This window comes from Pseudomonas sp. NPDC089752, from assembly GCF_044748725.1.
In the GTDB taxonomy this organism is placed as follows: Bacteria; Pseudomonadota; Gammaproteobacteria; order Pseudomonadales; family Pseudomonadaceae; genus Aquipseudomonas.
Window position 1 is genome coordinate 285,953 of record NZ_JBIVGP010000006.1, and the last position, 55,722, is coordinate 341,674.

Annotated in this window: 50 protein-coding genes, 4 tRNA genes and 1 pseudogene (2 of these 55 only partly in view); 33 read left to right on the plus strand and 22 right to left on the minus strand. The window is 62.6% G+C overall.

From position 1 onward, the window contains the following. The 3 genes from fdhF to ACIPZF_RS12625 all read left to right on the plus strand — a co-directional run. Positions 1-1,013, plus strand: partial view of a formate dehydrogenase subunit alpha gene (gene fdhF / locus ACIPZF_RS12615; RefSeq protein WP_400799476.1) — the final stretch only. 1,858 nt of this gene lie to the left of the window's left edge; the window shows 1,013 of its 2,871 coding nt (coding positions 1,859-2,871); the start codon falls outside the window, past its left edge; its stop codon occupies positions 1,011-1,013. After that, positions 1,010-1,213 (plus strand): formate dehydrogenase subunit delta, encoded by a 204-nt coding sequence (locus ACIPZF_RS12620; RefSeq protein WP_400799479.1) that lies wholly within the window; start codon positions 1,010-1,012, stop codon positions 1,211-1,213. The genes fdhF and ACIPZF_RS12620 overlap by 4 nt, the downstream gene beginning before the upstream one ends. A gap of 215 nt (positions 1,214-1,428) precedes the next feature. Next, the gene (locus ACIPZF_RS12625) at positions 1,429-3,246 is read left to right on the plus strand and encodes an ABC transporter ATP-binding protein/permease (protein WP_400799481.1); all 1,818 of its coding nucleotides are present in this window, start codon (positions 1,429-1,431) and stop codon (positions 3,244-3,246) included. Positions 3,247-3,364: 118 nt separating this feature from the next. On the opposite strand, the gene ACIPZF_RS12630 is transcribed toward ACIPZF_RS12625, so the two are convergent. After that, positions 3,365-4,048, minus strand: coding sequence for an SOS response-associated peptidase family protein (locus ACIPZF_RS12630; protein ID WP_400799483.1), 684 nt, complete (start codon positions 4,046-4,048; stop codon positions 3,365-3,367). Between the two features lie 102 nt (positions 4,049-4,150). Here ACIPZF_RS12630 and ACIPZF_RS12635 point away from each other — a divergent pair, with 102 nt between their 5' ends. Continuing rightward, positions 4,151-4,582 carry a LexA family protein gene (locus tag ACIPZF_RS12635; protein WP_400799486.1) on the plus strand — a complete coding sequence of 144 codons (432 nt, stop codon included), beginning with the start codon at positions 4,151-4,153 and terminating at the stop codon, positions 4,580-4,582. A 168-nt stretch (positions 4,583-4,750) separates the two neighbouring features. On the opposite strand, the gene ACIPZF_RS12640 is transcribed toward ACIPZF_RS12635, so the two are convergent. From ACIPZF_RS12640 to ACIPZF_RS12650, 3 genes are all read right to left on the minus strand, one after another. Continuing rightward, positions 4,751-5,065 (minus strand): helix-turn-helix domain-containing protein, encoded by a 315-nt coding sequence (locus ACIPZF_RS12640; protein ID WP_400799488.1) that lies wholly within the window; start codon positions 5,063-5,065, stop codon positions 4,751-4,753. After that, positions 5,052-5,174: a hypothetical protein gene (locus ACIPZF_RS12645; protein WP_400799491.1), complete on the minus strand. Its 123-nt coding sequence runs from the start codon at positions 5,172-5,174 to the stop codon at positions 5,052-5,054. The genes ACIPZF_RS12640 and ACIPZF_RS12645 overlap by 14 nt, the downstream gene beginning before the upstream one ends. Positions 5,175-5,402: 228 nt before the next feature. Beyond that, the gene (locus ACIPZF_RS12650; protein WP_400799493.1) at positions 5,403-6,686 is read right to left on the minus strand and encodes an arsenic transporter; all 1,284 of its coding nucleotides are present in this window, start codon (positions 6,684-6,686) and stop codon (positions 5,403-5,405) included. 241 nt (positions 6,687-6,927) lie between these two features. On the opposite strand from ACIPZF_RS12650, the gene ACIPZF_RS12655 reads away from it, so the two are divergent. From ACIPZF_RS12655 to ACIPZF_RS12670, 4 genes are all read left to right on the plus strand, one after another. Continuing rightward, entirely contained in the window at positions 6,928-9,168 is a 2,241-nt protein-coding gene (locus ACIPZF_RS12655) for a TonB-dependent siderophore receptor (protein ID WP_400799496.1), read from the plus strand. Positions 9,169-9,284: 116 nt separating this feature from the next. After that, positions 9,285-9,572 carry an iron transporter gene (locus ACIPZF_RS12660; protein ID WP_400799499.1) on the plus strand — a complete coding sequence of 96 codons (288 nt, stop codon included), beginning with the start codon at positions 9,285-9,287 and terminating at the stop codon, positions 9,570-9,572. Further along, on the plus strand, positions 9,569-11,089 hold the full coding sequence (locus ACIPZF_RS12665; RefSeq protein ID WP_400799502.1) for a PepSY-associated TM helix domain-containing protein: 1,521 nt from the start codon (positions 9,569-9,571) through the stop codon (positions 11,087-11,089). Before ACIPZF_RS12660 ends, ACIPZF_RS12665 begins: the two co-directional genes overlap by 4 nt. Further along, a complete protein-coding gene (locus tag ACIPZF_RS12670; RefSeq protein ID WP_400799504.1) occupies positions 11,086-11,418 on the plus strand; it encodes a DUF3325 domain-containing protein in 333 nt (110 codons plus the stop codon). The genes ACIPZF_RS12665 and ACIPZF_RS12670 overlap by 4 nt, the downstream gene beginning before the upstream one ends. A 21-nt stretch (positions 11,419-11,439) precedes the next feature. On the opposite strand, the gene ACIPZF_RS12675 is transcribed toward ACIPZF_RS12670, so the two are convergent. Beyond that, positions 11,440-12,027 carry a biliverdin-producing heme oxygenase gene (locus tag ACIPZF_RS12675; protein ID WP_400799507.1) on the minus strand — a complete coding sequence of 196 codons (588 nt, stop codon included), beginning with the start codon at positions 12,025-12,027 and terminating at the stop codon, positions 11,440-11,442. A 139-nt stretch (positions 12,028-12,166) separates the two neighbouring features. On the opposite strand from ACIPZF_RS12675, the gene ACIPZF_RS12680 reads away from it, so the two are divergent. Beyond that, positions 12,167-12,706 (plus strand): histidine phosphatase family protein, encoded by a 540-nt coding sequence (locus tag ACIPZF_RS12680; RefSeq protein WP_400799510.1) that lies wholly within the window; start codon positions 12,167-12,169, stop codon positions 12,704-12,706. A 130-nt stretch (positions 12,707-12,836) separates the two neighbouring features. Here the strand turns inward: ACIPZF_RS12680 and ACIPZF_RS12685 are convergent, their stop codons facing one another. From ACIPZF_RS12685 to ACIPZF_RS12700, 4 genes and pseudogenes are all read right to left on the minus strand, one after another. Continuing rightward, on the minus strand, positions 12,837-13,622 hold the full coding sequence (locus ACIPZF_RS12685) for a sulfite exporter TauE/SafE family protein (RefSeq protein WP_400799513.1): 786 nt from the start codon (positions 13,620-13,622) through the stop codon (positions 12,837-12,839). A 135-nt stretch (positions 13,623-13,757) separates the two neighbouring features. Beyond that, positions 13,758-14,498 (minus strand): methyl-accepting chemotaxis protein, encoded by a 741-nt coding sequence (locus ACIPZF_RS12690; RefSeq protein ID WP_400799720.1) that lies wholly within the window; start codon positions 14,496-14,498, stop codon positions 13,758-13,760. Positions 14,499-14,615: 117 nt separating this feature from the next. Continuing rightward, positions 14,616-15,644 (minus strand): annotated as a pseudogene (gene mcpA, locus ACIPZF_RS12695) (methyl-accepting chemotaxis protein McpA); the annotation flags it as partial. Positions 15,645-15,788: 144 nt separating this feature from the next. Then, complete coding sequence (locus ACIPZF_RS12700; protein WP_400799515.1) at positions 15,789-16,667, minus strand: LysR family transcriptional regulator; 879 nt, start codon at positions 16,665-16,667, stop codon at positions 15,789-15,791. A 101-nt stretch (positions 16,668-16,768) separates the two neighbouring features. Here ACIPZF_RS12700 and ACIPZF_RS12705 point away from each other — a divergent pair, with 101 nt between their 5' ends. Further along, positions 16,769-17,197, plus strand: coding sequence for a PACE efflux transporter (locus tag ACIPZF_RS12705; RefSeq protein WP_400799518.1), 429 nt, complete (start codon positions 16,769-16,771; stop codon positions 17,195-17,197). 113 nt (positions 17,198-17,310) lie between these two features. Here the strand turns inward: ACIPZF_RS12705 and ACIPZF_RS12710 are convergent, their stop codons facing one another. The 7 genes from ACIPZF_RS12710 to ACIPZF_RS12740 all read right to left on the minus strand — a co-directional run bounded on the left by ACIPZF_RS12710 (position 17,311) and on the right by ACIPZF_RS12740 (position 25,089). Beyond that, positions 17,311-18,372, minus strand: coding sequence for a hypothetical protein (locus ACIPZF_RS12710; protein WP_400799521.1), 1,062 nt, complete (start codon positions 18,370-18,372; stop codon positions 17,311-17,313). 77 nt (positions 18,373-18,449) lie between these two features. Next, positions 18,450-19,124 (minus strand): GntR family transcriptional regulator, encoded by a 675-nt coding sequence (locus tag ACIPZF_RS12715; protein ID WP_400799524.1) that lies wholly within the window; start codon positions 19,122-19,124, stop codon positions 18,450-18,452. A gap of 16 nt (positions 19,125-19,140) precedes the next feature. Then, positions 19,141-19,845 (minus strand): FadR/GntR family transcriptional regulator, encoded by a 705-nt coding sequence (locus ACIPZF_RS12720; protein ID WP_400799527.1) that lies wholly within the window; start codon positions 19,843-19,845, stop codon positions 19,141-19,143. Positions 19,846-19,889: 44 nt separating this feature from the next. Next, positions 19,890-21,200 carry a C4-dicarboxylate transporter DctA gene (locus tag ACIPZF_RS12725; protein WP_400799530.1) on the minus strand — a complete coding sequence of 437 codons (1,311 nt, stop codon included), beginning with the start codon at positions 21,198-21,200 and terminating at the stop codon, positions 19,890-19,892. Between the two features lie 286 nt (positions 21,201-21,486). Continuing rightward, a complete protein-coding gene (locus tag ACIPZF_RS12730; RefSeq protein WP_400799533.1) occupies positions 21,487-21,960 on the minus strand; it encodes an Lrp/AsnC family transcriptional regulator in 474 nt (157 codons plus the stop codon). Positions 21,961-22,129: 169 nt separating this feature from the next. Then, the gene (locus ACIPZF_RS12735) at positions 22,130-23,182 is read right to left on the minus strand and encodes an ornithine cyclodeaminase (protein WP_400799536.1); all 1,053 of its coding nucleotides are present in this window, start codon (positions 23,180-23,182) and stop codon (positions 22,130-22,132) included. A 149-nt stretch (positions 23,183-23,331) separates the two neighbouring features. After that, positions 23,332-25,089 (minus strand): sigma-54-dependent Fis family transcriptional regulator, encoded by a 1,758-nt coding sequence (locus ACIPZF_RS12740; RefSeq protein ID WP_400799539.1) that lies wholly within the window; start codon positions 25,087-25,089, stop codon positions 23,332-23,334. A 223-nt stretch (positions 25,090-25,312) separates the two neighbouring features. On the opposite strand from ACIPZF_RS12740, the gene ACIPZF_RS12745 reads away from it, so the two are divergent. Genes ACIPZF_RS12745 through ACIPZF_RS12770 form a run of 6 tightly spaced genes read left to right on the plus strand, consistent with a single transcriptional unit; the run spans position 25,313 to position 31,231 of the window. Continuing rightward, a complete protein-coding gene (locus ACIPZF_RS12745) occupies positions 25,313-26,407 on the plus strand; it encodes an ABC transporter ATP-binding protein (protein ID WP_400799542.1) in 1,095 nt (364 codons plus the stop codon). Then, positions 26,407-27,504, plus strand: a complete 1,098-nt coding sequence (locus ACIPZF_RS12750; RefSeq protein WP_400799545.1) for an ABC transporter ATP-binding protein — start codon at positions 26,407-26,409, stop codon at positions 27,502-27,504. The genes ACIPZF_RS12745 and ACIPZF_RS12750 overlap by 1 nt, the downstream gene beginning before the upstream one ends. Then, positions 27,501-28,364, plus strand: coding sequence for a carbohydrate ABC transporter permease (locus ACIPZF_RS12755; RefSeq protein WP_400799547.1), 864 nt, complete (start codon positions 27,501-27,503; stop codon positions 28,362-28,364). The genes ACIPZF_RS12750 and ACIPZF_RS12755 overlap by 4 nt, the downstream gene beginning before the upstream one ends. Before the next feature lie 3 nt (positions 28,365-28,367). Then, positions 28,368-29,168 (plus strand): carbohydrate ABC transporter permease, encoded by an 801-nt coding sequence (locus tag ACIPZF_RS12760; protein ID WP_400799550.1) that lies wholly within the window; start codon positions 28,368-28,370, stop codon positions 29,166-29,168. Positions 29,169-29,180: 12 nt separating this feature from the next. Continuing rightward, positions 29,181-29,453: a DUF2160 domain-containing protein gene (locus tag ACIPZF_RS12765; protein ID WP_125923206.1), complete on the plus strand. Its 273-nt coding sequence runs from the start codon at positions 29,181-29,183 to the stop codon at positions 29,451-29,453. Between the two features lie 38 nt (positions 29,454-29,491). After that, positions 29,492-31,231, plus strand: a complete 1,740-nt coding sequence (locus tag ACIPZF_RS12770) for a carbohydrate ABC transporter substrate-binding protein (protein WP_400799555.1) — start codon at positions 29,492-29,494, stop codon at positions 31,229-31,231. Between the two features lie 63 nt (positions 31,232-31,294). On the opposite strand, the gene ACIPZF_RS12775 is transcribed toward ACIPZF_RS12770, so the two are convergent. Continuing rightward, complete coding sequence (locus tag ACIPZF_RS12775) at positions 31,295-36,106, minus strand: dermonecrotic toxin domain-containing protein (RefSeq protein WP_400799558.1); 4,812 nt, start codon at positions 36,104-36,106, stop codon at positions 31,295-31,297. A gap of 134 nt (positions 36,107-36,240) precedes the next feature. Beyond that, positions 36,241-37,095 carry a bifunctional methylenetetrahydrofolate dehydrogenase/methenyltetrahydrofolate cyclohydrolase FolD gene (gene folD, locus ACIPZF_RS12780; protein ID WP_400799561.1) on the minus strand — a complete coding sequence of 285 codons (855 nt, stop codon included), beginning with the start codon at positions 37,093-37,095 and terminating at the stop codon, positions 36,241-36,243. Positions 37,096-37,354: 259 nt separating this feature from the next. Here folD and ACIPZF_RS12785 point away from each other — a divergent pair. The 11 genes from ACIPZF_RS12785 to ACIPZF_RS12835 all read left to right on the plus strand — a co-directional run bounded on the left by ACIPZF_RS12785 (position 37,355) and on the right by ACIPZF_RS12835 (position 47,054). After that, positions 37,355-37,431, plus strand: a tRNA-Arg gene (locus tag ACIPZF_RS12785). Between the two features lie 42 nt (positions 37,432-37,473). Beyond that, a tRNA-His gene (locus ACIPZF_RS12790) sits at positions 37,474-37,549 on the plus strand. A gap of 53 nt (positions 37,550-37,602) precedes the next feature. Continuing rightward, positions 37,603-37,687: transfer RNA gene (locus ACIPZF_RS12795), tRNA-Leu, on the plus strand. 35 nt (positions 37,688-37,722) lie between these two features. Then, a tRNA-His gene (locus ACIPZF_RS12800) sits at positions 37,723-37,798 on the plus strand. Between the two features lie 240 nt (positions 37,799-38,038). After that, positions 38,039-38,338, plus strand: coding sequence for a DUF6388 family protein (locus ACIPZF_RS12805; protein ID WP_079227205.1), 300 nt, complete (start codon positions 38,039-38,041; stop codon positions 38,336-38,338). 246 nt (positions 38,339-38,584) lie between these two features. Beyond that, positions 38,585-39,898 (plus strand): trigger factor, encoded by a 1,314-nt coding sequence (gene tig, locus ACIPZF_RS12810; RefSeq protein ID WP_400799564.1) that lies wholly within the window; start codon positions 38,585-38,587, stop codon positions 39,896-39,898. Between the two features lie 91 nt (positions 39,899-39,989). Further along, entirely contained in the window at positions 39,990-40,631 is a 642-nt protein-coding gene (gene clpP, locus ACIPZF_RS12815) for an ATP-dependent Clp endopeptidase proteolytic subunit ClpP (protein WP_400799566.1), read from the plus strand. A 108-nt stretch (positions 40,632-40,739) separates the two neighbouring features. Further along, positions 40,740-42,023, plus strand: coding sequence for an ATP-dependent Clp protease ATP-binding subunit ClpX (clpX, locus tag ACIPZF_RS12820; protein WP_110744985.1), 1,284 nt, complete (start codon positions 40,740-40,742; stop codon positions 42,021-42,023). 153 nt (positions 42,024-42,176) lie between these two features. Continuing rightward, the gene (gene lon / locus ACIPZF_RS12825) at positions 42,177-44,573 is read left to right on the plus strand and encodes an endopeptidase La (protein ID WP_400799569.1); all 2,397 of its coding nucleotides are present in this window, start codon (positions 42,177-42,179) and stop codon (positions 44,571-44,573) included. 153 nt (positions 44,574-44,726) lie between these two features. After that, positions 44,727-44,999, plus strand: coding sequence for a nucleoid-associated protein HU-beta (gene hupB / locus ACIPZF_RS12830; protein ID WP_054883552.1), 273 nt, complete (start codon positions 44,727-44,729; stop codon positions 44,997-44,999). Between the two features lie 183 nt (positions 45,000-45,182). After that, positions 45,183-47,054: a SurA N-terminal domain-containing protein gene (locus ACIPZF_RS12835; RefSeq protein WP_400799572.1), complete on the plus strand. Its 1,872-nt coding sequence runs from the start codon at positions 45,183-45,185 to the stop codon at positions 47,052-47,054. Positions 47,055-47,212: 158 nt separating this feature from the next. On the opposite strand, the gene ACIPZF_RS12840 is transcribed toward ACIPZF_RS12835, so the two are convergent. Further along, positions 47,213-48,253: a patatin-like phospholipase family protein gene (locus ACIPZF_RS12840; protein WP_400799575.1), complete on the minus strand. Its 1,041-nt coding sequence runs from the start codon at positions 48,251-48,253 to the stop codon at positions 47,213-47,215. A gap of 153 nt (positions 48,254-48,406) precedes the next feature. Here ACIPZF_RS12840 and ACIPZF_RS12845 point away from each other — a divergent pair, with 153 nt between their 5' ends. The 3 genes from ACIPZF_RS12845 to ACIPZF_RS12855 all read left to right on the plus strand — a co-directional run bounded on the left by ACIPZF_RS12845 (position 48,407) and on the right by ACIPZF_RS12855 (position 50,353). Continuing rightward, a complete protein-coding gene (locus tag ACIPZF_RS12845) occupies positions 48,407-48,685 on the plus strand; it encodes a hypothetical protein (RefSeq protein ID WP_346615432.1) in 279 nt (92 codons plus the stop codon). A gap of 14 nt (positions 48,686-48,699) precedes the next feature. Beyond that, on the plus strand, positions 48,700-49,479 hold the full coding sequence (locus tag ACIPZF_RS12850; protein WP_400799578.1) for a CHAD domain-containing protein: 780 nt from the start codon (positions 48,700-48,702) through the stop codon (positions 49,477-49,479). Positions 49,480-49,555: 76 nt separating this feature from the next. Continuing rightward, positions 49,556-50,353: an acyl-CoA thioesterase gene (locus tag ACIPZF_RS12855; RefSeq protein WP_400799581.1), complete on the plus strand. Its 798-nt coding sequence runs from the start codon at positions 49,556-49,558 to the stop codon at positions 50,351-50,353. A 3-nt stretch (positions 50,354-50,356) separates the two neighbouring features. On the opposite strand, the gene ACIPZF_RS12860 is transcribed toward ACIPZF_RS12855, so the two are convergent. From ACIPZF_RS12860 to ACIPZF_RS12870, 3 genes are all read right to left on the minus strand, one after another. Further along, positions 50,357-50,725, minus strand: a complete 369-nt coding sequence (locus tag ACIPZF_RS12860; protein ID WP_400799584.1) for an Mpo1-like protein — start codon at positions 50,723-50,725, stop codon at positions 50,357-50,359. 75 nt (positions 50,726-50,800) lie between these two features. Beyond that, positions 50,801-52,279, minus strand: coding sequence for a methyl-accepting chemotaxis protein (locus ACIPZF_RS12865; RefSeq protein ID WP_400799587.1), 1,479 nt, complete (start codon positions 52,277-52,279; stop codon positions 50,801-50,803). A gap of 115 nt (positions 52,280-52,394) precedes the next feature. Then, positions 52,395-53,192 (minus strand): TatD family hydrolase, encoded by a 798-nt coding sequence (locus ACIPZF_RS12870; protein ID WP_400799590.1) that lies wholly within the window; start codon positions 53,190-53,192, stop codon positions 52,395-52,397. 129 nt (positions 53,193-53,321) lie between these two features. Here ACIPZF_RS12870 and ACIPZF_RS12875 point away from each other — a divergent pair, with 129 nt between their 5' ends. The 3 genes from ACIPZF_RS12875 to ACIPZF_RS12885 all read left to right on the plus strand — a co-directional run. Then, positions 53,322-54,725 (plus strand): transglycosylase SLT domain-containing protein, encoded by a 1,404-nt coding sequence (locus ACIPZF_RS12875; RefSeq protein WP_400799592.1) that lies wholly within the window; start codon positions 53,322-53,324, stop codon positions 54,723-54,725. 113 nt (positions 54,726-54,838) lie between these two features. After that, positions 54,839-55,273, plus strand: coding sequence for a DoxX family protein (locus tag ACIPZF_RS12880; RefSeq protein ID WP_400799594.1), 435 nt, complete (start codon positions 54,839-54,841; stop codon positions 55,271-55,273). Positions 55,274-55,489: 216 nt separating this feature from the next. Beyond that, positions 55,490-55,722, plus strand: the 5' portion of a protein-coding gene (locus ACIPZF_RS12885) for a hypothetical protein (protein WP_400799597.1). The gene runs 76 nt beyond the window's last position; 233 of the gene's 309 nt are visible here — the first part of the coding sequence; the start codon lies at positions 55,490-55,492; its stop codon lies off the right edge, out of view.

Sequence of the window (55,722 nt, forward strand, 5' to 3'; positions counted from 1 at the left end):
CGGGCCTGCGCATCCCCAACATGTTCGAAGCCGCGCTGGATGGCAGCTTCAAGGCGCTGTACTGCCAGGGCGAGGACATCGCCCAGAGCGACCCCAACACCCAGCACGTCACCGCCGCGTTGCGTGCGATGGAGTGCGTGGTGGTGCAGGACATCTTCCTCAACGAAACGGCCAAGTTCGCCCACGTGTTCTTGCCAGGCAGCTCGTTCCTGGAGAAAGACGGCACCTTCACCAACGCCGAGCGCCGCATTTCGCGGGTGCGCAAGGTCATGGAACCGCTGGCCGGCAAAGCCGACTGGGAGGCCACCGTGGCCCTGGCCAACGCCCTGGGCTACCCGATGAGCTATCGACACCCGTCCGAGATCATGGATGAGATCGCCCGCCTGACGCCGAGTTTCCATCGCGTCAGCTACGCCGAGATCGATCGCCACGGCAGCCTGCAGTGGCCGTGCAACGACGCCGCGCCCGATGGCACGCCGACCATGCACATCGACCAGTTCGTGCGCGGCAAGGGGCGCTTCATGCTCACCGGCTACGTGCCCACCGACGAAAAGGTCAACAGCCGCTACCCGCTGCTGCTGACCACCGGGCGTATCCTCAGCCAATACAACGTCGGCGCCCAGACCCGTCGCACCCGCAACACCGCCTGGCATGATGCCGACCGCCTGGAGCTGCACCCGACCGACGCCGAAAGCCGTGGCATCCGCGATGGCGATTGGGTTGGCATCGGCAGCCGCGCCGGCCAGACCGTGCTGCGTGCCAAGGTCAGCGAGCGGGTGGCGCCGGGGGTGGTGTACACCACCTTCCACTTCCCCGAATCCGGCGCCAACGTGATCACCACCGACAACTCCGACTGGGCCACCAACTGCCCTGAGTACAAGGTCACGGCGGTGGAGGTGGTGAAGGTGTTCCAGCCGTCGCAATGGCAGAAGCGCTACCAGGACTTCAGTGATGAACAGCGGCGTCTGCTCAAGGAACGCCGCACAGCGGAGAAAGCCGAGGTGCGCCGATGAGTAGCGACAACCTGGTCAAGATGGCCAACCAGATTGCCCATTATTTCGATAGCGAGCCGGATCATGAGCTGGCGGTGAAGGGGGTTCGGCAGCATTTGCAGAGTTTTTGGACACCGGCGATGCGCAGGCAGCTCGCGGAATGGATTGAGGCCAACACGGGTGAGGGTTTGGACCCCAAGGTAGTGGAGGCCCTGGTTTAACTGCCCCCTCACTGGCCTCTTCGCGGGCGGTCCGACGTCTCGGCAAGCCCGCTCCCACAGATATCCCACTGGATTTGAAGTTAGCGGGGTATCTGTGGGAGCGGGCTTGCCCCGCGAAAAGGCCGGGACTGACAACATGAAATGTCCGTCATGTTTGCCAGCCGAATCCCCGCGCAATGCTACGCTCGCGGAAACACTCGTCACGGACATCCACCATGGACATGAACTGGCACCAGGCCCTGCAAGAGAGCCTGAGCTGGCTTGCAATCGCCTCGTTCATCACGCTGATCGGCTTCACCGCCGCCGCCGCCTTGGCCGTGCGCTACACGCGCTGGGGCAGCCAGTTCTGGCAGCTCGCTGGGCCTTACTTCACCTTCCGGCGCAGCTGGCGGCCACTACTGGTGTTCGCCGTGCTGCTGGTGCTGACGCTGTTCTCGGTGCGCATGAACGTGCTGTTCTCGTTCTGGTACAACGGCTTTTACAGCGCCCTGCAAGCTCTTGACCAAACCGCGTTCTGGTACCTGCTCGGGGTGTTCGCGGTGCTGGCAACCATCCACGTGCTGCGCGCGCTGCTCACGTTCTACGTGACCCAGGCCTTCAGCATTCAGTGGCGGGTGTGGCTGACCGAGCGCCTGACTAGCGACTGGATGCACGGTGATGCCTACTACCGAGGGCAGTTCCTCGCCGAGCCGGTGGACAACCCTGACCAACGTATCGAACTGGACGTCAACGCCTACGTCACCAACTCGGTGTCGCTGGCCCTCGGCGCAGTCAGCGCGCTGGTGTCGCTGGTGGCGTTCACCGGCATCCTCTGGGGGCTGTCGGCGCCGCTTACGGTGGCAGGCGTGGAGATCCCACGGGCGATGGTATTCGCGGTGTATGTGTATGTGCTGATCGCCACCTGGATCGCCTTCCGCCTCGGGCGGCCGTTGATTCGCCTGAACTTCCTCAACGAAAAACTCACCGCCAACTTCCGTTACGCTTTGATGCGCCTGCGCGAGAATGCCGAGAACATCGCCTTTTACCAGGGCGCGCAGGTAGAGCGCGGCACCTTGCTCGGCCGTTTCGGCGCGCTGATCGTCAACGTCTGGGCCCTGGTGTTCCGGAACCTGAAGTTCAGCGGCTTCAACCTGGGCGTCAGCCAGGTCGCCGTGGTGTTCCCGTTCATCCTCCAGGCGCCTCGATTTTTCAGCGGTGCGATCAAGCTTGGCGATGTCATGCAGACTTCCCAGGCCTTCGGCCAGGTGCAGGATGCGCTGTCGTTCTTCCGTGAGTCCTACGACACCTTCGCCCAGTACCGCGCCACCCTCGACCGTCTGACCGGCTTTCTCGATGCCAATCAGCAGGCCAGCGCGTTGCCGCGGGTCAATACTCATGCCCAGTCGCAGGCCTTGGATATCGCTGGCCTGCAGGTGCTGCGACCCGACGGGCACACGCTGATCGCCGACCTCGACCTGCGCCTGCACGCTGGCCAGGCACTGTTGATCAAGGGGCCTTCGGGCAGTGGCAAGACCACCTTGCTGCGTTCCCTTGCGGGCTTGTGGCCCTACGCGGAAGGCGAAGTCAGACGGCCCACGGGCACCCAGGCGTTGTTCCTCTCACAGCGCCCGTACTTGCCGTTGGGCGACTTGCGTACCGCCATTGCCTACCCGGCCGACAGCACATCCGAGGACGAGCCGCGCATGCAGCAGGCGCTGCGTCAGGTCAATCTGGCGCACCTGGCCGAGCGGCTGGCGGTCAGTTGCGACTGGTCGCATATCCTGTCGATCGGCGAGCAGCAGCGGCTGGCCTTTGCCCGGGTGCTGTTCAACCGGCCGCAGGTAGTGTTTCTCGACGAGTCCACTTCGGCGATGGATGAGGGGCTGGAGCATGCGCTGTATTCGCTGTTGCGCAATGAAATGCCGCAGACCTTGCTGGTGAGTGTCGGGCACCGCAGCACGTTGGCCGGGTTCCATACCCATCGGCTGGAAGTGGACGGGCAGGGGGGTTGGTCGCTGCTGGAGCAACGGCCGGAGGTCGAGCTGCAGGTTTAGGTTGCTTGCCCCGGCCTCTTCGCGGGGCAAGCCCGCTCCCACAGGTACCTCATTGTTCTTGAGATCAGTGGGGTACCTGTGGGAGCGGGTTTGCCCCGCGAAAGGCCCGGCACAGCCATTACAATTTCAGGGCTGTATCACGAAATGAAGGGGCAGAGCTGACCGCTGTATCCACCGCAAACCATTCGAACGCCTCCACCGGCAAGCACCGCTCACGCGCCAGCCGTTCGGCCGCTGCGGCAGGCACATCGGGGTCGATCCACTGCCGCGCATCCGCCGCCCCCAGCACCAGCGGCCGACGGTCATGGATATCGACTATCCCCTCGTCGCTCGCCGCGGTAATGATCACGAACCCATCCCCCTCGTTCGGCTCCAGCCCCGCACGCACCTGAGCCAGTGCCGCCATGAACATCGGTGCCCGGCTTTTCAGACGGATGAAGCAGGGTTGCTTGCGCTTGGGGTCCTGTGGGTCGGTCACCCATTCGTACCAGCCATCGGCCATGACCAAGGCGCGCCCTTGTGGCCAGAGGGCCTTGAAGAACTTGCCGGTGGTCACGGTTTCCACCCGCGCATCGATCGGCGCTGGCCGTTGGCCGGTGGCCCAGAACGGCGCCCAGCCCCAGTGGCACGGCTCGATGCGCAGCCCATCGGCGGCGTTGTGCAGGATCAGTACGCGGCTGCCGGGTGCCACGTTGTAGCGGCCGATGGGCACATTATCGTAGCCGCTGATCACATCCTGCTCGGCGCCCAGTTCACGCAGGTAGTCAGCCAGGCCCTGACACTGGGCGAAGCTTCCGCACATGGTATGTACCCCCGCTTGTCGAAATTTCCTACAACCAAATTGCCGGATGCCCGGCACACCATTTACTGTATATGTATACAGCTTATTTTCAAGGGTCGTGTCATGCCTAGCATCCTGGGTCCCCTCTCTGGCGGCAGCGTTGCCGTGTCGCGCTACCTGTTTCATGTGCCGGCGGGCTTCCCTTCGCCAGCTGCGGACCACATGGAACAACCCATCTCGCTGGACGAGTTGTTCAACCTGCGCGCGCCGCACATGTATCTGGTCAGGATAGACGGCGACAGCATGCAGGGTGCTGGCATCTTCGACGGTGACTTGGTGCTGGTCGACCGCTCGATCGACGCCCGCCATGGTCATATCGTGATTGCCGCGGTCAACGGCGAGCCGCTGTGCAAGCGGCTGCAGCAGGTCGGTGGGCAGGTGCTGTTGCGCTCGGAAAACCCGCGCTTCGCGCCACGCTACATCATGGAGGGTGACGACTTCATGATCTGGGGCGTGGTGACCTTCAGCGTGCGTAGCCACGACCCGAACTCATGATGACAGCACTGCCAAAGATGAAACCGTTACCTGTTTTTACGCGCTGTGCGGTGACATGAGCCAGAGTCTGTGCTTCCAGGAATGGAACACGGGTAGGGGTTGCTGTAAGGGCCGCAGATGCGGCCCATTCTGGTAGCGAAGTGAAGTGAGATGAGGATCGAAAGCCGGTCAACGAGCCTGAAGAACTTCACGAAACACATCCGGGCGAGAAGCCGCGATGTGCAGCAGCGACCGGGCTGCCCCAGATGGCATGCGCCGCCCTTGTTCCCACTCTTGAAGTGTACGCACCGATACGCCCAGTAACTCGGCGAACTTAAGTTGAGAAAGCCCAGTTCTGCTCCGAGCCTCGGCGGCTTCGGTGACTTCCACCTGGTGCACCGCGCCATAGCGGCCCGCTTTCACGTCGCGGATGGACTCCAGCAATTCTTCGCCAATGTTGCGGGTGGCATCGCGCAGCATCAGTTCTTTTTCAGTCAGGGGCATGGTTGAGCTCCTTCGCAATCTTGCGCAGCACGTGCGCGGGTATGTTCTCGGTGGCGCTTTTACAGTAAATCAGCAGGGCAACCAACGAACCGTCGGCAAGCTGGGCCATGTAAATCAGGTTCATTTGCAAGGAAGGACATGAATGCCCCGTGCTCTTCTGCGGTCCAGTAATCGGGCCATTGCCGTGAGAAAAGTGGTGCCTCAATGATCGTCAGCATACTGCATCCCTACGTCCTTGACGTAGAGATTTTGCTTGGAATGGTCAATATCAGGAAGCGTGGGGTTGTATCGAGTGGTTGCCGACACGGCCAGGGACTTCAAAGAAGCCCCGTCAATCTCAAAGGCTCAACCGCACCGCCAACGCCGCCAACGTCACCAGCAACACCGGCACCGTCAACAACACCCCGACCTTGAAGTAATACCACCAACCAATCGTGACCCCCTTGCGCGCCAGCACATGCAGCCACAGCAACGTAGCCAGACTGCCGATCGGCGTGATCTTCGGCCCCAGGTCGCAGCCGATGACGTTGGCATAGATCATCGCCTCGCGCACCACCCCCTGCGCCTCGCTGGCCTGAATCGACAGCGCGCCGATCAGCACGCTGGGCAGGTTGTTCATCACCGACGACAACAGCGCCGCAATCAGCCCGGTGCCGAGCGAGGCGGCCCACACGCCGTGCTGGGCCAGCCCATTCAGCACATGGGTGAGGGAGTCGGTCAGGCCGGCGTTCCTCAGACCGTAGACCACCAGGTACATCCCCAATGAAAACACCACGATCTGCCACGGCGCTTCGCGCAGCACGCGGCGGGTGGCGATCACATGGCCGCGTGCGGCGACGGCGAACAGCACCGCCGCGCAGGCTGCGGCCACGGCACTGACCGGGATGCCCATGGGCTCCAGCACGAACAGGCTGGCCAGCAACGCCAGCAAGACCACCCAGCCGACTCGGAAGGTGGCGCGGTCGCGCACGGCCATGGCCGGCAGCTTGAGGTCATCGAGGGCATAGCGTAGCGGGATGTCGCGGCGAAAATACAGCCATAGCACCAGCAGCGTGGCCGCGACTGCCACCAGGTTTACCGGCACCATTACGGCGGCATAGGCGTTGAACCCGAGGTTGAAGTAATCCGCCGAGACGATGTTCACCAGGTTCGACACCACCAGCGGCAAGCTGGCGGTATCGGCAATGAACCCCGCGCCCATGACGAAGGCCAGGGTCGCTGCAGGCGAGAAGCGCAGCGCCAGCAACATCGACATGACGATCGGGGTGAGGATCAGCGCCGCGCCGTCGTTGGCGAACAGCGCCGACACCGCCGCCCCCAGCAGCACCATGAAGGCGAACAGCCGTCGCCCGTCACCCCGCGCCCAGCGCGCCACATGCAGCGCCGCCCATTCGAAGAGGCCCGCTTCATCCAGCAACAGGCTGATGATGATCAGGGCGATGAAGGTGGCGGTGGCGTTCCAGATGATCGCCCACACCGCCGGAATGTCGTGCAGCGATACCACGCCGAACACCAGCGCCAGAACAGCGCCGAGGGTGGCGCTCCAGCCTACGCCGAGGCCTTTGGGTTGCCAGATGACCAGGGTCAAGGTGAACAGGAATATCAACGCGGCTGGGAGCATGAAGATATTGTCTCGACGCAGTGAAAAGGGGTGACGTGACTGTACACGGGCGCCCTCAAGCTCTGAAAAGTTCCGTTACAAACATGTAAGTTTCGTAAATAAGATTTATCCACAATTGAGAATCACTATATTTACCAACCCTGTTGGCCCCCAAGCAGTGTTTGCGGGGCCGGTGGGCGAGGGCCCCCGGCTTCCTGGCAGGGATGTGCCTTTTCGCTTACCGATAGCAGGAGATGTGTCGATGCAGTGCAGAACCTCACCCAACAGCCTGGCCCTGGCGTTCGTCGCGCTGGCGTCGCCGGCGATGATGGCGACCGCGGCTGAAACCGAAGAGCGGCGCACCGGGGAGGTGCTGGAAGTGCCGGTCGCCGAGTACGCGCTGGTGATCCAGGACACGCTGGTGACCGCCGAGCGCGAGGCGCGTCAGGCGCTGGGCTCGTCGGTCATTACCGCCGAAGACATCAAGCGCCACCCACCGGCCAATGACCTGTCCGAGCTGATCCGTCGCGAGCCGGGGGTCAACCTGACCGGCAACAGCGCCAGCGGCGCGCGCGGCAACAACCGGCAGATCGACCTGCGCGGCATGGGTCCTGAGAACACCCTGATCCTCATCGACGGTAAACCCTCCAGCGCACGCAACGCCGTGCGCTACGGCTGGAACGGCGACCGCGATACCCGCGGCGAAACCAACTGGGTGCCGGCCGAAGCGGTCGAGCGCATCGAGATCCTCCGTGGCCCGGCAGCCGCGCGCTATGGCTCGGGCGCCATGGGCGGGGTGGTCAACATCATCACCAAACGCCCCACCGAAGAATTCAAAGGCAACCTCAACCTCTTCACGCAAATGCCGGAAGACAGCGCCGAAGGCGTCAGCCGCCGCGCCAACTTCAACCTGGGCGGCGGCCTCACCGACAACCTCGGTTTCCGCCTGTACGGCGGCCTGGCCAAGACCGACGCCGACGACCTCGACATCAACGCCGACCACGCCAACAGCGCGTTGGTTGCAGGCCGCGAGGGTGTGCGCAACAAAGACATCAACGGCCTGCTGAGCTGGAAGCTCAACGACGAGCACCGCCTCGAAGCCAGCGCCGGCTACAGCCGCCAGGGCAACATCTATGCCGGCGACACCATGAACAGCAACGGTGGCGGCAACCCCGACCTGATCAACAGTCTGTATGGCCACGAAACCAACGTCATGCAGCGCAACACTTACGACCTGACCCACCTGGGCGATTTCACCTGGGGCACCAGCAAGACCAGCCTGGCCTACGAGTACGTGCGCAACTGGCGCCTCAACGAAGGCCTGGCCGGTGGCCCGGAGGGTGCGATCAACGACAGCGGCGCGGCCATGTCGCGGCTGCGCAACACGCGCCTGAGCAGCGAGGTGAACCTGCCGTTCGCGATGGGCAGCACCGAGCATGTGCTGACCCTGGGCGGCGAATACCTGTACGAGTCGCTCAACGACCAGGGCTCGTTGCGCCCGCAGAGCTTCGACCCCAGCGGGGGTGGCAGCGATGTGATCAGCGGCTTCGACCGCGGCAACTCGAAGATGACCGCCAAGAGCTATGCGTTGTTCGTCGAAGACAACATCATCATTGGCGATACCACCGTGACCCCTGGCCTGCGCTTCGATCACCATGAAACCTTCGGCGACAATTTCAGCCCGAGCCTCAACCTGTCGCACAAGCTCACCGATGCACTGTCGCTCAAGGGCGGTATCGCCCGGGCGTACAAGGTTCCGAACCTGTACCAGTCCAACCCCAACTACCTGCTCTACAGCCGTGGCAACGGCTGCAGCGTGCAGCAGACCAACTCCGGTGGCTGCTACTTGCAGGGCAACGCCGACCTGAAGCCGGAAATCAGCGTCAACAAGGAGATCGGCCTGCTGTATGACCGCGGCACCTGGCGCACCAGCGCGACCTACTTCCGCAACGACTACAAGAACAAGATCATCGGTGATACCGATGTGCTCTACACCATCAACAGCGGCCGCCGCGTGACCCAGTGGGAGAACGCAGGCGAGGCGCGGGTGGAAGGCATCGAGGGCAACCTGTTCGTCGAGCTGACGCCGACTTTGGACTGGAACACCAACCTGACCTGGATGCTCGACAACGACAACCGCGAGACCGGCGAGCCGCTGTCGGTGATCCCCGAGTACACCGTCAACAGCACGCTGGACTGGCGCGCTACCGACAAGCTGTCGTTCCAGGTGGCGGGCACGTACTACGGCAAGCAGAAGTCGCCGAGCTACAACTACCGGACCCAGGAAGACTACGACGTCGAGGCGCAACAGGATGTCGAGGCCTATGGGCTGGTGGACGTGAGCGCCGGGTACAAGTTCAACGCCAACTATGACGTGCGGGTGGGTGTGAACAACGTGTTCGACAAGCAGATCTACCGCGGCGGCAATGCCAGCAGTTCGGGGGCCAACACCTATAACCAGCCGGGTAGGGCGGTGTTCGCTTCGCTGAATATCTCGTTCTGATGCTGGGGCCGCTTTGCGGCCCATTCGCGGATGAATCCGCTCCTACAGAACACGGTGCCCTGTAGGAGCGGATTCATCCGCGAATGGGCTGCAAAGCAGCCCCCGAGGAAACCTCAATGAACAACAAAAAAGCCTGGCTGCAGATCCTCTCCCGCAGCGGCGCCGCGCTGCTCGGCGGCTATGCCTTCAGCTACGCCGCCAGCGCCTGCCTGGCCCGACTGCTGCCACTGGCCCCCGCCGACGCGGTCATCGCCGCGACCTTGCCGTCTTTCATCTTCTACACCGCCGCCATCCTCTGGGCCTTCGCCAGCCGTGACGCCCTGCGCGCCTGGGCGCCGCTGGCGGTGGCCGCGCCGTTGGCGCTGGTCGGCTTCTGGCCGCAGGCTCTGGAGTGGCTGGCATGAAAAACACCTTCACCCAATCGATGGCCTGGCTGCACACCTGGGGCGGCCTGATCTTCGGCTGGCTGCTGTTCGCGATCTTCGTCACCGGCACCCTGGCGGTGTTCGACAAGGAACTCAATCATTGGATGCAGCCGGAAATCCCGGCTCATCAGGTGACCCAGGCCGAGGCCGCGCAGCGTGCCATCGCCTATCTGCAGCAACATGAACCGCAGGCTGGCAACTGGGGCGTCAGCCTGCCCACCGAGCGCTCGCCAGGTTTGCGCGTGTCCACCGGCGACCGCCGCCACGGCGAAAGCGTGCAGCTCGACTCGCTCACCGGCGAGGCCATCGAGGTGCGTGACAGCGTCGGTGGCAATTTCTTCTTCCGCTTCCACTTCACCCTCGACCTGCCACGCAACTGGGGCATCTTCGTGGTCGGCGCGCTGGCGCTGGTGATGCTCGCGGCGCTGGTCACCGGCATCGTCATTCACAAGAAGATCTTCAAGGAGTTCTTCACCTTCCGGCCAAACAAGGGCCAGCGCTCCTGGCTGGACTTTCACAACGCCAGCGCGGTGCTGTTGCTGCCGTTCCACCTGATGATCACCTACACCGGCCTGGTGATCTTCATGCTCATCTATATCCCGGCGGGAATCGATGCGCTGTTTGCCGGTGACAACCGCGCCTACTTCCAGGCTCAGGGCAACGCTAGGGTGGAGCAGCCGCGCAGCCTGGCCAAACAGCCGGGTCAACTGACCGATGTGCTGCCGCTGCTGGCCCAGGCCGAGGCTCGCCTGGGGCCTATCGCCGGCTTCAACATTCGCAATCCCAACACCGCCGCGGCACGCATCGAAATTCGCCCGGAACTGGGCAATCGCATCGCCTTGTCCAAGGGTCAGGCGATGGTCTTCGACGGCGTCAGCGGCCAACTGCTCAGCGACGTCAGCGAATGGCGCGCGGCTCCCTTGACCCAGCGGGTGATGGTCGGCCTGCATTTCGCCCAGTTCGGTGGTTACCCGATGCGCTGGCTGTACTTCGTCTGCGGGGTGATCAGCTGTGTGATGATCGCCAGTGGCCTGGTGCTGTTCTGCGTCAAGCGGGGACGCAAATACGCCACGGCCAGCGCGGACGCAGCGGCGCGACGTTGGTACCGGGTGGCCGAGGTGTGCAATGTCGGCTTCATCACCGGGCTGTTGCTGGCCTGCGTGGGCTTGCTGTGGGCCAGCCGGTTGCTGCCGGTCGAGCTGGCGCAGCGCGAAGCCTGGGAGGTGCGCGCGTTCTTTGGCGTATGGCTGCTGGCGCTGCTGCATGCGGGTGTCAGGCCGGCGCGCCGGGCGTGGGTCGAGCAACTGGGGCTGACCGCACTGTTGTGCGTTGGCCTCGGGTCGTTCGGTGGGATGGGTGATGCCTTGCGCCTGGGTGTCGTGGCTTGTGCTCTGGTGCTGGGTTTCCTGCTCGGCGTGGTGGCGTGGCGCGTGCAGCAGGCAGTGCCGGCGCCCCTTAAAGGCAGGGCCGGGCGAAGCGTGGAGGCGGGCGCATGATGATGTTGGTCACAGGTGGCGTGCTGTTCGCTTACGCCGGGATGCTTGGGCTTTGCCAGGGCTTGGAGCGGCATTACAAGCAAGTATGGAGCAGGGCCTGCCCACCGCTGTTGCGCGTTATCTTGCGCGCAGCAGGATGGTTGGCGCTGCTGGTCAGCCTGCTGCTTTGCGCCCAGGCTTGGGGCTGGGGGATGGGGGCGGTGGCATGGTTCGCGGTGATGTCGCTGGCGGGGCTGGGGCTGGTGACGTTGTTGCCCTATTGGCCACGCGTTGCAGTGGGATTGGCAGGGCTGGTGCCAGCGTGGGGCGTGCTGCAGGCCTTTGCCTGAGCGCGCGCCGGCACCCACACGTCAGTTCAGTACCTGGCGTTGCCCGAGCCAGTGTTCGAAGGACTCGAAGGTTTCGATGGCGGCCTGCACGGTGGCCGCTTGCGCCGCTGGAGTGGTCGATGCCTGGCTGAGCCGATCGAGGAAGCTGCGCCAGTAGTTGCCAGTCAGGGCGCCGTAAACGTCGAAAAAACCTGTACCGTTTGCGGGGTCGATGCCGAAGCGTTCGGCCATCGCCCGTTTCAGCACTTGGCCGCCCAAGGTCGAGCCTTCCAGCACATACATCACGCCCAGCGCGCTCGCCTCGTTGTCGATGACGGGTAGCGCCTGGCACAAGGGCAAGGCGTCGATATCGGCAGCGGTCAATTGGAGTGCTTGCAGATCCAGGGTGAGTGCAGGTGTCTTGGCGCGAATGGGCTCCTGATATCCACCCAAGCACGCTTCCAGCGGAGCGTGAAACCCATAGTACGCCTGGATCAGCCGGCTGTAGGCGGCGATATTGAAGCCAGCGTCGAAGAAGGGCAGGCGCGCTTCCAGTGATTTGTGACAGTCACGGGTGCCTTCGCGCAGGGCGAGCAGCAAAGGACTGGGAGAGGAGGGGCTGGCGGGCATCGGGGGGCTCTTGGTGGCATTTCGCCTAGTTGGAGTGACGATCGTAACGCAGTGTTCCTCACTCGTTGCGACATTGTTGCGGAAAAAAACCGGTTGGCGTGATAAACCAGTCGGCCCAACCTTTCGAAGAAGCCTTTTGGTGAAAGCCATACGCCTGACGCTGATCTGCCATGCCCTGACCCAGGCCCAGAAGACTGGGCGCCTGCACCGTCCCCAGGACAGTGTCTTGGCGCTGGGCGAACAGCCATTTGTGGTGCTGCCCGACGTGCACGTGCTGACTGCACCTGAGCGGCGCGCGGGGGAAACGGCGGCGTGGTTTTCGACCCAGGTGCAGATCGAGCCGGTGCTGGCCGATTGCGACCTGGGCAGTTGGCAAGGCCTTGCACTGAAGCAGTTGCAGGACGAGCAACCTGAGGCGTTGGCGTTGTGGCTGCAGGATCCGCACAGTGCGCCCCATGGCGGCGAGTCGTTCGCCGCACTGTGCCAGCGCATGGCGGGCTGGCTGGCTGCGTTCGATACCCCGGGCGAGTGGCTGGCGGTGACGCACCCGATGGTGATTCGTGCGGTGATGGTGCAGGTGCTGGGTTGCCCGATGTCGGCCTCTGGGCGAATCGATGTGTTGCCGTTGTCTCGTCTTGAGCTGAGTTTTACCGGGCAGTGGCGTTTACGGGTCGGATGATTTTGGCTTGAGAGAGGGTGAGGGCTGGAAGGTGCCTGTCGTACGTTTTTTAGCGTTCTCGAAATCGAGCGCCGCCCGCGCGGCGCTCGATCTGTGCGACACCACAAATCTCACGACTGGCACCCAGACTTCAAAACGCCAATTTGTAGCCGATCAGCAGCAGCATCGTAGCCAGGCAAGGGCGCAGCACGCGGTCGGAAATCCGCCCAGTAAGGTGGCTGCCCAGGTAAATACCCGGCAGCGAGCCGAGCAGCAGGTAACCCAGCAGCGACCAATCCATGTTGCCCATGCCGGCGTGCCCCAGGCCGGCAACCAGCGTCAGTGGCACGGCGTGGGCGATCTCGGTGCCGACCAGGCGGCGGGTGACCAGGAATGGGTAGAGCAGGAACAGCGCCACGGTACCCAGCGCGCCGGCACCAATCGAGGTAAGCGTGACCATCACGCCCAATATCACGCCGGTCAGCACGGTGAGGATGTTCAAATTGCGGTCGCTGAGGTGGTAATGATCACCGGCATGGCGATTGGCGAACGCCTGCAGGCGCGACTTGAACAGGATCGCCAGCGCAGTGAGGATCAACACCACTGCCAGGCCTTGCTTGATGATGGCGTTGAGCGCCGAGGTGTCGGTGTGCAGGGTGCTGAGGAACCACAGCGTCACTGCGGCAGCCGGGACGCTGCCCAGGCTCAGCCAGCCAGTGATCTTCCAGTCGATGTTCTTGTTGCGGCCATGGACCCAGACGCCACTGGCCTTGGTAATGGCGGCGTAGAGCAGGTCGGTGCCAACGGCGGTGGCCGGGTTGATGCCAAACCACAACAGGATCGGCGTCATCAGCGAGCCGCCACCGACGCCGGTCATGCCGACGATGAAACCCACAACCAATCCGGCAAGGGTGAAACCGAAAGAACCTACATCCATACGCTACTCGACCGCCCAGCTTTGCCCGTTATCGGATGGGTGCCAGCATATAGATAGTTTTTTATAGCCAAATAGACTTGTTCGTTATTAGGTTATAACCACCCCATCGCCGGCAGGCCGACGATGGGGTTTGGCTCAGATTCTGAAGCTGCCCACCAACTGCTTCAAGCGCCCGGCCTGCTGCGCCAGCGCATCGCAATGCTGCAGCGTCTGGTTGAGGTTCTCCACCCCTTGCTGGTTGAGGGCGTTGATCTGAGTGATGTCCAGGTTCAGGCTCTCGACCACTGCAGTCTGCTCTTCGGTCGCCGTGGCCACCGACTGGTTCATGCCATCGATCTCGCCGATGCGCTGGGTGACGCTGGCCAGCCTCACACCGGCCTGGTTGGCCACTTGCACGGTCTGTTCGCTGGACACCTGGCTGGTGTTCATGGTGTGCACCGCTTCGCGGGAACCGACCTGCAGGCTGGTGATCATGCGGTGGATCTCTTCGGCCGACTCCTGGGTACGGTGCGCCAGGTTACGCACCTCGTCGGCGACCACGGCAAAGCCACGCCCAGCCTCACCGGCACGGGCGGCCTCGATGGCGGCGTTGAGTGCCAAGAGGTTGGTCTGCTGGGAAATGCCCTTGATCACGTCGAGAATCTTGCCGATTTCGTCGGTGCTGGCATTCAGCGTTTCAATCTGCTCGCACGACTCGCTGATGCGCTGCGACAGCGCGGTCATGGCGCTGATCGCCTCATCGACCACTTGCCGTCCGCCATTGGCCTGTTCGCTGGCACCACTGGCATGCTGCGAGGCATCGGCGGCGTTGCGGGCGATTTCCTGGGTGGCGGCGCCCAGCTGGTTGATCGCCGCCGCCACGCTGTTGGTGCGCATGCTCTGCTCTTCGGAGCCGGTGATCGACGCGTTCGAGGCGTGGACCACTTTTTCCGACAGGTCGTGCACCAGACGTGTGGCTGACGACACTTCGCTGATCGAGGTGTGGATACGTTCGACGAAGCGGTTGAACGAGGTGGCCAGTTCGCCGAACTCGTCCTTGTTCTGCACATCCAGGCGGCGGGTCAAGTCGCCTTCTCCCTCGGCAATGTCGCGCATGGCGCGGCCCATGGTGGTCAGCGGACGCATCAGCACCGGGATCAGCAGGCCCAGCAGGCCGGCGATGGCGGCAACGGCGATGAGCATGGCGATGATCGCCGAGGTGCGGAACTGGCTGAGTGCGGCGTAGGCCTTGTCCTTGTCGATCGACAGGCCGATGTACCACTGGGCCGAAGGCAGGCCGGCCACCGGGGTGAAGGCAATCAGCCGCTGCTGGCCATTGAGGGTGACATCCTGCAGCTCGGCAGAGACGCGCAGCCCGGAGCCCGGATAGATGTCCTTGAGGTTCTTCATCACCTGGTCTTTGTCGGGGCTGACGATGACCTGGCCGCTGCTGTCGGCGAGGAAGGCGTGGCCGATGCCGCCGAAGTCGACCGAGTTGATGATCTGTACCAGGGTGTCGAGGGTCAGGTCGCCGCCGACCACGCCGATCAGCTCGCCGTTCTGCTTGCTTTTGACCGGCGTGGCGATGGTTACCATCAGCCCACCGACGGCGCCCTGGTAGGGGGCGGTAAGCACGGTTTGCCCGGCGCTTGCCGCACTCCCGTACCATGGCCGTTGGCGCGGGTCGTAGCCGGCCGGCATCTGTGTGTCGGGGCGTTGGGTGAATACACCGTTGGCCTGGCCGAGGTAAGTGAACAGGAAGTTTCGCGTGTAGGAAGGCTGCTCGATCAACCCTGCCAGGGTGTCGCCAGCGCCTTGCTGGGCGATGTCCTGAGCCAGGTTTTCCAGGACGAGAATGCGCCCACTCATCCAGTTCTGCACACTGCTCGCTGTCAGCGCGCCGGACTGTTGCACCGACGATTCGATGTTCTGGCGCAGGGTGTTGCGTTGCAGGTAATCGTTGTAGAGCGTGAACAGGGCAAATGCCAGCACCACGACGCCGCAGGCGCTGAGCAGGATCTTGTGGCGGAATTTCAGGTTCATGTTTCGAGACCTTGAGCCAGGGAGGGTAGGGCGCCGCACGCTCGTGGCGCGATGGCGGGTCCTGTCCTCCGTGATATCGGCAATTGGCCTGGAAAATTGAAGCGCTTGGCGCTGCAAAGCGAAGCGCTTTCGACGGACGGTGCGCTAGCGTTTGGCTAGCTGTTCGATCAGCCAGCGTGCGGCCTGACGCAACGGTTGCTGCTTGCGCCAAAAGGCATGAATCGGCAACTCAAGCTCATTGCGGGTATTGCGAAAGTGCAGGCGTACCAAGCGCCCGGCGTCGATCAGCGGTGCCACCCGGGCCAGCGGCAGGTCACCCCAGCCAAGGCCGGCTTCGACCATTTGCAGGGCGAAATCGAAACTGTCGGTGGACCAGTGCGTGGCACCAATGAGTGCGCGTGGGTCGGCCATTGGCAGGTCGCGGCTGCGCACCAGGATCTGGCGCACGTTGATCAAGTCTTCCAGATAGTGAATGCGCCCGTCGAGCAACGCCGGATGGGCGGGTGACAAGGTAGCCACCAGCGATTCCATGCCGATGTGCTGAAACCCCCGGCGAGCATCGACCTGCAGACCGGCGAAGGCCATGCACAGGTCGGCGCGGCCGCTGTCGAGCAACTGCAACGCTTCTTCTTGCGGAGCGCTGAGCATCTGGATGTCCAGCAACGGATAGCGCTCACCGAGCCCGGCGATGGCGGCCAGCAGCGGGCGGTGGTCGATATCGGGGACCACGGCGAGGGTCAGGCTGCTTTCCAGCCCTTGTGACAATTCCAGGGCGTGCACCTGCAGCAGCCCGAGTTGTTCGGCGATCAGCCTGGCGTGTGGTTCGAGTGCCCGGGCCTGGGCGGTGGCTTGAACCTCGCGCGCGCCGCGTTCGAACAAGGCGTAACCCAGCTCGGCCTCAAGGTTGCCGATCGCCATGCTGACCGCCGAGGGCACTCGGCCAAGGGTGCGCGCAGCGGCGGAAAACGAGCCGCGGTCGAGCACGGCGAGAAATAGCTGGATGTTGTCGCTGGAAAAGTTCATGGCAGCCTCCTGTCAGTGAATCTGAAAGCTGCCGACTTTATCTGTCAAGAAGTTTGAAGCATTCTCCCGCGCCTTGGCTTTTTGACACATGAGGAAACCCCGTGCAGGGAGTGAAACGCAAACTGGTCTACGTAACTTTCTATGAATTGATCGGCCTGTGCATGTCGACCTTGGGCCTGGCCTACCTGTCGGACACCCAGGCTTCGCATACCGGCCCGCTGGCGGTAATGATCACCACCATCGCCATGCTCTGGAACCTGATCTACAACAGCCTGTTCGAGTACTGGGAGAGCCGCCAGGCCAAGCGTGGCCGCAGCGTGGCGCGGCGAGTGGGGCATGCCATCGGTTTTCAGTTGACCTTGGTGGTGTACCTGATCCCGCTGATTGCCTGGTGGCTGGACATGAGCCTGGTCGAGGCGTTCCTGGTGGACCTGGCGTTCATCATTCTGGTGCCTTGCTACACCTTTGCCTACAACTGGGCGTTCGACCGGGTCTTCGGTTTGCCGACATCGGCCATGGCTGCGGCTTGATGTGAACCCTTGCCGGCCTCTTCGCGGGGCAAGCCCGCTCCCACAAGTGTTGAATGCAGCACAATACTTGTGGGAGCGGGCTTGTCCCGCGAAGAGGCCGGCAAGAGCAACCACTAAGGAGGCAGGCGAATCAGCAAAGGCTCCTGTCGCGCAGGCTGGATCGGCTGCGGCTGCTCTTGCTGCGGCCTGGGCACACTGGCTAGCAAGCTGTCCTCGACCTGCCCCGACAGGTAGTAAACCCCCGCCATGGCGCCGCTCTGGCGGTTCTCCATCAGCTCCTGCCATTCCTGGTTCAGCGCGACGTTGAGGATCACCCTCAGCTGCTCGACCATCTCCGGCTGCTCGCGGTCATGGGTGACCATGCCATAACCCGCCGCCGCTATCGAAATCATCGCCCCGGCCACCTTGCCCACCGCGCTTGCCACGGCGCTGGCGATGCCGCGTGGGGCCAGGGTGGCACCGAGCTTTTCGCTGGCGCGGGTGGCCACCGATGACAGGCCGACGTCGGTCTTGCCGGGGCCTTTGGCGGCTTGCTGGTGCAGGTGCTCGCGCAGGGCCGCCCAGGCGGGTTGCTGGTCGAGCGGCTTGGCCTTGAGCAATTGATAGAGGCTGGCGTTGCGCGCGGCCGGTGGCCCCAGGTTGATCGCGGGGATGCGGTTGAGGCGCTGGCTGAGCTGGTCGGCCGGGGCGTTGTAGCGCTGGATGATGGCCGGCAGTTGCTGGCCGAACAGTTGCAGGTACAGCTCGCAAGCACGGTCGCGAATGCCCTCGGGGTTGATCTGCTCGGCCACCGGTTCGATCACCCGCTCCTGGTACTGCTCCTGCAGGTACAGGGCCAGGCGTTTTTCCGCCGGCTCGCGGCCCTCGCCGCTGTCGAGCTTGTACCAGGCCACCTTGAGGGTCAGCCATTGCTGGGTCCAGTAGCCGGTGAACCACGGAATGAAATCGCTTTCGGTACGTTGTTGCACCTGCTCTTTCCACACGCGCATCGAGCGGCGTGCGTAGTCATTGGCAGAACCTGCGGCGCCGACCGAGGCGTCGATCAGTTCCTGGTCGATGCGTTGCCAGGCGGCGGGGGTCAGCACGGCAGGCGGCGGTGGGGCAGGCGGGCGCTTGCCGGCGCAGGCAGCGAGGGCCAGCAGAAGGCACAGCAGCAAAAGGATGCGCCGGTTCACGCGACCGCCTTCCGGGGCTGGGGGTGTTTACCGCAGTATAAGGGTGGCGCTGGCGGGCTGCCGTGCAGCCCATCGCGTCACTGCCCCAGGTCGAGCTTTTCTTCCAGGCGGTCCAGGTGTTCGTGCATCAGCGCCAGGGCGGCCGCGGCGTTACCGGCCTCGACGGCGTCGATGATCGCGGCGTGTTCCTCCCAGGCGCAGTGGTCGCAGCAGGGTGATTCGTAGCGGGCGATGATCAACGAGGTCATCGGCACCAGGCCATTGAGGAACCGCTCCAGCGGCGCATTGGCGGCCACCTGGGCGAGCTTGAGGTGGAACTCGCCGCCCAGGCGAATGGCCGCGCAGCGCTCGCCGCGTTCGTGATGCTGGCGCTCACGCTCGACCAGTGAACGCAACTGGCGGACCTGCGCTGGCCTTGCGCGCTGGGCGGCCAGGCTGATCAAGGTGGTCTCGGCCAGACGCCGGGCACTGAGCACTTGCCGCGCCTGTTGTGGATCGGGTGCGGCCAGGTGTGCAGTGTGGCTAGGGCGCTGCACCACCACTTGCTGGTCCGACAGGCGCCCGAGCACCCGGCGGATCACCGTGCGGCTGACGCCGAAAGCGTTGCCCAATGCCTGTTCGGGCAGCAGGCTGCCGGGTGGCAGGCGTTGTTCGAGAATGGCATCGAACAGCCGCGGGTAGATCTGCTCGGCCGACAGGCGGGTTTCACCGGTGGCGAGCAGGGCAGGCAGGCGGGGGGCGCAGGCGGTCATGGGCACTGTCCTCGGGTCAGGGGCGCGGATGGTCGTCGGGGATGTTCAGTTCGATGCCCATGCGCTGGCCTTCGGCGAGGATGTGCTGGCGCATCTGGGCGCTGGCCTGGGCACTGTTGCGGTCGCGGATGGCGCGCACCACCGCTTCGTTTTCCTTGAGCCGCGCGGCCAGGTGTTCGGGTGAGTTGCGCAGCATTTCGGCGCTCTGCTTGAGGGCATTGCCGGTCTGCTGCACCACACTCTGGAAGATCGGGTTGGTGGTCAGGGCGAACAGCGCCTCGTGGAAGGCGATGTAGGCCTTGGCCCCGGCTTCGCTGTCATCGGCGTCCAGGGCTTCGCGCATGTCCATCAGGGTCAGGCGCAGTTGGCCGATGTCCTGGCTGTTGGCCGATTGCGCGACCAGGCCGACGATGAACGGTTCGAGGGTGTAGCGCAGCTCCAGCACGTCGGCCAGGCTGGCGGCGGCGCTGGTGTCGACGGCCGGTTCCAGCTGCGCCGTTTCCGGGTCGAGCACCAGCACGCCCTTGCCCGGCAGCGAGCGCACCAGGCCCAGGGTTTCCAGCACGGTCACTGCTTCGCGCAGGCTGGGGCGGCTGATGCCCAGTTGTTCGGCCAGTTCACGCTGGCCGGGCAGCATGTCGCCGGTGCGCCACTGGCCGCGGGCCAGGGCTTGGCGGAGTTTTTCCACCACAGAGTTGACGACGGTCGATGAGCTGATCACGGTTCGCTCCTGAAAGGGCCGGCGCCTGCGCCGGCCTCGTGGGCTCAGAATTCCTGTTGATGGGCGTTGGGCTGTTTGCGCAACGCCGGGGCGAAGCCGGGTTTGTTATCGAGCACGTTCTGCGCACGTTCCAGGTCGATGTCTTTTTCCCAGCGGGCAATGGCCACGGTAGCGACGCAGTTGCCGATCAGGTTGGTCAGCGCCCGGCCAATGCCCATGAACCAGTCCACCGCCAGTACCAGCACCAGGCCCACCACCGGGATCGCCGGCACGGCGGTCAGGGTGGCGGCGAGGATCACCAGCGCCGAGCCTGGGATGCCGTGAGCACCCTTGGAAGTCACCAGCGACACCAAGAGGATGGTCAGCAGGTCGGTCATCGCCAGTGGCGTGCCAGTGGCATTGGCAATGAACACGATGGCCAGGGTCAGGTAGATGGAGAAACCGTCGAGGTTGAACGAGTAGCCGGTCGGGATCACCAGGCCCACGGTGGAGCTGCCGATACCCAGGTGTTCGAGCTTGCGCATGATCTGCGGCAGCACGGCGTCGGAAGAGGCGGTACCGAGGACGATGGTCAGCTCTTCACGCAGGTACTTGATGAACGGCAGCAGCTTCAGGCCGGAAAGGCGCATCACGGTGCCGAGGATGATCAGCACGAAGCCGGCGCAGGTCAGGTAGAACAGCGCCACCAGGCCACCCAGGTGCTGCAGGGATTCCAGGCCATATTTGCTGGTGGTGAAGGCGATGGCGCCGAATACGCCGATCGGTGCCAGGCGCACGATCATGCCCATGATACGGAAGATCACGTGGCTGAGTTCGTTGATCAGCCGGGAAATGCCGGCAGCCGAATCGCCCACCAGGTTCAGCGCACTGCCGAACAGCACCGAGAACAGCAGCACCTGCAAGATGTTGTTGTCAGCGAAGGCACCGACCACAGAGGTCGGGATCAGGTCCATGAAGAACGCGGTGGCGCCATGGATATGTTGGCCACGTTCGGCCAGGCCATTGGCGTCGGCTGCGGACAGCTGGTCCAGGTGAATATTGGCGCCGCTGCCGATACCGCTGCTGAAGGCGAACACCAGGCCGATCACCAGGGCGATGGTGGTCAGCACTTCGAAGTAGATCACTGATTTCAGGCCGATGCGCCCGACCTTTTTCAGGTCGCCGGCACCGGAAATGCCGCTGACCACCACGCAGAAGACGATCAGGCCGATGAGCATCTTGATCAGCTTGATGAAGCCGTCGCCGAGGGGTTTGAGTTGCAGGGAAAGGTCGGGGAAGCTGAGGCCGCAGGCGATGCCGAGGGCAAGGCCGAGCACGACTTGCAGGAAGATCGAACGCGAGCACCATTTGAGCATGGGAGTGATCTCTGATCGGTGTCCTTGCTTCGGTGCCGCACGGGGCGAAAGAGCGCAGGACTTCATTATTGTTGTGGTCTTACCGGTTTGTTCAGCGCCGGACCATAAAAGCGCGAAAAATCCGACATTGCAAGGGTTTTTGGCCTTACCGGTCTGACCAGTTGTGGGGCAATTTGGCTGGGCAAGCTCTAGTTCGGTGCGTGCTGTGCATTTCCACCGCATGTCGCCAGGCGCTTCTGCCAAGCCTCGCGCTATTGGTGCAATTGGCCTGCCAACCGGTGGCGAGTCAGGGCTGCAGCGCCATACGTTTGACCGAGGCCAATTCCGGGTGAGCGACCAGTTTGTCGATGTGCAGCGCGGCGTCGTTCATCCAGCTTTCGCTCAGCACGCGGTAGTGCTCCATGTCGCGACAGCGCACGCGCAGGCTGTAGTCGAAATGGCCACTGATCAGTTGGCATTCATGAACGTCGGGGCAGGCCTGCATGGTGGCTTCGAAGGCCTTTTGCGCGGCCCGACCGCTCTGGCCGGACAGCGCCACCAGCACCAGCAGCGATAGGCCCGGGGACACTTTCTGCAGGTCGATGATGGCGCCGTAGCCGAGGATCACGCCACGCCGCTCAAGCTTGCGCACGCGCTCCAGGCACGGGCGCGGGGTGAGGTGGACCAGGGTCGAGAGTTTTTCGAAGGTGATGCGGCCATCGACGCGCAGGACGTCGATGATCGCCAGGTCGATGCGGTCCAGCGTCTCTTTGGTGTCCATGCGCTGTGCTTCTTTGAAGACGGGGCATGGATAGGGTAGGCGCTTTTATAAGTCATGTGGCCCATTCGCGGGACAAGCCCGCTCCCACAGGATCACCACTGTCCTCAAGATCAGTGGTAATTCTGTGGGAGCGGGCTTGCCCCGCGAATGGGCTGCGAAGCAGACCCAGTCAGGCGCAGGCGCTGGATGTGCGCATTCCCACCACCCGTGGTTGCAGCAGCGCATACAAGTCCTTCGGATCCTGCAACGCCGGCACCAACGCAATATCCTTCCCAATCCCCAGTGCTCGTGCGGTATCCAGCACGTAACGCAGCGCCGAGTAGTCCTCTAACGCGAACCCCACCGAGTCGAACAGGGTCACCTGCTCGGCACTTTCACGGCCTAGAACACGCCCAGCGACTACTTGCCAGAACTCCGTGACCGGCGATTTCGCCGGCATCTGTTGAATCTCGCCTTCAATCCGGCTCTGCGGTTCGTATTCGACGATCACCCGCGCCCGCTTGACGATCTCGCGGTGCAGTTCGGTCTTGCCGGGGCAGTCCCCACCGACAGCATTCAGGTGCATGCCCGGCTCGATCATGTCTGGCGTAAGGATCGTCGCGTAAGCTTTGTCTGCCGTGACCGTGGTGACGATATCAGCGCCACGCACCGCCTCGGCGACCGAGTTGGCAACGATCAGCTTGAGCCCCGGCCGGCCCGAGAGGTTGGCCACCAGCTTCGCCGTGGCGGCTGGGTCGATGTCGTACAGGCGGATTTCATCGATACCCAGCAGCATCTTGAAAGCAATAGCCTGGAATTCGCTTTGCGAGCCATTGCCGATCAGCGCCATGCTGCGGCTGTCTTCGCGCGCCAGGTAACGTGCGGCCAGAGCCGAGGTGGCGGCGGTGCGCAGGGCCGTGGTCAGAGTCATTTCGCTGAGCAGCAGCGGCGCACCGGAGTCGACATCGCTCAAGGCACCGAAAGCCATCACCGTGGGCAGTCCATGGCGGGTGTTCTTTGGATGCCCGTTGACGTACTTGAAAGCGTACAGGCTGGCGTCGGAAACCGGCATCAACTCAATCACGCCGTCGTCGGAATGGTTGGCCAGGCGGGGGCATTTCACGAAATCGTGCCAGCGCAGGTAGTCCTGGCGAATGTACTCGGCCATCTCCACCATGCAGGTGGCCAGGCCCTTGCGATTGGCCAGGCGGGCAAGGTCTTGGACATCGATGAAGCGGGTCATGGGGTTCTCCCTGCAGCGGTGATTCCTGAGTGGGCTGCAGGGATATTGTCGGCGGGCGAGGGGGTATATGTTGGCTGAAGTGGCTGCGATGGGCAGCCGCTCCGGTTGATTTCTCAAGGGCGGCAGCCGATTCGGCTGCGGGCTTGCGATCATTGCTCGCGCAGGCGCTTGTAGAGCGTCGTCCGGCTGATGCCCAGTGCTCTGGCCACGGCAGAAAGGTTGCCATTGGCGCGTTCGAGCAGGCCGTGCAAGTCCGCCTCATTGGTACTGCCGTTTATCACGACGGGAAGCTCATGTGCCTCGGCCAGAAAGCCAGCCGGCAGGTGCTCGACGTTAACTGGCGCATCACCCGCCAACGCCAGCGCCACCTGTATCACGCTGACGAGCTCGCGCACATTGCCCGGCCAAGGGTGGCGGTCGAGCAGGTCGATGATGGCGTGCGGCAAATGCTTTGGCTGCTGAGGATCGCGATAACGCGCATGGAGGTGCTCGATCAATTGTCGGCGGTCACTGCGTTCACGCAACGGGGGCAACACCACGGCCATGGCGGCGATGCGGTAGTAGAGGTCCTGGCGAAAACGCCCGGCGCGGACTTCTTCGGCGAGGTCGCGATTGCTGGCCGAGACCACGCGGATATCCACCATTACCGGCTCACCGCTGCCCAGTGGCTGGATGCTCCGCGATTGCAGCACGCGTAGCAGCCGTGCCTGGGTCGGCAGCGGCATGTCACCGATTTCATCGAGGAACAGAATGCCGCGGTCGGCCTTGCGGATCAGCCCCGGGTTGCCCTTGTGGTGAGCACCGGTGAAGGCGCCTTTGTCATAGCCGAACAACTCCGATTCGACCAGCTCGGTGGGGATCGCCGCGCAGTTGACGGCAATCAGCGGCTGCTGGGCGCGACTGCTGGCGCGGTGCAAGGTTTCGACGAAGACTTCCTTGCCGACCCCGGTTTCACCCTGGATCAACACCGGGATGTCTTTTTCCAGCAACAGGCTGGCCTGGGCCAGGGCTTTCTCCAGGCGCGGGTCAGCCCCGCCCTGTACCGGTCGCGTGGGGCTTTGCCGAGGTGCCTGCCATTGGCAATGGAAACGGTTGCGCCCGGCGGCTTGCAAGGGGAAGGGCTGCTGCTGTGCATGGGCGAGCAACTGGCGCAGCGGCATCTGGAACAGCTGCTCGATATTTTGCTGCAGCGGATTGGCGCCCAGTAGGCTGTCAGCGCGGTGATTGGCGGCCAGAACCTGGCCGCGGTCATCGAACACCAATAACCCGGCCCAAGGGCTGTCGAGGTTGTCGGAGGCGCTGTTGAACAGCAGCTGCGCATGCTGGTCGGCATGTTGCGCGAGGATCAGGCGGTTCTCCAGGCTCTGTCCCATCATGCGCACCAGGCCCAGGGTCTGGGTCGCCGGCAGGTAGCCGTCGCTGGCCACGTCGAGCACCCCGACCAGCTGCCGATCGCCGTCGAACAGCGGTGCCGCAGCGCTGGAGAGGTAGCGGTTCTGGCGCAGGAAGTGCTCTTCCTGGCCGACATGGATCGGCTCGGCGCAGACCAGCGCAGTGCCCAGGGCATTGGTCCCCACGCCGCGCTCGTGCCAGTGGGCACCGGGGTTGAAAGCATGCTGTTGCTGCGCCGCGACGAAGCGCCGCGAGCCCCAGGTATCGAGCACGCAGCCGCTGGCGTCGGCCAGCATCACCAGATAGCTGGCGTTACCCAACAGGTGGGTGTATTGCGGCAGCACTTGTTCACGGGTGAGGCGCAGCAGCGCTTCGCGCCGTTCCAGCAGGGCGTTGAGTTCGGTGCGTGTGAGGCAGTCGAAATCCGGCGCGCTCTGCGGCTGCAGGCCCTGTTCGCGGCAGCGGGCCCAGGAGGCCTGGATCAGTTGGGCATGGGTCGAAGCGGATGCGGCCATGGGCCTGTCCTGTGTGATTGTTGTTTTCAGACGACCGCTGTTCAGTGTTGTCCAGGCTTGTTCATTGTCAAACCCGCAGCTGTTCAACTGTTCAGCGAAACTGTCCAGTTGCCAGCGGCGGGTGACGGGTGTGCAGCGTTGAAGCCCCGCGCCAGAGCCTCGGCGAGCAACTGGCACGGAACTGGCTGTGGCTGGCGCACGATAATCACAAGAAGGCCACGCCATGTCCTTGGTGTTGGAGCAGGTCAGCCGCAGCGTCGATGGTCAGGCCTGGATCATCGATGCGTCCCTGCGTTTCGAACCCGGCTCGTTCAATGTGCTGCTGGGCCGGACCCTGGCTGGCAAGACCAGCCTGATGCGCCTGATGGCCGGGCTCGACCGTCCGGACCGTGGGCGCGTGCTGATGGCGGGGGAGGACGTCACGGGGGTGCCGGTACGCCGGCGCAACGTGTCGATGGTTTATCAGCAATTCATCAATTACCCGACCTTGAGCGTTTTCGAGAACATCGCCTCACCGTTGCGCCAGGCACGCCTGGGCGATGAGCAAATCCGTCGTCGGGTGCAGGAAACTGCCGAGATGCTGCGCATCGAACCCTACCTGCAACGACTGCCGCTGGAACTGTCCGGTGGCCAGCAGCAGCGCACGGCGATGGCCCGGGCGTTGGTCAAGGATGCCGGATTGATCCTGTTCGACGAGCCGCTGGTCAACCTCGATTACAAGCTGCGCGAGGGGCTTCGCCAAGAGCTGCGCGAGCTGTTCGCGGCGCGCAACTGCATCGCCGTGTATGCCACCACCGAGCCCAACGAAGCGCTGGCCCTGGGCGGCACCACGACGATCCTGCACGAGGGCCGCATCATCCAGAGCGGCCCCACCGCCGAGGTTTACCAGCGGCCCTGCAGCGTGCTGGCTGCCGAGCTGTTTTCCGAACCGCCGATCAACCTGGTGCCCGGGCGCATCAACGGCAACGAGGTGAGCCTGGCCCAGGCCGTGCACTTTGCCCGCAACGCCGACCTGCAGCGCTTGGGCGATGGCGACTACCGCTTCGGTGTGCGCCCCAGCCACATCACCCTGGTGCCGACCCACGACGATGACCTGGAATTGGCGGTGCTGGTGGAGTTGGCTGAGATCAGCGGCTCTGAGACTTTCCTGCACGTCCGTAATGAGCACTGGCGGATGGTCCTGCATCTGCCGGGCGTGCACGAGTATCAGGTGGACACGCCGATCCGCGTGTTCATCCCCACCCACAAGCTGTTCATCTTCGACAGCGCCGGGGCACTGGTGCAGGCACCGGGCCTGCGTCAGGCGAGGAGTGCCTGATGGCCGAGATTCGTTTGCGCCAACTGGCGCACAGCTACAGCCGGCAGCCCAGCGCCGAGGGCGACTACGCCCTGCATGAGCTGGAACACGTCTGGGAGCAGGGCGGTGCCTATGCCTTGCTCGGGCCTTCGGGGTGCGGCAAGTCGACCTTGCTCAACATCATCTCGGGCCTGCTGACGCCTTCACATGGCCAGGTACTGTTCGACGGCAAGCCGGTCAACGACCTCACGCCGCAACAGCGCAACATCGCCCAGGTGTTTCAGTTTCCGGTGGTGTACGACACCATGACGGTGTTCGACAACCTGGCGTTCCCCCTGCGCAATCAGGGCCTGGACGAAGGCCAGGTGCGCAGCCGGGTCGAGGAAATCGCCGAGGTGCTCGACCTGTCCGCGGTGTTGAAGAAGAAGGCACGCAACCTGAGCGCCGACGAGAAACAGAAAGTCTCCATGGGCCGTGGCCTGGTGCGCGACGATGTCTCGGCGATCCTGTTCGATGAGCCGTTGACGGTGATCGATCCGCACCTGAAGTGGAAGCTGCGGCGCAAGCTCAAGCAGATTCATGAGCAGTTCAACATCACCATGATTTACGTCACCCACGATCAGCTGGAGGCCTCGACCTTCGCCGACAAGATCGCGGTGATGCACGGTGGGCGCATCGTTCAGTTCGGCACCCCGCGCGAGTTGTTCGAGCGGCCCCGGCATACCTTCGTCGGCTACTTCATCGGCAGCCCCGGCATGAACCTGATCGACGTGCGTGCAGAGGCGCAAGGGGTGGCATTCGGCGATATTCGACTGCCCTTGCCCGAGGGCTTGCGCGAGCGGCTGGCGGCAACCGGGGGCGGGCGCCTGCAAGTGGGCATCCGCCCGGAGTTCGTGCAACTGTGGGACAGCCCTTTCGATGACACCTACCCGGCGCAGGTGCTGGACATCGAGGACCTGGGCACCTACCGCATCGTCACCCTGATGCTCGGCGGCGTTACGCTCAAGGCGCGCCTGGGCGAGGACAGGCCTGTGCCGGTGGGGCAAGCCTGGGTCAGCCTGCCGACGCAGTGGCTGATGCTGTATGTCGATGACGTGCTGCTGGAGGCCGGGCCATGAACAAGGTGCCGAACAACAAGGCCTGGTGGCTGGTGCTGCCGGTTTTCCTGCTGGTGGCCTTCAGTGCCGTGGTGCCGATGATGACCGTGGTCAACTATTCGGTGCAGGACATTTTCGACCAATCCAACCGCTATTTCGTCGGCGCCGACTGGTACCGCCAGGTGCTGCGCGACCCAGCTTTGCACGACGCCTTGCTGCGCCAGTTCATCTATTCCGCCTGTGTATTGCTGATTGAAATTCCCTTGGGTATCGCCATAGCCCTGACCATGCCGACCAAGGGGCGCATGGCCTCGGTGTGCCTGATCGTCATGGCCATCCCGTTGCTGATCCCGTGGAACGTGGTCGGCACCATCTGGCAGATCTTTGGCCGCGCCGATATTGGTCTGCTCGGCGCCACGCTGGCCAAGCTGGGCATTAGCTACAACTACGCGGGCGACCCGTTCGATGCCTGGCTGACCGTGCTGGTGATGGATGTCTGGCACTGGACCTCACTGGTGGCGCTGCTGTGCTACTCGGGCCTGCGTGCCATCCCCGACGTGTACTACCAGGCCGCGCGCATCGACCGGGCTTCGGCCTGGGCGGTGTTCCGGCACATTCAGTTGCCCAAGCTGAAGAACGTGCTGCTGATCGCGGTGATGCTGCGCTTCATGGACAGCTTCATGATCTATACCGAGCCGTTCGTACTCACCGGCGGCGGGCCGGGCAACGCCACTACTTTCCTCAGCCAGACCCTCACGCGCATGGCCGTGGGGCAGTTCGACCTGGGGCCGGCGGCGGCTTTTTCGCTGGTGTACTTCCTGATCATCCTGCTGGTGTCGTGGCTGTTCTACACAGCCATGACCCACGCCGACAAGGACTAGGCCATGAGCACGCGCAAAACGCTGGTCCTGCTGTTGTACTTCTTCTTTTTGCTGGTGCCGATCTACTGGCTGCTGAACATGTCGTTCAAGAGCAACAGCGAAATCCTCGGCGGCCTGACCCTGTGGCCGCAGGCGTTCACCCTCGACAACTACCGGGTGATCTTCACCGATGCCAGCTGGTACAGCGGTTACATCAATTCGCTCTATTACGTGTGCTTGAACACGCTGATTTCGCTGCTGGTGGCGCTGCCGGCGGCCTACGCCTTCTCACGCTATCGCTTCCTCGGTGATCGTCATCTGTTCTTCTGGCTGTTGACCAACCGCATGGCACCGCCAGCAGTGTTCCTGCTGCCGTTCTTCCAGCTGTACTCGTCCATCGGCCTGTTCGACACCCACATCGCCGTGGCCCTGGCCCATTGCCTGTTCAACGTGCCGTTGGCGGTGTGGATTCTCGAAGGGTTCATGTCGGGCGTGCCGAAGGAGATCGATGAAACCGCCTACATCGATGGCTACAGCTTCCCGCGTTTCTTCGTGAAGATTTTTGTCCCGCTGATCGGCTCCGGCATCGGCGTCACGGCGTTTTTCTGCTTCATGTTTTCCTGGGTAGAGCTGCTGCTGGCGCGCACCCTGACCTCGGTGAACGCCAAACCGATCGCCGCAGTGATGACCCGCACGGTGTCCGCTTCGGGGATCGACTGGGGCGTGCTGGCAGCGGCCGGGGTGCTGACCATCCTGCCGGGCATGCTGGTCATCTGGTTTGTCCGCAACCATGTGGCCAAGGGCTTTGCCCTCGGCCGGGTGTAAGGAGGGTTACCGATGGAGTGGATGGCCTGGACCTTGCCCACGGCGCTGTTCTTCGCCGCCGTCGGGGTGCTGCTGTTGTGCATGACCCTGTTCGAACTGCGCCGCCCCTGCGTGGAGCGGCGCGGCTTTCTGCCGATCGTCACCAGCCGTGGCGATCGGTTGTTCATCGGCCTGTTGGTCAGCGCCTATCTGCACTTGCTGGTGGTCGGGGTCAGCGACTGGCCGTTGTGGGTGGCCTCGCTGCTGTCGCTGGGCTGGCTTGTGGTGGTGCTGCGCTGGGGCTGAGCGACGGCTCCGGGGAATAACTCAATCGGGAGATCACAATGTTCCATAACAAACACAATCGGCGACATTTGACCCTGGCCGCGTTGCTGGTGATGGCCGGCGTGCAGGGTACGGCGTGGGCCGACCAGTACCAGGACGCGGCGAAAAAGTGGATCGGCAGTGAATTCAAACCTTCGACCCTGACACCCGAGCAACAGTTGGCCGAGCTTGAGTGGTTCATCAAGGCCGCCGAGCCGTTTCGTGGGATGAAGATCAACGTGGTGTCGGAAACCATTACCACCCATGAATACGAGTCCAAGGTGCTGGCCAAGGCGTTCAGCGAGATCACCGGCATTCAGCTGACCCACGACCTGCTGCAGGAAGGCGATGTGGTGGAAAAGCTGCAGACGCAGATGCAGTCGGACAAGAACATCTATGACGGTTGGGTCAACGATTCCGACCTGATCGGTACACACTTTCGTTATGGCAAGGTGGAGTCGATCACCGACCTGATGGCCAACGAAGGCAAGGCTTACACCTCGCCGACCCTGGATCTGAAGGACTTCATCGGCATTTCCTTCACCACCGCACCGGACGGCAAGGTCTATCAGCTGCCCGATCAGCAGTTCGCCAACCTCTACTGGTTCCGCGCCGACTGGTTCGAGCGGCCTGAGCTCAAAGCCAAATTCAAGGAAAAGTACGGCTATGAGCTGGGCGTGCCGGTGAACTGGTCGGCGTACGAGGACATCGCCAAGTTCTTCACCGAAGACGTCAAGGAGATCGATGGCAAGCGGGTCTATGGCCATATGGACTACGGCAAGAAGGACCCTTCGCTGGGCTGGCGCTTCACCGATGCCTGGTTCTCCATGGCCGGCGGCGGCGACAAAGGTTTGCCCAATGGCCTGCCGGTCGACGAGTGGGGCATCCGTGTGGAGGATTGCCACCCGGTGGGTTCCAGCGTGACCCGTGGCGGCGACACCAACGGCCCGGCAGCGGTGTATGCCACGCAGAAGTACGTCGACTGGATGCGCGCCTATGCACCCAAGGAAGCCCAGGGCATGACCTTCTCCGAGGCCGGCCCGGTGCCGGCGCAGGGCAACATTGCCCAGCAGATCTTCTGGTACACCGCCTTCACCGCCGACATGACCAAGCCGGGGTTGCCGGTGGTCAATGCCGATGGCACGCCGAAATGGCGCATGGCACCTTCGCCGAAAGGGCCGTACTGGGAGGAGGGGATGAAGCTTGGTTACCAGGACACCGGCTCCTGGACCTTCTTCAAGTCGACTCCCGAGAAGCAGCGCCTGGCCGCCTGGCTGTACGCGCAGTTCGTCACCTCCAAGACCGTGTCGTTGAAGAAAACCATCGTTGGCCTGACCCCGATTCGCGAGTCGGACATCAACTCCCAGGCCATGACCGACCTGGCGCCCAAGCTCGGCGGCCTGGTGGAGTTCTATCGCAGCCCGGCGCGGGTGCAATGGACACCGACCGGTACCAACGTGCCGGATTACCCACGCCTGGCGCAATTGTGGTGGAGCCATATCGCCGAAGTGGCCAGTGGCGAGAAGACTCCGCAAGAGGCGCTGGACGGCCTGGCCCGTGACCAGGACCGAATGATGGAACGCCTGCAACGCTCCAACGCCCAGGCCACCTGTGCGCCGAAGCTCAACCCGGAGAAGGATGCGCAATACTGGTTCGACCAGCCGGGGGCACCGAAACCGAAGCTGGCCAACGAGAAGCCCAAGGGTGAGACGGTCAGCTACGACGAGCTGCTGAAGTCGTGGGAGGCAGCGCGCAAGTGATCGACTGATGGCGCCTTGGTCGCCGCGCAGGGTGGCGACCAAGGCTAGCGCATGCCGGGAGGGTCAGCCCTGATTCAGGGTGAGTGCGGTCAGTTGAGCAACCAGGGCCGCTTCGGCGCTGGCGCGGGTCTGCAGCAGCAGGCGCGACGCGTCAAGGTAGATGGCCTGCTCGTCGGGATAGCGACCCGATACCAGATCGACCCGTTGCAGTACGCCATTGCGCCGCCATGCGATGTCTGGGTGAGCCGCTTGCAGTGCATCGATGAATGGCGCCGGTACTGCTGGGCCGTCATGGGCGATATCGGCAGGGCCTGATTCGCTCAAGGTGTCGAAGTACTCCGATGCTGCCGCCCATTGGTTCGCCAGCCTGGAAAAGCGGTCGCCGTACAAGCGTCTCATCCACGCTTGCCAGAACGCCTGCTCGGCGGCCCAGTCTGCGAGGTGCGTGGGGTCGACGTAGGTTTCCACGCCCGCTGCCAGGCGCTCGAGGGTAGCAGGTGAAAGCTGAGCCAGGTGGCCGAACATGATCTGCTCGGGCTGGGCGGGCAGGGCCAGGCGTTCACCGAGTTGCATCCGCGCGTCCAGTATCATCTCCACCTCGTCGAGCAGAAAGTTGGGGTCTGTCAGCTGCGCGTCCCCCAGGTCATCGTCCACATCCAATGCCGGTGCGGTGGTGCCGATAACCTGGCCCTGCTCTGTGGCGAGGGCGCGGCGCCTGGCCACCCGGGCATTGAACAGATCGCCGATGCGCAGATCCAGGCGCTGTTGGCGCATCAGCGCAGTGGCGGTATCCACTGCCACCTGCACGTCTTGGGTATGCTCAGGTGCAGTCGCCACGGCGCGCCAGACAGTGGTTTGCGTCTCTACCTGCTGGAACAGCAGCTCGGCCTGGTCGACGCAGTGCTGCCCTGCATCCTCCAGCAAGTCGTTGATCTGTTGCTGCAACGCTGCCCGGCCCCAGCCCGGTACGTCCCGAAGCCCAGGCTCCAGGCCGGCCAGGGTGGTCACGACGTGTTGCATGCGCAGGTTCATGGCGAGCGGATGACTGATGTAGTCGGGGGTGTTCTGCAGGCGCTCGAACAGGCCATACAGCGGCTGCCAGTGCGGGTCCTGATCGGTAGTGGCGACATGCGATTGCAGGTGTTCTGGCCAGGTGGGGCGCCAGGCACCGGATGGCGCCAGGGTTGCGGTCGGCGTCACGCCGGCATCGGCCAGGCGCTGCATCGCGGCCTCGGAAAACGGATTGTCGCTGAAGTTGTATTCCACATCCTCGCCAGCTCGGATCGCCTCGGCGAATGTGCTCGTGCTCAATTCGGGTGCCTCGGTCAGCAGGTTGCTGCTCAGGTCGATTTCGCGCAATTGCAGGGGGCTTCTGTGCAGCAATGCCTCGATTCCCGCCGGCCAATCGGTGAGGGCCGTATCTTCGAGGTCGAGGCGGCGCAGCTGGTGCCAGCCGGTTATGTCGGGAGCGAGCTCCAGTGGGTTGTCGCTCAAAAACAGTGTTTCCAGGCCGTCGAGCCCGTGCAGCGCGGCGCGGCTCTGCTCGGTGAGGGTGATGTCGTTCAGCATCAGGCTGAGATGGCGCAGGGCCGGCCACTGTTGCAGTGCTTGAAAATGATCTGCTTCGAAGGTCAGGTAGTTGGTGTCTGCCATCAGGACGCTAAGATGCTGCAGGGATGACAGGCGCTGCAGGCTGGAAGCCTCGATCGATTGAATGCCGCCATTGAGCCTCAGGCGTTCAAGCCTGGACAACCGGGTGAGCACCCCGAGGTTATGCGCGTTGTCGATGTGCAAGCGATTGCCGGTGAGGTCAAGCGAGCGCAGTTGGCGCAGCTCACCCAGCGCCTGCGGCAGGTCGTTGAGGCGATCGTAGGCCAGCGTCAGGTTCCGCAGATTGGGAAACGCCCGCAGGAACGCGTCCAGATGGCTCTCGTCCAGCTCCTGAAGCTGGGTCACTTCAAGGGCGCGTACCTGTTCGAGGCGGATCGTCAGGGTGGGTAGCTCGGCCAACTGCTCAGCGTTTAATTCAAGCGAGCATAGCTCGGGGCCGCCATCTGCTTGAGGCCTGATCTGACCACGCCAGGCCTGCCTGATGCGCTGTGCGGCTTCGCTGCGAGCGGCGCGGCGTACCTCGAATGTTTCGACGGGATCGTTGGTGGTCGCGTCCAGCCAGGCACGCAAGCTGGCATCGAGTCGCTCGAAGTCCGCCTGCTGGGCCTGGAGCAAGCCCGCAAAGGCACCAGGAGCGTCGCCGGCCTGGGCGCGCAGGCGCTGGCGCAGCGGCTCGCGATCTTCGTGCGGGTCGGCGGGGTACAGCCGGTCGAACAGTTCATCCTCAGCAGACCGGCCTTGGCCTCGACCACTCAGCAGGTAGCCAACCCTGCCATCCTGCAGGCGGGTGGGGAGCGTGACCAGCCTGCGCAGCCGCGTCATCCCCAAGGCAGCCGCGACGTCATCGCGGTTTTCGCAGGCCAGGTCGAACAGCGTATCGCGCAGGTGGCTCGGCGTGCCAATACGCTCGCGCTGAGCGGCGGGCATGGCATCGTAAAGTGCTTGGAACACATCGACCCGGTCTATCGACAGTGTGCCGTCCTGTACCGGGCGGTAACCGTGGGCATCACGCACCACAATGCTTGCCGGACTTTGCTCAGGCCCACTGGCAATCAGCAACTGACCCTCCTGCCAACGATGACGCAGTTCGATTCTGAGGGTCGGGTCCCAGGCGCTGAGCCGTGGCGCCAAGGTAAGCGCGACAAGGTCACGATCCGGATGCTCGGCCTGGCCTTGATGAAACGCCTGCAGTGCCCGGTTGATTCTTCCCTCGCGCTGATACAGCCGGGCCGTTTCAGCGATGGCTAACGGTAGTCGACCCCCTTCCTTGAGGATCTGCCGGTCTGCCTCGGCCGCCTCGAAAAGGATTTGCCAGCGGGCTTGGGAGCTCAAAGCTGGAAATTGCCGGGCCAGCATGGCGTCTCCCGGCGGTGCCGAACGGGGTGCGGCAAGGGGCTGCGCGCCGTAAGCTTCCAGGCTGTCCAGCAACAACGCCGGGGCAGGCATGTGCTCCACATGCAGGCGGCGCAGCATGCTTGCGTCATACCCGCTGGCTTGCAGGGCCCATTGCAGGTGGTTGTCGTCCAAGCCCTCGGTCGGTGCGCCGAGCCTGCGCATCAGTGTCGCGCTGTCCCAGGAGGCAGGGTTTTCATGCTCAAGCAGCCAGGCGCCTTGCCCATTGCTGCCGCGTAATCTGGGTTGGTGGCGGATACCGGGTGCAGCTTGCAGGCGCCAGCCACCTTTGTCCGCGCTTTCCAGCGCGAAGGCGTGCTCACCTAACTGCACCCAGTGTTCTCCAGCCCAGTGGCGCAACCCGCTACTCGCCAAGGGCATTCCTTTGGGCCAGGGCGGGGTGCGTGCAAACGGCGTGAGATCCCCGCGCCACAGTCTGCTGCCTTTCGAGTTGTCTACCGCCAACCACTCGTTCAGCGCCCCGGTCGGCTCGCTGAAACCGCTGGCGCTACCGATGGCAGCGAACTGGACAAGGCTCTGGATGATGGCGAACAGGTGCTGCAGCGCCGCATCGGCGTCGGCGTCATTGGCGGCGTGGATGCCATCCAGGAACTCTCCAACCAGCTGCGCTCCGCCGACGACCAACATCGGCAGTTGCAGGATTTCCAAGGGCAAACTGGCCAGGTTGAGTACCGTCAACCCGACACTCAACCAGTGTTCGATCTGCGCCTGCAAAGCTTCGGCGTCGCGCTGGGCCGTCGGCACCGCGAGTGCGCGGGCATCGGCCAGCAGCCTCTGCACCGAGCGTTTGGCGCGCGCCGCAAAGCAATCGCCCGCCCAGGCGACGAGCTCCATCGGTAAGCGTGCATTCGCGTCGAGCGTCTCCTGCCAGATCGCGCCGACTGGCGGGAACATCCGCTCGATCCAGCTGACCGTGTCCCCTTTCTGAAGTATTGGCATCTTTGGATGAAGATGACGGTAGGGATAGCTCGGAAACAGCGTAGCGCTCAAACGCTGGAAGAACTGTGGTTGGTCCGCCTGCGCAACATACCTGCTGAAGTTCGCGCGCGAGCGATCGTTGCGCAGCAGCTTGGTCAGTGCCTGTGCCGCATGATGTGCGCTCGGATAGCCGCGAAGTGGCGTCGCTTCGCCAGGTAGATAAAGGATGCAGGCTTGCTCACGGCCATCGGGTTGCGGCCTTATCAGCATGGGGCCGTGGAGGATTGTGTCGAATATGCGCAAAGCATTGCATTGCAGGGTGGTCGGTTTGCCCGTCAGCGGGTGCAGCGCCTGGGTGTTTTGAACCAGCGCCTCACCCAGCGCGACGCGGCTTGGATCGAGCAGGCCGCGCAGGTCGGCGATAACCAGCTCGCTGGCAAGGGCGGTGCGATCATGGTCGGCGAGCAGAGCGCGAAAGCTGTCGTTAGCGTAATTGTCCCGCAATTGCTGCTGATAGCGGCCGCCGATGTCGAGCGAGCGTACGCCGTCGACGAACCGTTTGCCGTCAAGTGGCAGGATTTGACCATGACGCGATTGCGCCAGCCGCACGTCGGCGCCGGGGGGGTAGTTCTGCAGCGCCGCTTCCAGCCAGCTCATGTCGCGCTGGCGTGCGCTGTCCCACAGCCAGCCTTGCTCAACTGACGGTAGTGCCTGTGCGCGATACCATTGCCGTACTGCGGGTTCGAGCAGCTGTTTGGCAAAGGTTTCCAGCGGTGCAACCTTCGCCAGGTGTCGCTGCACTTGGCGCGCCGCCCGCTGGCTGGCTACAACGCAGCGTTCGAATCTGACGATTTCGTTGCGCCTGGCTCGACGCAGCCAGGTGGGTAGGCGGGCATCGATGAGCGCGCTTATTGGGGGGTAGTTGACGGGCATGGACGGCACTCCTTGAGAGGAAGGCCATCAAGCTAGCGGGTGGTGGCTGGCGGCGGTGGTAATAGAGGACTACCTGCGGCGCACAACAAAAAAAACGGCACCTGCCTGAGGTGCCGTCGGTGTGCAGCGCGGTATTACTTGTGCAGCTCTTCAGCTGCGTACAGCGTGTTTTCCAGCAAGCACGCCCGGGTCATCGGCCCGACGCCACCCGGCACCGGGGTGATCCAGCCAGCGCGCGGCAAGGCGGTCTCGTAGACCACGTCGCCCACCAGCTTGCCGTCATCCTGGCGATTGATGCCGACGTCGATGACGATCGCGCCTTCCTTGACCCACTCGCCCTTGACCAGGCCCGGCTTGCCGGCGGCCACGACCACCAGGTCGGCACGCCCGACCTGGCTGGCCAGGTCCTTGGTGAAGCGGTGGCAGACGGTCACGGTGCAGCCAGCCAGCAGCAGCTCCATCGCCATGGGGCGGCCAACGATATTGGAGGCGCCGACGATTACTGCGTCCATGCCGTACAGGTCCTGACCGGTGCTTTCCAGCAAGGTCATGATGCCTTTTGGCGTGCACGGGCGCAGCAGCGGGATACGTTGAGCCAGACGGCCGATGTTGTAGGGATGGAAGCCGTCGACGTCCTTGTCCGGGCGGATGCGCTCGAGCAGCAGAGAAGCGTCCAGGTGCGCCGGCAGCGGCAGTTGCAGCAGGATGCCGTCGACAGCCGGGTCGTCATTGAGGCGGTCGATCAGCTCGGTCAAGGCCTGCTGCGTGGTCTCGCTGGGCAGGTCGAAGGCCTGCGAAATGAAGCCGACCTCTTCGCAGTCCTTGCGCTTGTGCGAGACATAGACTTGGGAGGCGGGGTCGGTGCCGACCAGGATCACCGCCAGGCCCGGCGTGCGCAGGCCTTGCTGGCGACGCTCCTCGACACGTTGAGCGATCTGCTTGCGCAGGTTGGCGGCGATCGCCTTGCCATCGATTAGGTGTGCAGTCATAGACGCGTGATTAACCATCGAGAAAGGAACAATAAAGAGGGCGCATTCTCGCACGACACGGCCCGAGGGCAAAGGCGCGTGGTCGGGCAAATCCTCTAACCCCTTAAAAATTTTGAATTTTTTAGAAAAAGGTGTTGACGCTCCAGGAGCTCGCCTATAAGATTCGCCGCACTTGTCGGGCACAGCCTAGCACTGGTTGGCTAAGTCGGGCAGAATGAGTGGTTTGTTTATTGCTCGTTCGGTTAGGCTTTAAGCTTATGCGCCCGTAGCTCAGCTGGATAGAGCATCCGCCTTCTAAGCGGATGGTCGCAGGTTCGAGTCCTGCCGGGTGCGCCATTAGGCAGCTTGGCCAAGCAAGTAGGTCTGTAAGGCGATATGGTGGGCGTAGCTCAGTTGGTAGAGCGCCGGATTGTGATTCCGGTTGTCGTGGGTTCGATTCCCATCGTCCACCCCATATTCTTCAAAGGCGCCTCGATGTTGATCTGGCGCCTTTGTTTTAAGCGTTACGCGGACGTGGTGAAATTGGTAGACACACTGGATTTAGGTTCCAGCGGCGCAAGCTGTAAGAGTTCGAGTCTCTTCGTCCGCACCATGCTTCTGTAGGTTGTACCGCAACACCGCATTATGGTGGGCGTAGCTCAGTTGGTAGAGCGCCGGATTGTGATTCCGGTTGTCGTGGGTTCGATTCCCATCGTCCACCCCATATATATGAAGGCGCCTTGGTCGTGAGATCGGGCGCCTTTTTTGGTTTTTTGGTTTGCTGGGTGCATGTCTTGGGATTTGTATCGATGCGAATATCGAGCGCCGCGCGGGCGGCGCTCGATCTCATGGGCGCAGGAGGTGTCATGGCGAGCCCTTGCAATCCTCTGGTGACACCCCAATAAAAGCTGATAGATTTCAGCTGGTTGAAACACCGGCCCGCAGGCTGGTAGAGGATTACCCCATGATTGCAAAAGAAGCTCGACAGGCCCTGGCGCTGCAACGCTTCGCCGAAGCCAATCCGCAACTGCTCGAAGAGATCCGCGAGCTGGATGCCCGTGAGCAGGCTCAGCAGATCGAGTGGGCATTCGAAGATGCAGCCGACGAGCAGGGCATTCAGCCTTGGGAGCTGGCGCTGCAACTGATCGCAGAAAGCCCTGAGCAGCTGCAGGCCATGCGTCTTGAGACGCATCGCGAAGTGGCCGAAGCGCTGGGCATGGAGTGGGAAGAATACTGTCAGTTCAATGAAATCGACCCTGAATAAAGGCGTTTTCACAGGCTGCAGTTGTTTAACAAGGTATTTCGGTTGCGTGACGCCGACGGCGTTGCGCAACCTACTTATATGAAGAGGCTCGGCGGTACGCCGTGCGGGCCTTGCAAGGTAATCGACCGGCGTGGTTTCCCGTCGTCCCGAGTGGGGTGACTTCTGCTGCGTGACTCACTAGAATGCTTGCCCTTGATTCTGGAGTCGGGCTAACGCCGGCTAACGTCTGTGCAACGAGGAATATCCATGCAAGTTTCTGTTGAAAACACTTCCGCTCTCGAGCGCCGCATGACCATCGCCGTTCCGGCCGAGCGCGTCGAGAACGAAGTCAACAAGCGTCTGCAGCAGACTGCCAAGCGCGCCAAAGTCGCGGGCTTCCGCCCAGGCAAAGTGCCGATGAGCGTGATCCGCCAGCGTTTCGAAGCCGATGCGCGCCAAGAAGCGTTCGGTGACCTGGTCCAGGCTTCCTTCTACGAAGCCATCGTCGAGCAGAAGCTGAACCCGGCTGGTGCTCCGGCTGTCGAGCCGAAGTCCTTCGAGAAGGGCAAGGACCTGGAGTTCGTCGCCATCTTCGAAGTGTTCCCAGAGTTCGCCGTTGCCGGCCTGGAGTCGATCAACGTCGAGCGCCTGAGCGCCGAAGTGGCTGACGCCGACCTGGACAACATGCTGGAAGTGCTGCGCAAGCAGAACGTCCGCTTCGAGGCCGTAGAGCGCGCCGCCGAGAAAGACGATCAGGTCAACATCGACTTCGTCGGCAAGATCGATGGTGAAGCCTTCGCCGGTGGTTCGGCCAAGGGTACCCAGCTGGTACTGGGCTCCGGCCGCATGATCCCAGGCTTCGAAGACGGCCTGGTAGGCGCCAAAGCAGGCGAAGAGCGCGTTGTCAACGTGACCTTCCCTGAGGACTACCAGAACCTGGACCTGGCTGGCAAAGCCGCCGAGTTCACCATCACCGTCAACAGCGTTTCGGCCCCTGTGCTGCCAGAGTTGAACGAAGAGTTCTTCGCCCAGTTCGGCATCAAAGAGTCGACCCTGGAAGGCTTCCGCACCGAAGTTCGCAAGAACATGGAGCGTGAACTGCGCCAGGCGATCAAGACCAAGGTGAAGAACCAGGTCATGGACGGTCTGCTGGCCGCCAACCCGATCGAAGTGCCGAAGGCGCTGCTGGAAAACGAAGTCAACCGTCTGCGCGTCCAGGCTGTTCAGCAGTTCGGTGGCAACATCAAGCCTGAGCAACTGCCGGCCGAGCTGTTCGAAGAGCAAGCCAAGCGCCGCGTGGTGCTGGGCCTGATCGTCGCCGAAGTGGTCAAGCAGTTCGAGCTGAAGCCGGACGACGCCAAGGTTCGCGAGATGATCGAAGAAATGGCTTCGGCTTACCAAGAGCCTGAGCAGGTCATCGCCTGGTACTACAAGAACGACCAGCAACTGAACGAAGTGCGTTCGGTTGTGCTGGAAGAACAAGTTGTAGATACTGTTCTGCAGAAAGCGACTGTGACCGACAAGTCGGTCTCGTACGAAGAAGCGGTAAAACCAGCCCAGGCGCCTGCCGAAGCTGAGTAATACGGTTTTCTCGTAGGAAGCCCCCACAAGCCAGCCTTCGCGCTGGCTTGTGCGTATTCAAGCCATGACTATTTGGGAGTGAGCGCAGGACATGTCCCGCAATTCTTATATTCAGCAGAGCTCTGACATCCAGGCCGCAGGCGGCCTGGTCCCGATGGTTATCGAGCAGTCCGCCCGTGGCGAACGTGCCTATGACATTTACTCGCGCCTGTTGAAGGAGCGAGTGATCTTCCTGGTGGGCCCGGTAGAAGACTACATGGCCAACCTCGTCGTAGCGCAGATGCTGTTCCTCGAAGCGGAAAACCCGGACAAGGATATCCATCTCTACATCAACTCCCCAGGCGGCTCGGTGACTGCTGGCATGTCGATCTACGACACCATGCAATTCATCAAGCCGGATGTCTCGACCATCTGCATCGGCCAGGCCTGCAGCATGGGCGCCTTCCTGTTGACCGCGGGTGCCAAGGGCAAGCGTCACTGCCTGCCGAACTCGCGCGTCATGATCCACCAGCCGCTCGGCGGCTTCCAGGGTCAGGCTACCGACATCCAGATTCACGCCCAGGAAATCCTCAGCATCAAGGCGCGTCTCAACGAGTTGCTGGCCTACCACACCGGCCAGGACCTCGAGACCATCCAGCGTGATACTGAGCGTGACAACTTCATGAGCGCCTCGCGCGCGGCCGAGTACGGCCTGATCGACTCGGTATACGACAAGCGGCAACTGGTCTCCTGAACCCAGGCGCCAGAGCAGGTAGGTGCCGAAAGCGCCTACCTGCGGACTTGAAAAAGCCCGCAATTGCCTTCATCTTGTGTTGCAAGCCTACCGGATTGGATCGATCGAATGACTGACACCCGTAACGGCGAGGACAGCGGCAAATTGCTTTATTGCTCCTTCTGCGGCAAAAGCCAGCACGAAGTGCGCAAACTGATTGCCGGGCCCTCGGTATTTATCTGCGACGAGTGCGTCGACCTGTGCAACGACATCATCCGCGAGGAGGTGCAGGAAGCCCAGGCCGAAAGCAGCGCGCACAAATTGCCTTCGCCGAAAGAAATCAGCGGCATCCTGGACCAGTACGTGATTGGTCAGGAGCGCGCGAAGAAGGTGCTCGCCGTAGCGGTGTACAACCACTACAAGCGCCTGAATCAGCGTGACAAGAAGGGTGACGAGGTCGAACTCGGCAAGAGCAACATCCTGCTCATCGGGCCAACTGGCTCGGGCAAGACCCTGCTCGCCGAAACCCTCGCACGCCTGTTGAACGTGCCGTTCACCATTGCCGACGCCACCACCCTGACCGAAGCCGGTTATGTGGGTGAGGATGTCGAGAACATCATTCAGAAACTGCTGCAAAAGTGCGACTACGACGTGGAAAAGGCCCAGATGGGCATCGTCTACATCGACGAGATCGACAAGATTTCGCGCAAGTCGGACAACCCGTCGATCACCCGTGACGTTTCGGGTGAAGGCGTGCAGCAGGCGCTGTTGAAGCTGATCGAAGGCACCGTTGCCTCCGTTCCGCCGCAAGGGGGCCGCAAGCACCCGCAACAGGAGTTCCTGCAGGTTGATACCCGCAATATCCTGTTCATCTGCGGTGGCGCCTTCTCGGGCCTGGAAAAGGTCATCCAGAACCGCTCCACCAAGGGTGGTATCGGGTTTGGTGCTGAAGTACGCAGCAAGGAAGAAGGCAAGAAGGTCGGCGAATCGCTGCGCGAAGTCGAACCGGACGACCTGGTCAAATTTGGCCTGATCCCCGAGTTCGTCGGTCGTCTGCCGGTGCTGGCGACCCTCGACGAGCTGGACGAGGCTGCGCTGATGCAGATCCTCACCGAGCCGAAGAACGCCCTGACCAAGCAGTACGCCAAGCTGTTCGAGATGGAAAGCGTGGACCTCGAGTTCCGCAGCGATGCCCTCAAGGCCGTCGCGCGCAAGGCCCTGGAGCGCAAAACCGGCGCCCGTGGCCTGCGTTCGATCCTCGAAGGCGTGCTGCTCGACACCATGTATGAGATCCCTTCGCAGAAGGATGTCAGCAAAGTGGTGATCGATGAGAGCGTCATCGAAGGTACTTCGCAGCCGCTGATGATCTACGAGAATAGCGAGCCGCAAGCCAAGGCCGCACCCGACGCTTGAGTTGGGTGGTGGTAGCAAGCAAGAAAGGGGCCTACGGGCCCCTTTCTGCTTTTCCTGCGCAAGCGCTTGTAATTTCCCAAGCGTGCCCCCACATTAGGTCCAAGCAACATTTCCACCGGTTTCCGGCCTTATGGCCGCTGTAGAGGCGAAATCATGAAGACCACCCTCGACTTGCCTCTTTTGCCATTGCGCGATGTCGTCGTTTATCCGCACATGGTCATCCCGCTGTTCGTGGGGCGTGAGAAGTCCATCGAGGCCCTTGAGGCCGCGATGACTGGCGAGAAGCAGATCCTTCTGCTGGCCCAGAAGAACCCTGCCGACGACGATCCGGGCGAAGACGCCCTGTACCGCGTCGGTACCGTCGCAACTGTACTGCAACTGCTGAAGCTGCCGGATGGCACCGTCAAGGTGCTGGTCGAGGGCGAGCAACGTGGTGCGGTCGAGCGCTTTACCGAAGTAGAAGGGCATATCCGTGCCGAAGTCTCCCTGATCGACGAAACCGACACCGCCGAGCGCGAGTCGGAAGTCTTCGTGCGCACCCTGCTGTCGCAATTCGAACAGTACGTGCAACTGGGCAAGAAAGTCCCTGCCGAAGTGCTGTCTTCATTGAACAGCATCGAAGAGCCTGGTCGCCTGGTCGACACCATGGCGGCGCACATGGCGCTGAAGATCGAGCAGAAGCAGGAAATCCTCGAGATCGTCGACCTGTCGACCCGTGTCGAACACGTGCTGGCGATGCTCGATGGCGAGATCGACCTGCTGCAGGTTGAAAAGCGCATCCGTGGCCGGGTCAAGAAGCAGATGGAGCGCAGCCAGCGCGAGTACTACCTGAATGAGCAGATGAAGGCCATTCAGAAAGAACTCGGCGATGGCGACGAAGGCCATAACGAAGTCGAAGAGCTGAAAAAGCGCATCGAGGCCGCTGGCCTGCCAAAGGACGCGCTGGCCAAGGCCCAGGCCGAGCTCAACAAGCTCAAGCAGATGTCGCCGATGTCGGCCGAGGCCACCGTGGTGCGCTCCTATCTCGACTGGCTGGTGCAGGTGCCGTGGAAGGCCCAGAGCAAGGTGCGCCTGGACCTTGCCAAGGCCGAGGAAATCCTCGACGCCGACCACTATGGCCTGGAAGAGGTCAAGGAACGCATCCTCGAGTACCTTGCCGTGCAGAAGCGGGTGAAAAAGATCCGCGGGCCGGTGCTGTGCCTGGTTGGGCCGCCTGGTGTGGGCAAGACCTCGCTGGCCGAGTCCATCGCCGCGGCAACAAACCGCAAATTCGTGCGCATGGCCCTGGGTGGCGTGCGTGACGAGGCCGAGATTCGTGGCCATCGTCGTACCTACATCGGCTCGATGCCAGGCCGTCTGATCCAGAAAATGACCAAAGTGGGCGTTCGCAACCCGCTGTTCCTGCTCGACGAGATCGACAAAATGGGCAGCGACATGCGCGGCGACCCGGCCTCGGCGCTGCTGGAAGTGCTCGACCCCGAGCAGAACCACAACTTCAACGACCACTACCTGGAGGTCGACTACGACCTCTCGGATGTGATGTTCCTGTGCACCTCGAACTCGATGAACATTCCGCCGGCGCTGCTTGACCGCATGGAAGTCATCCGGCTGCCGGGCTACACCGAAGACGAGAAGATCAACATCGCGGTCAAATACCTGACGCCCAAGCAGGTCAAGGCCAACGGGTTGAAGAACCAGGAGCTGGAGATCGACGTCTCGGCGATTCGCGACATCATCCGTTACTACACTCGCGAAGCGGGTGTGCGGGGTCTCGAGCGGCAGATCGCCAAGGTCTGCCGCAAGGTGGTGAAGGAACATACCGGGCAGAAGCAGGTCAAGGTCAAGGTCGCCAGCGAGCAGCTCGAGCATCTGCTGGGTGTGCGCAAGTTCCGCTATGGCCTGGCCGAGCAGCAAGACCAGATCGGTCAGGTCACGGGCCTGGCCTGGACGCAAGTGGGTGGTGAATTGCTGACCATCGAGTCGGTCGTCATCCCCGGCAAAGGCCAGTTGATCAAGACCGGCTCGCTGGGTGACGTCATGGTCGAATCGATCACCGCCGCGCAGACCGTTGTCCGCAGCCGAGCCCGCAGCCTGGGGATCGCCGCCGACTTCCACGAGAAGCACGACGTGCACATCCACATGCCGGAGGGCGCCACGCCGAAGGACGGCCCGAGCGCCGGTATCGGCATGTGCACCGCGCTGGTGTCCGCGCTGACGCAGATCCCCGTACGCGCTGACGTTGCCATGACCGGTGAAATCACCCTGCGTGGCCAGGTGTTGGCCATTGGCGGGTTGAAGGAAAAACTGCTGGCGGCACACCGAGGCGGGATCAAGACCGTGATCATTCCGGAGGAGAATGTTCGCGATCTGAAGGAGATTCCTGAAAATATCAAACAGGATCTTCAGATCAAACCGGTCAAATGGATTGACGAAGTCCTGCAAATTGCGCTGCAATACGCCCCGGAGCCCTTGCCAGATGTGGCTCCTGAGATTGTCGCGAAAGATGAAAAGCGCGACGGCGATGCTAAGGAAAGAATCAGCACGCACTAGTAGTTTTTGGCTGGGGGGCTTTCCTTGACAGTTTTTTCGGGGCCTTGCTATAAAGCGGCACGCTATTGTCATTAAGCCACCCAGTACAGGTTTCATAAGCTTTTCATTACATACTTAGAAACAAACTCAATAGAGAAATTAAGGGGACTTCGAGTGAACAAGTCGGAACTGATTGACGCTATCGCTGTATCGGCTGACATTTCCAAAGCTGCCGCCGGTAAAGCACTGGACGCTGTGATCGACTCCGTGACCGGTGCTCTGAAAGCAGGCGACGACGTCGTACTGGTTGGCTTCGGTACCTTCTCGGTCAAGGAGCGCGCTGAGCGCACCGGTCGCAACCCGCAAACCGGCAAAGCGATCAAGATCGCTGCCGCCAAGGTTCCAGGTTTCAAGGCTGGCAAAGGCCTGAAAGACGCCGTCAACTAAGTCGTCTCTTTCAGCCGGACCGGGCTTTGCCAGGTTCGAGCACGCTGACGGCGGGGCGCAAACGTTCCCGCCTGACACGTTTGCTAAGAAAAGGCGCATCCTCGGATGCGCCTTTCTTTTATCAGGATTCTACCCACGCTCCGCGGTTGTCGACGCAGTGGTACAGCCGTTTCTGGGGGACGCATGCTGCAAAATATCAGGGACAATTCACAAGGTTGGATTGCCAAGACCATCATCGGCCTAATCGTCGTGCTGATGGCGTTAACGGGCTTCGAGGCCATTTTCCAGGCCGCCACCCATAGCCAGGATGCCGCCAAGGTAAACGGCCAGACCATCAGTCAGAACGAGCTGAGCCAGGCCACCGACATGCAGCGCCGCCAGCTGATGCAACAGCTTGGCAAGGACTTCGACCCGGCCTTGCTGGACGAAAAACTGCTGCGCGACGCCGCGCTCAAAGGGCTGATCGATCGCAAACTGCTGCTGCAGGGCGCCGAGGATGCCAAGTTCGCCTTCTCCGACGCCGCGCTGGATCAAGTGATCCTGCAGACGCCAGAGTTTCAGGTCGACGGCAAATTCAACGCCGACCGTTTCGACCAGGTCATTCGCCAGATGGGCTATGGCCGTCTGCAGTTCCGCGAGATGCTCGCCGAAGAAATGTTGATTGGCCAGGTGCGCACCGGTATTGCCGGCAGCAGTTTCGTGACCGACCAGCAGGTCGACGCCTTCGCCCGCCTGGAAAACCAGACCCGCGATTTCGCCTCGCTCACCTTCAAGGCCAACCCGGCTGCGGTCAAGGTCAGCGATGACGAGATCAAGGCGCACTACGATCAGCACGCCAAAGAGTTCATGACCCCTGATCAAGTGGTCATCGATTACGTCGAGCTGAAAAAGTCGGCATTCTTCGATCAGGTCAAGGTCAGCGACGACGAGCTCAAGGCCCAGTACGAGAAGGAAGTCGCCAACCTCGCCGAACAGCGTCACGCCGCGCATATCCTCGTAGAGGTCAACGACAAGACCAACGATGCTCAAGCCAAGGCTCGCATCGAAGAAGTCGAGCAGCGCCTGGCCAAAGGTGAAGACTTTGCCAAGCTGGCCAAGGAGTTCTCCCAGGACCCGGGTTCTGCCAACAGTGGTGGCGACCTTGGTTTCGCAGGCCCGGGTGTGTATGACCCAGCCTTCGAAGAAGCCCTGTACAAGCTCGACGATGGCCAGGTTTCGGCACCGGTACGCACCGAGTTCGGCTACCACCTGATCAAGCTGCTGGGCAAGCAGGCGCCGGAAGTACCGACCTTCGCCAGCCTGAAGGACAAGTTGACCCGCGACCTGAAGACTCCGCTGGTCGAGCAGCGCTATGTCGATGCCAGCAAACAGCTGCAGGATGCCGCTTATGAAGCTGCCGACCTGGCCCAGCCGGCCCAGGACCTGAACCTCAAGGTGCACACCTCGGCGCCGTTCGGCCGTGAAGGTGGCGAAGGCATTACTGCCAACCGTGCAGTTGTTCAGGCAGCGTTCTCCGAAGAAGTGCTCGAAGAGGCTGCCAACAGCACCGCCATCGAGCTGGACCCGGAAACCACCGTGGTGCTGCGCGTCAAGGAACACCGCAAGCCAGAGCAGCTGCCCCTGGAAGCGGTGGCCAAGAACATCAGCGAGCATCTGGCCAAGGAGAAGGCGACTGCCGAACTCAAGACCAAGGCGGACAAGTTGATCGCTGGCCTGGAAAGCGGCTCGATCGCAGCCGGCACTGCCCACGACGGGCAGAGCTGGAAGGCGTACGAGGCGGTGACCCGCGGCCAGGACGGTATCGACCCGGCCGAACTGCAGGCGCTGTTCCGCCTGGCCAAGCCACAAGCCAAGGACAAGCCGGTATACGGCAGCGTGGTCCTGGCCGATGGCAGCCTGGTCGTGCTGCAGCTCAAGGGCGTCAACGAAGGTGCCGCCGCCAGCGACGAAGAGAAGCAACAGATTCGCCGCTACCTCGCTTCGCGTGCTGGCCAGCAAGACTTTGCGGCCTATCGCAAGCAACTGGAAGGCAATGCGGACATCACTCGCTACTGAGTGAGTGTTTGCTAACGAAACAGGCCGCATGATGCGGCCTGTTTTATTTGTGTAGTTTGTGCTGGCCTGTTCGCGGGACAAGCCCGCTCCCACAGTAAGCTCCGGCAGCGTACCTGTGGGAGTGGGCTTGTCCCGCGAAGAGGCCGCCACTGGCGAAACTACCTTTTCTCCCCCTCATAATTATCCAGCGTATCGCGCGCAATCTCCCGCCCCAGGGCAATCAGCTCCGGCGCCTTGTAGAACTCGAAAAACCGGCACACCCGCTTGGGCACGTTGATCAGCACATCCGGCGGGTAGCCGGCGATCTTGTACTGCGCCAGCGACGTCTGCATCACCTCGAAGCTCTGGTTGATCAGATCCAGCAGCGAAGCCGGCCCGACGTTGTCGATGATGAACGATCCGCTGGCCGATTTCGGCGCACCTTCGCTCTCCGGGGCCGCCGCCGGTTGCTGGCCCACAGGATCGGCTGTATCGGCCAGCCAGGGGTTGGGCGGCGCTAGACCTTCGGCGGTTATCACCTGCTCGATGCGCATCAGCTCCTCGGCCGGTTTGCGCCGGAATGGCAGGCGCGACCCCAGCGAAGAGAGCAGCGCGTCGAAGCGCATCTTGAACGCTGCTGGCCGTTCGATCACCGGCAACTGATACTGCTTCTGGTTGGTGGAGTTGAGGTTCACCGCAATGATCAAGTCGCAGTGGCTGGAAACCACTGGCACGATCGGCAGCGGGTTGAGAATACCGCCATCGACCAGCATGCGGTTGCCTTGCACCACGGGCGTGAACAGGCTGGGAATCGCCGCCGAGGCGCGCATGGCCTGGTGCAGGCAGCCCTCCTGAAACCAGATCTCCTGTTGGTGGGTCAGGTCGGTGGCCACCGCCGTGTAGGGAATCCGTAGCTGCTCGATGTTGATCTCGCCAACGATCTTGCGGATCTGGCCGAACACCTTGTCGCCGCGAATCGCGCCAAGCCGGAAGCTGACGTCGACCAGGCGCAGTACATCCAGGTAGTCCAGGCTTTCGATCCAGTTGCGGTACTCCTCGAGTTTGCCCGCTGCATAGATGCCGCCGATCACTGCACCCATGGAACAGCCGGCGATGCAGGCGATGTCGTAGCCGCGCCGTTCGATCTCTTCGATCACGCCGATATGGGCGTAGCCGCGCGCGCCCCCCGATCCCAACACCAGTGCTACACGTTTAGTCATGATCTTCCTCGGCCTTTGCCAGCAGGGTCCTACAATGCACCGAGCGCTGCCTGTGCTTCAATGTAGACTCTAGGCAAAACACGCCAGGCGCGGCACTTTTCAGCTGCCCGCGCGTCGAACAGCCATCTATTTCAACCTGTCGAGGTACCACCGATGAAAGCCTGGATCTGCCTTCCTCTGATTGCCCTGGCCCTTGCCGGCTGCGCGGGCAAGACGGCTTACCGAGATAGCTGCGCGACGCAGCTGGATGCCGCCTGGAAGGAGCTCGACCTGGCCAAGGCCGAAGGCTTCGCCGGTACTGTCAGCTACTCCAAGGCCTTGTCGCTGTTGACCGGGGCCAAGACCCAGCAGCAGTTCGAAGGTTTTGAGGGTTGCAGCAAGAAAGCCGAAAAGGCACGTTTCTACATTCGTGAGTCGCGCGCCGGGCGCTGACCGAGGAGCGCTGTATGTCTGCCATGCTCGACCATGTAGTTGCCCAGGTACTGGCTTCGCAGGTACGCCTGCTGGCCTGTCGCGAACGCCTGGCCGCCGATACCGACAGCGAGGCGCTGCACGACCTGCGCACCAGCGTGCGGCGGCTGCGCAGCCTGCTGCGGCCACTGAGAGGGTTGCCGGGGGTCGAGCAGTTGGAGGAGGCTGCCAAGGCCCTCGGGACCCTGACCACACCGCTGCGTGATCGTGAGGTGCTGGGCGCCGAGTTGATCAAGCGTGGTTTTGATGACGCCGGGCAACGGCGTCTGCAAGGCCGCACCGCTACCTTTGCCAGCGTCGCGTCCAGCCTGCAGTTGGGGAGGGTGCTGACGATCATCGATGCGTTCCCGCTGTTTCTGCGCGCGGCAGATCGCGAAGGCCTGGTCAGCGCGTTGGGCAAGCGCGTCGACAAGCGTCTGGTCAAGCAGTGGCGCAAGCTGAACCAGGCGTTGCAGGATCCCGCCCATGACCGCCATCGCTTGCGCTTGTTGATAAAGCGGGTGCGCTATGGCGACGAGGCGTTCCCTCAGCTGGATCATGCCGGTAAGCCGCTGCGGCGCTTGCTGAAAAAGGCCCAGGGCGATCTGGGTGACTGGCATGACCGTCTGCAGTGGTTGTTGCAGGCACAGACCCATACCGACCTGGCCCCTTGCAAGATCGATTGGGAGCAGGAACTGCACGAGGCGGAGCGCAAGTCCGATGTCACGCTGGAGGCGCTGCAAGCAGCGCTGGCGCAACGCAAGCACGGCAAATGACCGATATGCGGGCTGATCGAGCGCCAATTGCTGGATAGTATGGGCTGACACCTTTCGCTGTCGCAGGAGCCGGCCCATGAATTTCGATCAACTGCTCGACGCCGTTCGAGCAAACCCCGATGCCGTCAGCATCCCGGCCAGCTGGGCCCAGGGGCGTGCCGCGTTCGGCGGCCTGATGGCGGCCATGGTCTACGAGGCCATGCGCCTGAAACTCTCCGATAACCGCCCCGTGCGCTCTCTGGCAATCAGCTTCGTCGCACCGGCCGCGCCGGATGTACCCACCCGATTCGAAGTTGAAGTGCTGCGTGAGGGCAAAGCGGTCAGCACGCTGCTTGGCCGAGCAGTGCAGGATGGCCAGGTGGTGACCTTGGTGCAGGGTAATTTCGGTGCCGGAAGGCCGTCGGTGGTCGATGTCCCGGCACTGCCGGCCCGGGAGATGAAAGCGCTTGAGGATGCGGCTCCGGAGTTGCCGTATATCAAAGGCGTGACGCCGGAGTTCATGCGCCATGTCGCCCTGCGCTGGGCGGTTGGCGGTTTGCCGTTCAGTGGCAATCAATCACGGCAAATGGGCGGCTGGGTGCGTTTGCGAGACGTGGCTGAAGAGCCGGTCAATGAATCTCACCTGCTGGCCCTGGTAGATGCCTGGCCGCCCAGCTTGATGCCATATCTGAAGCAGCCGGCGGCAGGCAGCACGCTGACCTGGACCATCGAATTCGTCCAACCGGTCGCGAAGCTCTCGACGCTGGATTGGTGCCGCTACTGCGTCGAAACCGAGCATGCCCGGGACGGTTACGGCCATGCAGCCGCCACCCTGTGGACGGCTGAAGGGGAATTGCTGGCATTGAGCAGGCAGACGGTCACGGTGTTCGCCTAGGTTTCAATGCCGATGCTTGTGGCGCTCGCGCCACGCACGCCACCAGGCACCGCTGAGCACGAAGCGTGGAAAGGTGATGAACTGTTCGGTCAGCAGGCGCTGCATGGCGTCCTTGCGGTTGGCGAACGGCTCTGGTTGTTCGGCTTCCAGGCGATGGCCTTGGCGCTGCATGCCCAGGCCGGCGATCAAGGCGATGACGCCAACGGCGATCTGGCCCAGGTCCAGGGCGAACAAGCCCGACAGTATCAACAGGGCGCCGAGGATGAACAACGGCACGGCGATCAGGTGTAGCACCAGGTTCGTCGGATGCCGATGATTGTGGTGATAGCCGCGCCATTGCCAGGCGGGCAAGTTGGGCAGTCGTTTGCTCATGGGCATTTCCTCGCAGTCATGCCCAAAGCTTAGTGCCGCCCCGTGATCGCAGCCAATCGAGGGTGGCTATGGTGACTATAGCTTGAGTTGGCCAATGGCTTTGTTCAGCTCACCGGCCAGCGTCGCCAGCTCGCTGCTGGTAGAGGCCGAATCGACCGTCTGCTGCACGGTTTTTTCGGTGACATCGCGAATGCTCACCACCGCCCGGTTCATTTCTTCAGCCACTTGGCTTTGCTGCTCGGCGGCAACCGCGATCTGCGTGTTGCTCTCGCGCATCTGCGCGACCGCGCCGGTGATATCGGCCAACGCCGCGCCAGCTGCCTGGGCCTGACGTACGCAATCGTCAGCCTTGTACGAGCTTTCCTGCATGAACTCCACCGCATCGCGGGTGCCGGCCTGCAGCTCGGCGACCATGGCGGTGATTTCGTCGGTAGAGGTCTGCACACGTTTGGCCAGGCTGCGCACTTCATCCGCGACCACGGCGAAGCCACGGCCGAGGTCGCCAGCGCGTGCGGCCTCGATGGCGGCATTGAGCGCCAGCAGGTTGGTCTGCTCGGCGATACTGTGAATCACGTTGACCACGCCATTGATCTTCTGGCTGTCTTCGGCCAGCTGGCGGATCATTTCGGCGGTTTGCTGGACGCCGTTGGACAGCCCGGCAATCGAGTCCTGGACTCGGTTGACCACGTCCTTGCCGCTGCCGGCGAGGGTGTCGGCAGTCTGCGACTGGTCGCGGGTGGCGCCGGCATGCTGGGCGATGTGGTGCACGGTGGCGGACATCTCATTGATGGCCGTGGCCGCCTGGTCGGTTTCGCTCTGCTGGCCGAGCATGCCGTGGCGTACTTCGTTCATGCTCAACGCCAGGCGCGCGGCGCCCGAGTCGAGTTGCGCGGCCGTGCGCGCCACGGTGCTGACCACCCGGTGGTAAGTCGACTGCATGGCGTTGAAGGCGCCGGCCATCTGGCCCACCTCGTCACCGCAGGCCAATGGCACGCGGGCCGACAGGTCGCCGGTCTTTTCCACGTGCAGCATGACGTCCTTGAGGGTGTTGAGCTGGCTCAGCAGGAAGCGGATCAGCAATTGCGAGGCACAGAGCATCGCCAGCATCAGGATCAGTACGCAGATCGCGTAATTGTTGAACCGGTCGAGGAACACCTGGCGCAGGCTAGGCGCCGTGGCCAGCACCGCCACGTGTTGATCGCCGTGGCGCAGGACGTGGGCACCGCGCAGCGGGTTGTCGCCCAATACCCAGGCGGCCGGCAAGGCCACCCAGCCTTGCGCATCGCGCAGGATATCCAGGCTTTTGCCGGCATGAGTCGGGGTTTGCCCAGATTGCCAGACGATCACGTTGGCCTGGTGCGGCAGGGCCTGCTGGGAGGGCCAGGCGGCCAGCAGCTCGGCCTGGGATTGCGCCTGGGCATGAGCCGCTTCGGCGCGGGCTTGCTGCTCAAGGTTTACGGCGTAGAGCACCAGCATCAAGGTCGTGACGAAGGCCACCGCGTTGACGGCCCAGAATTTGTACTTCAAGGAGATATTGCTAAGCCAGGCACCCATGGGTAGGTCTTCTCTGAGTTGAGCGGAAACATCATTGGCAAGGTGCCATCATTGTGCCCGCTCACGCCAGGGAGGATTTGATGTGTATCAACAAATGGTTTATGCCGGACCTGGCTCAGGGAAGCTGAAAGAATGCTTGGGCAGTGGCGGTGGTATGCGCTGCGGTGGTTTCAACGCTTTCATTCCGGTGCAACGCCACCTCGCGCAATACTTGCGGCAGAAAAGCCGGCTCGTTGCGCCCGTTCTTCGGTTTCGGCCGCAGGCTGCGCGGCAGCAGGTAAGGGGCGTCGCTTTCGAGCATCAGGCGGCCGGTTGGGATATTGCCTACCAGTGGGTGTAGGTGAGTACCCCGGCGCTCATCGCAGATCCAGCCGGTAATGCCGATGTGCAAATCCATGTCCAGGTAGGCGAACAGCGCCTCGCGCTCGCCGGTAAAGCAGTGCACGACAGCGGCCGGCAGTTGGTCGCGGTAATTCCGCAGAATTGCCAGCAAGCGTTCGCTGGCATCGCGCTCGTGGAGGAATACCGGTAGGCGCAATTCGGCCGCCAGCGCCAACTGGGCTTCCAGCGCTTTTTCCTGGAGCGGGCGAGGGGAGAAGTCCCGGTTGAAGTCCAGCCCGCATTCGCCGACGGCCCGGACCCGCGGCTCGGACAGCAACTGGCGCAGTTGTCGCTCGCTGTTAGCGCCCCAGGCCTTGGCATCATGCGGGTGCACCCCGGCCGTGGAAAACAGATGCTGGCTCCCAGGATCGAGCTGTTGGCACAGCTCCAGCGCCTGTTCGCTGACATCCAGGCTGGTACCAGTGAGGACCATCTGCATCACGCCCGCTTCGATAGCGCGCTCGACGATGGCGGCTTGCTGGTCATGGAAACTGCTGTTGGTCAGGTTGACGCCGATATCGATCAGTTGCATGGTGCTACCTCGTGCCGCGGGGCGGCCAGCATAGCAAAAAGCGCGATACTCGGAAAAAGCCAGAAACTTCAGACTGTTGCCGTGGTCTTTTACCGTCATTTATCACGAACTGTTCGGATACGTTTTCGCATGCTGCGATACCTGCTCTCCCTGCTGATGCTTGGGCTGATAACTGTCGGCCCTGCTTATGCGCGCCTGCCTGGGCCTGAGCAACACGTACCGGCGAGCAAGACACGTGATTTGGAGCAGATTCGCGGCAGTAAAGTCCTGCGGGTGTTGGTCAATCAGAGCCGCAACAGTTCCGGCGAGGTCAAGGGTGAGCCCGTTGGCATCGAGTATTACCGGTTGCGTGCGCTTGAGCATTATCTCAACGCCCGTGCCGGTGACGGCCAGCAGGTGCGCATCAAACTCATCCCGCGTGCCAAGGAACAATTGCTGGGGGCCTTGCAACGCGGAGAGGGCGACCTGGCTGCCCCAGGCGAGTTGCTCGATCCGGCGCTGGTGGGTGGGGTGAGTGGTAGCGCACCGGTGCTGGATCAGGTGCCGTTATGGTTGGTCGGGCGCAAGGGCGAGCGCAGTTATACGCGTGTGGAACAGTTGTCCGGGCGTACCGTTGCGTTGACCAGTGCCAGTGCCGCCGGTGCGGCCATCCAGCAGATCAATCAGCAACTGGCGCTGCGCAAACGGCCGCCCGTGAAGATCGAGTGGGTCGATTCGACACTGGCAGTCGAGGACGTACTGGAAATGGTTCAGGCCGGCATCTATCACCTGACCGTGGTGGAGCGGCCGATCGCTCAACGTTGGGCGCGGGTGATGCCGCGCCTACGCCTTGATAGCCGTGTGCAACTGGGCCAGCCGCAAGCGATGCGCTGGTACGTGCGGCGTGATGCAAGCATGCTGCTGGCGACCGTCGATCGTTTCTTGCAGGGCTACCGTGCGCCGGAAAACCAAGACGCGGCGTTCGAGCGCATCTACCGGCGCCAGTATCGGGTGCACAATCCACTTGCGCAAAAGGACCGGCAGCGCCTCACCTCGCTGCGCGCAGTGCTGCAAAAGCATGGCCAGGCTCAACAGATCGACTGGCTCAACCTGGCTGCCCTGGCCTTCAAAGAGTCGACGCTCAACCCGGCGGCGCGCGGCAGTGGCGGGGCGCACGGCCTGATGCAGATCACCCCTTCGGCTGCCCAGCGGGTGGGGGTGAGCAATACCGCCACGGTCGATGGCAATGTCCAGGCCAGCGCCCGTTACTTGGCGCTGATCCGCCGCAAGTTTTTCGCCAGCCCGAAGATCAACGAACGTGAGCGCATGGCCTTTGTGCTGGCAGCTTACAACCTGGGGCCGGAGCGGGTGCAGGCCATGCGCGCCGAAGCGCGCAAGCGTGGCCTGAACGGTAATCAATGGTTCTTCCAGACCGAGCGCGTGGCGATGGAGCAGGTCGGCATGGGGCCGGTCAATTTCGTCAACAGCGTGAACAAGTACTTCCTGGCATTCAACCGTGAGCGTACCCGGTTGGAGCGGACTGCCAAGCGTTGACAAATCGATTTTATCGATTGTTATGTTGGGTTTTTTGCGATTTTCATATCTATCAGATTGATTATGATGGCGTCCATCCCAACACAACATTCCAGCTTCAAGGAAGTCACGCAATGAACAACGCAATCACCAACATCCTCTCCACCCGCGCTGGCCTGGGCCTGAGCGTAATCCGCGTCCTGGTCGGCATCATCTTCATGGCGCACGGTGCGCAGAAACTCTTCGGTCTGTTCGGCGGTTACGGGCTGGAAGGCACCGGCCAGTGGATGGAGAGCATCGGCCTGGCGCCGGGCTACTTCATGGCCCTGCTGTCTGGTAGCGCCGAATTCTTCGGTGGCCTGGCCCTGGTGATCGGCCTGCTGGCTCGCCCGGCGGCGCTGGCATTGACCGTTACCCTGGTGGTGGCGATCTTCTCGGTGCACATCGGCAACGGCTTGTTCATGTCCAACAATGGCTATGAGTTTGCCCTGGCCCTGATGGCCGGTACCGTGGCGGTGCTGATCGAAGGTGCGGGCCGCTTCTCCCTGGACCGCCTGATCGCTCGCTGATACAGGCTGGGCCGCAAGCTGCAAGCCCCAAGCTGATCACTTGGGGCTTGCAGCTTGCGGCCAGTAGCTCTAGCATACCGTCTGCGCCGATTTAAACAGCTACTTGCGGGGCGCAGGGCAGCCCAGCCATGGGTTATCCGAAATACCGCTAAAGCGCTGGTTCGGTGACGCCTCCCACCGCTGCCCAGCGGGATTCGCGAGGCGGAGAAAAACTCCATGAGTTGTCCACGTACCAGTGTCTGTTTGAGCCCACTGCCTGCCAGCCAGGCCACCCGCACACCGCGCATCTTGCTCGGTGGTCAGCATCAGCACACCCTTTTGCGTCACCTCGAGGGCTTGTCACGCCGCAAAGGCCAGGCCCGCGCCTTTCTCATTCAGTTTGCCGAAACCACGTGCCGCCTGGAGCAGTTCAGCAACGACCGTTTCGACCTTGCCGTGATCCAGGCGCC

Bases quoted from the DNA above. Each gene is read 5' to 3' on its own strand.
- ACIPZF_RS12620 (WP_400799479.1), top strand. From the start codon at position 1,010: ATGAGTAGCGACAACCTGGTCAAGATGGCCAACCAGATTGCCCATTAT.
- ACIPZF_RS12625 (WP_400799481.1), top strand. From the start codon at position 1,429: ATGGACATGAACTGGCACCAGGCCCTGCAAGAGAGCCTGAGCTGGCTT.
- ACIPZF_RS12630 (WP_400799483.1), bottom strand. From the start codon at position 4,048: ATGTGCGGAAGCTTCGCCCAGTGTCAGGGCCTGGCTGACTACCTGCGT.
- ACIPZF_RS12635 (WP_400799486.1), top strand. From the start codon at position 4,151: ATGCCTAGCATCCTGGGTCCCCTCTCTGGCGGCAGCGTTGCCGTGTCG.
- ACIPZF_RS12640 (WP_400799488.1), bottom strand. From the start codon at position 5,065: ATGCCCCTGACTGAAAAAGAACTGATGCTGCGCGATGCCACCCGCAAC.
- ACIPZF_RS12645 (WP_400799491.1), bottom strand. From the start codon at position 5,174: ATGGCCCAGCTTGCCGACGGTTCGTTGGTTGCCCTGCTGATTTACTGT.
- ACIPZF_RS12650 (WP_400799493.1), bottom strand. From the start codon at position 6,686: ATGCTCCCAGCCGCGTTGATATTCCTGTTCACCTTGACCCTGGTCATC.
- ACIPZF_RS12655 (WP_400799496.1), top strand. From the start codon at position 6,928: ATGCAGTGCAGAACCTCACCCAACAGCCTGGCCCTGGCGTTCGTCGCG.
- ACIPZF_RS12660 (WP_400799499.1), top strand. From the start codon at position 9,285: ATGAACAACAAAAAAGCCTGGCTGCAGATCCTCTCCCGCAGCGGCGCC.
- ACIPZF_RS12665 (WP_400799502.1), top strand. From the start codon at position 9,569: ATGAAAAACACCTTCACCCAATCGATGGCCTGGCTGCACACCTGGGGC.
- ACIPZF_RS12670 (WP_400799504.1), top strand. From the start codon at position 11,086: ATGATGATGTTGGTCACAGGTGGCGTGCTGTTCGCTTACGCCGGGATG.
- ACIPZF_RS12675 (WP_400799507.1), bottom strand. From the start codon at position 12,027: ATGCCCGCCAGCCCCTCCTCTCCCAGTCCTTTGCTGCTCGCCCTGCGC.
- ACIPZF_RS12685 (WP_400799513.1), bottom strand. From the start codon at position 13,622: ATGGATGTAGGTTCTTTCGGTTTCACCCTTGCCGGATTGGTTGTGGGT.
- ACIPZF_RS12690 (WP_400799720.1), bottom strand. From the start codon at position 14,498: ATGCGCACCAACAGCGTGGCGGCGGCGATCAACCAGCTGGGCGCCGCC.
- ACIPZF_RS12700 (WP_400799515.1), bottom strand. From the start codon at position 16,667: ATGAACTTTTCCAGCGACAACATCCAGCTATTTCTCGCCGTGCTCGAC.
- ACIPZF_RS12715 (WP_400799524.1), bottom strand. From the start codon at position 19,124: ATGACCGCCTGCGCCCCCCGCCTGCCTGCCCTGCTCGCCACCGGTGAA.
- ACIPZF_RS12725 (WP_400799530.1), bottom strand. From the start codon at position 21,200: ATGCTCAAATGGTGCTCGCGTTCGATCTTCCTGCAAGTCGTGCTCGGC.
- ACIPZF_RS12730 (WP_400799533.1), bottom strand. From the start codon at position 21,960: ATGGACACCAAAGAGACGCTGGACCGCATCGACCTGGCGATCATCGAC.
- ACIPZF_RS12735 (WP_400799536.1), bottom strand. From the start codon at position 23,182: ATGACCCGCTTCATCGATGTCCAAGACCTTGCCCGCCTGGCCAATCGC.
- ACIPZF_RS12740 (WP_400799539.1), bottom strand. From the start codon at position 25,089: ATGGCCGCATCCGCTTCGACCCATGCCCAACTGATCCAGGCCTCCTGG.
- ACIPZF_RS12745 (WP_400799542.1), top strand. From the start codon at position 25,313: ATGTCCTTGGTGTTGGAGCAGGTCAGCCGCAGCGTCGATGGTCAGGCC.
- ACIPZF_RS12750 (WP_400799545.1), top strand. From the start codon at position 26,407: ATGGCCGAGATTCGTTTGCGCCAACTGGCGCACAGCTACAGCCGGCAG.
- ACIPZF_RS12755 (WP_400799547.1), top strand. From the start codon at position 27,501: ATGAACAAGGTGCCGAACAACAAGGCCTGGTGGCTGGTGCTGCCGGTT.
- ACIPZF_RS12760 (WP_400799550.1), top strand. From the start codon at position 28,368: ATGAGCACGCGCAAAACGCTGGTCCTGCTGTTGTACTTCTTCTTTTTG.
- ACIPZF_RS12765 (WP_125923206.1), top strand. From the start codon at position 29,181: ATGGAGTGGATGGCCTGGACCTTGCCCACGGCGCTGTTCTTCGCCGCC.
- ACIPZF_RS12770 (WP_400799555.1), top strand. From the start codon at position 29,492: ATGTTCCATAACAAACACAATCGGCGACATTTGACCCTGGCCGCGTTG.
- ACIPZF_RS12775 (WP_400799558.1), bottom strand. From the start codon at position 36,106: ATGCCCGTCAACTACCCCCCAATAAGCGCGCTCATCGATGCCCGCCTA.
- folD (WP_400799561.1), bottom strand. From the start codon at position 37,095: ATGACTGCACACCTAATCGATGGCAAGGCGATCGCCGCCAACCTGCGC.
- ACIPZF_RS12805 (WP_079227205.1), top strand. From the start codon at position 38,039: ATGATTGCAAAAGAAGCTCGACAGGCCCTGGCGCTGCAACGCTTCGCC.
- tig (WP_400799564.1), top strand. From the start codon at position 38,585: ATGCAAGTTTCTGTTGAAAACACTTCCGCTCTCGAGCGCCGCATGACC.
- clpP (WP_400799566.1), top strand. From the start codon at position 39,990: ATGTCCCGCAATTCTTATATTCAGCAGAGCTCTGACATCCAGGCCGCA.
- clpX (WP_110744985.1), top strand. From the start codon at position 40,740: ATGACTGACACCCGTAACGGCGAGGACAGCGGCAAATTGCTTTATTGC.
- lon (WP_400799569.1), top strand. From the start codon at position 42,177: ATGAAGACCACCCTCGACTTGCCTCTTTTGCCATTGCGCGATGTCGTC.
- ACIPZF_RS12835 (WP_400799572.1), top strand. From the start codon at position 45,183: ATGCTGCAAAATATCAGGGACAATTCACAAGGTTGGATTGCCAAGACC.
- ACIPZF_RS12840 (WP_400799575.1), bottom strand. From the start codon at position 48,253: ATGACTAAACGTGTAGCACTGGTGTTGGGATCGGGGGGCGCGCGCGGC.
- ACIPZF_RS12845 (WP_346615432.1), top strand. From the start codon at position 48,407: ATGAAAGCCTGGATCTGCCTTCCTCTGATTGCCCTGGCCCTTGCCGGC.
- ACIPZF_RS12850 (WP_400799578.1), top strand. From the start codon at position 48,700: ATGTCTGCCATGCTCGACCATGTAGTTGCCCAGGTACTGGCTTCGCAG.
- ACIPZF_RS12855 (WP_400799581.1), top strand. From the start codon at position 49,556: ATGAATTTCGATCAACTGCTCGACGCCGTTCGAGCAAACCCCGATGCC.
- ACIPZF_RS12860 (WP_400799584.1), bottom strand. From the start codon at position 50,725: ATGAGCAAACGACTGCCCAACTTGCCCGCCTGGCAATGGCGCGGCTAT.
- ACIPZF_RS12865 (WP_400799587.1), bottom strand. From the start codon at position 52,279: ATGGGTGCCTGGCTTAGCAATATCTCCTTGAAGTACAAATTCTGGGCC.
- ACIPZF_RS12870 (WP_400799590.1), bottom strand. From the start codon at position 53,192: ATGCAACTGATCGATATCGGCGTCAACCTGACCAACAGCAGTTTCCAT.
- ACIPZF_RS12875 (WP_400799592.1), top strand. From the start codon at position 53,322: ATGCTGCGATACCTGCTCTCCCTGCTGATGCTTGGGCTGATAACTGTC.
- ACIPZF_RS12880 (WP_400799594.1), top strand. From the start codon at position 54,839: ATGAACAACGCAATCACCAACATCCTCTCCACCCGCGCTGGCCTGGGC.